Source organism: Paenibacillus pabuli (assembly GCF_039831995.1).
Taxonomy (GTDB): Bacteria; Bacillota; Bacilli; order Paenibacillales; family Paenibacillaceae; genus Paenibacillus; species Paenibacillus pabuli_C.
The window spans coordinates 3,460,296-3,517,966 of the sequence record NZ_JBDOIO010000003.1 but is presented as its reverse complement, the minus strand read 5'-3'; the positions used below and the strand labels follow the sequence as shown (position 1 = coordinate 3,517,966).

Genomic DNA, 57,671 nt, shown 5'->3' with positions numbered 1-57,671 from the left:
GCGATTCATTTCGGTCCATCACTTGATGTGTGGATGAAATGAAGAGCAAAACTTACTCACTCGTTGCTCAGTTTTGAGAGCTCAAACTCTCAAAACAGCTTGCTTTTGCATGGAGCTTGTTCTTTGAAAACTAGATATCGAAACGAAAAATGCGAATTAGAACATTCCTTTTAGCTGAACTTGTGTTAAACAAGTTTCAAATATTAGTGATAACTGCATTGCTCACTTGAGCAATTGGTTAAGCTACTAAGAGCACACGGAGGATGCCTAGGCGCTAGGAGCCGATGAAGGACGTGGCGAACAACGAAACTGCCTCGGGGAGCTGTAAGCAAGCTTTGATCCGGGGGTGTCCGAATGGGGAAACCCAGCTGGGGTAATATCCAGTTACTCATAACTGAATACATAGGTTATGTAGAGGCATACCAGGGGAACTGAAACATCTAAGTACCTTGAGGAAGAGAAAACAATAGTGATTCCGTCAGTAGCGGCGAGCGAACGCGGAACAGCCCAAACCAGAGAGCTTGCTCTCTGGGGTTGTGGGACGTCTCACATGGAGTTACAAAGGAACCGGTTAAACGAAGAGGTCTGGAAAGGCCCGCCAAAGAAGGTAAAAGCCCTGTAATTAAAAGCCCGTTCCCTCCGAGACGGATCCCGAGTAGTGCGGGGCACGTGAAACCCCGTATGAATCCGGCAGGACCATCTGCCAAGGCTAAATACTTCCTAGCGACCGATAGTGAAGCAGTACCGTGAGGGAAAGGTGAAAAGCACCCCGGAAGGGGAGTGAAATAGAACCTGAAACCGTGTGCTTACAAGAAGTCAGAGCCCGTTTTAGGGGTGATGGCGTGCCTTTTGTAGAATGAACCGGCGAGTTACGTTCCCGTGCAAGGTTAAGGTGAAGAGCCGGAGCCGCAGCGAAAGCGAGTCTGAATAGGGCGAGTTAGTACGTGGACGTAGACCCGAAACCGGGTGATCTACCCCTGTCCAGGGTGAAGGTGCGGTAACACGCACTGGAGGCCCGAACCCACGCACGTTGAAAAGTGCGGGGATGAGGTGGGGGTAGCGGAGAAATTCCAATCGAACTCGGAGATAGCTGGTTCTCCCCGAAATAGCTTTAGGGCTAGCCTCGGAAAACAGAGTCGTGGAGGTAGAGCACTGATTGGGTGCGGGGCCCGCAAGGGTTACCAAGCTCAGTCAAACTCCGAATGCCATAGACTTACTTCCGGGAGTCAGACAGTGAGTGCTAAGATCCATTGTCAAAAGGGAAACAGCCCAGACCATCAGCTAAGGTCCCCAAGTGTGTGTTAAGTGGGAAAGGATGTGGAGTTGCACAGACAACCAGGATGTTGGCTTAGAAGCAGCCACCATTGAAAGAGTGCGTAATAGCTCACTGGTCGAGTGACTCTGCGCCGAAAATGTAACGGGGCTAAACACACCACCGAAGCTATGGCTTGATGCTTTGCATCAGGGGTAGGGGAGCGTTGTATAAGGGTTGAAGGTGTACCGTAAGGAGCGCTGGACATTATACAAGTGAGAATGCCGGTATGAGTAACGAAAAGATCAGTGAGAATCTGATCCGCCGAAAGCCTAAGGGTTCCTGAGGAAGGCTCGTCCGCTCAGGGTAAGTCGGGACCTAAGGCGAGGCCGAAAGGCGTAGTCGAAGGACAACAGGTCGAAATTCCTGTACCACCGTAAATCGTTACGAGCGATGGGGGGACGCAGTAGGGTAGTGACGCAGACTGATGGATGTCTGTCCAAGCAGTAAGGCTGGTTAGTAGGCAAATCCGCTAACCATAAGGCTGAGCTGTGATGGGGAGTGAAAATTACAGTAGCGAAGGTCATGATCTCACACTGCCAAGAAAAGCCTCTAGCCAGATGAAGGTGCCCGTACCGCAAACCGACACAGGTAGGCGAGAAGAGAATTCTAAGGCGCGCGGAAGAACTCTCGTTAAGGAACTCGGCAAAATGACCCCGTAACTTCGGGAGAAGGGGTGCCCCGGTAGTGTGAATAGCACGAGGGGGCCGCAGTGAAAAGGCCCAAGCGACTGTTTAGCAAAAACACAGGTCTGTGCGAAGCCGTAAGGCGAAGTATACGGGCTGACGCCTGCCCGGTGCTGGAAGGTTAAGGGGAGCGGTTAGGAGCAATCCGAAGCTGTGAACCGAAGCCCCAGTAAACGGCGGCCGTAACTATAACGGTCCTAAGGTAGCGAAATTCCTTGTCAGGTAAATTCTGACCCGCACGAATGGCGTAACGACTTGGGCGCTGTCTCAACGAGAGATCCGGTGAAATTTTAATACCTGTGAAGATGCAGGTTACCCGCGACAAGACGGAAAGACCCCATGGAGCTTTACTGCAGCTTGATATTGAATTTGGGTACGATCTGTACAGGATAGGTGGGAGCCTTTGAAGCATGAGCGCCAGCTTGTGTGGAGGCACCGTTGGGATACCACCCTGATCGTATCTAGGTTCTAACCTGGTACCGTAAACCGGTGCGGGGACAGTGTCAGGTGGGCAGTTTGACTGGGGCGGTCGCCTCCTAAAGAGTAACGGAGGCGCCCAAAGGTTCCCTCAGAATGGTTGGAAATCATTCGAAGAGTGCAAAGGCATAAGGGAGCTTGACTGCGAGACCTACAAGTCGAGCAGGGACGAAAGTCGGGCTTAGTGATCCGGTGGTACCGCATGGAAGGGCCATCGCTCAACGGATAAAAGCTACCCTGGGGATAACAGGCTTATCTCCCCCAAGAGTCCACATCGACGGGGAGGTTTGGCACCTCGATGTCGGCTCATCGCATCCTGGGGCTGAAGTAGGTCCCAAGGGTTGGGCTGTTCGCCCATTAAAGCGGTACGCGAGCTGGGTTCAGAACGTCGTGAGACAGTTCGGTCCCTATCTGTCGTGGGCGTAGGAAATTTGAGAGGAGCTGTCCTTAGTACGAGAGGACCGGGATGGACGTACCGCTGGTGTACCAGTTGTTCCGCCAGGAGCACCGCTGGGTAGCTATGTACGGACGGGATAAGCGCTGAAAGCATCTAAGCGTGAAGCCCCCCTCAAGATGAGATTTCCCAGTATGTAAGACCCCTTGAAGACGACGAGGTAGATAGGCTGGGGGTGGAAGTGCAGTAATGCATGGAGCTGACCAGTACTAATCGGTCGAGGGCTTATCCAAATTGCAGGTTCTAGTCGCATATTTCGTTTCGGATCTAGTTTTCAGAGAATGATCTCTGAGCGTAGCAGCATCGTTTGGTGGCGATAGCGGAGGGGTTCCACACGTACCCATCCCGAACACGACCGTTAAGCCCTCTAGCGCCGATGGTACTTGGACCGAAGGGTCCTGGGAGAGTAGGACGTTGCCAAGCAAAGAACCACTGCCGATGAAATTCGGTGGTGGTTTTTATTTGTTTAAATTCTTTAGATAAATGTATGCAAAATAAAATCCAACAGCCCAATAGGTCATTATCGGGCTGTTTTTTTGTTTTTACAAATAATGTAAGTTAATTTTCTTCAGGTGGAACACACTCCAGCTAAGCGTAAAAGCGAATTCTGTAATGCCTTTTTGGTATCTGGATCAGTAATCGCACCTTGTTTGTTGATTTTCATCGTAATATAAGGAATTGTAAATGAGGCATCATCCAAGATATGAGCATTGATCATGTTTAAAGTAAGCAATATGGATGTATGGGCTTGATTGCCGCCTAAAGGGCTGGGGGATGCTGCTATAACCACTGTAGGCTTATTCACCCATTCTCCGGAGGATACAATCCAATCTAAAGCATTCTTTAAGACACCCGGGATACCATTTCCATACTCAGGTGTACAGATCAGGACACCGTCTGCTTGCTTCAATTGAGTTCTGAAGTGTTGAACGGAAACTGGACCATCATCTACATCGAAATCAGGATTGAAGTGTGGAAGATCATTCAGCTGATCATAAACCTGAAAGTTTAAAGTAGCAGGAGCAAGTTCAATCATGGCTTGCATTAGCATAGTATTCGCGGATTGTTTCCGTAGGCTTCCTGAAATCGCAAGGATGTTCATATTTCTTTCCATTCTGTTATCTCCCATCTCTATAAATCCTCCATCAGTAATATGGATCGATTTGTCTATTTTCCTTCTTTCCTTACGGAGTGTCTACAGATAACGGCTATTATTAAGGCATTCTTCATACTAACCAGAGTATGATTATCCTTCTTCACATAATCTACATGCCAAGTTTAAGGTAAATGGATTAGGAGGGCAGTGCTTAGGTGTATCAATCGAGAGAATAACAAAAGAAAAAAATTTATTATTAATTAGTACCAAGTACTAATACTTAGTGCTATAATATAAAAAAACAAAACGAGGTGACTAACGCTATGATGCAATCTAAAGCCAGTATTACTGCATTCGGAACCTATGTGCCGGAACGGATTCTAAATAATGCGGATTTGGAGAAAATGGTCGAGACGAGCGATGAATGGATCGTGCAACGAACAGGCATGAGGGAGCGGAGGATTGCGGCAGAGGATCAGTACGTTTCTGACCTGGCGGTTAAGGCCGTGGAAGACATGATTCACCGGTACGGAGTTGACGTTCATGATGTGGATATGATCCTCGTAGCAACAAGTACGCCGGAGTATGCATTTCCCAGCACAGCCTCCAGAGTACAGGCGCGTCTGAATATTGTTCAGACTGGAGCGCTGGATTTGAGCGCAGCATGCGCAGGCTTTGTCTATGGGTTGCAGCTGGCCGATAGCATGATTACAAGTGGCATGTATCGCAAAGTGCTCGTAATCGGGGCAGAGACATTATCCAAAATTACAGATTACACTGATCGTACGACATGTATTTTGTTTGGGGATGGAGCCGGAGCGTTTCTGTTGGAACGGACCGAAGGCCAGGGCAGTACTCTGGCAGCACTTTCCGGAACTCAGGGTGATGGTGGGTTACATGTTTATAGCAGTGGGCTTTCTTCCGAGATGAATGGGGTACCTCTTCAAGGTGACGGACGTCTTGTGCAAAACGGCAGAGAAGTATACAAATGGGCTGTACGGCTGATACCGGAGCAATTGCCGAAACTTATCGCTAGCTCAGGCTTGCAGACGGAGCAAGTCGACTGGTTCGTACCGCACAGCGCAAATATGAGAATGATTGAAGCTGTCTGCGAGCGCGGTCCTGTACCGTTGGAACGCACGCTAACCAGCATGGAGTACCGTGGAAACACATCAGCTGCATCCATACCTCTGGCCATTCAGCTGGCTGTCGATGAAGGGAAAGTGAAGCAGGGTCAGCGCCTCGCCTTATTCGGTTTCGGTGGTGGCTTAACTTATGCGGGCCTTGTGTTGGAATGGAGTGTACCAGACGCTGGTTCAACGAATTAACGTAGAAAGTTGAGATTAAGCGGGAAAGACGGTGTGTCTTACTAGGATAATAAAAAAAGTACACTTTCCTCCGATGTGGAGGCGAAGTGTACTTTTTGTTTATTAAGCTCTTTTTAATTCAATAAAGGAGTTATGGCGTAAGTTTAGGAGCTTGGCGGTGGTGGGTTCCCTGCTCATAACTATATGCGAGTTTAATCAATGTTCCTTCATCAAAGGCGCGGCCCAGGAATTCAATACCTACGGGTAGACCCTCTGTAGTGAAGCCAGCAGGTACGGTGATAGCCGGGAACCCGGAGAATGGGCTTAGTCGGTTATTCCCGCCGGAGTTTTGGCCTTCGCCGATCACGGCAGCAGCCTGGGTGGATGTAGGATAAACGATGGCATCCAGGTTATTATCAGCCATCACTTTTAGAATAGCTTCGCGCGTGATTTGAGTACGTTTCAATACGATGTCTTTATACTCAGTTGTCTCCAGCGTTTCTCGTGCATCGCGTGCCTTCATGGATTGTTCCTGTGTTTTATCAAATTCACCTGAAGCGATGATGTCCGATAGACTGTGGTATGGTGCATCTTCACCAAGTGACTCCAAATAGTCGTTCAGCTGGAATTTGAATTCATATCCGCTCAGGCTCGGGTATTTGTTGATTTCGTCCAGGTTCGGAATACTGATGGGAACAGCAGTTGCACCCAGAGATTTCAATTCTTCCACGGCATTGTTGATCACATCGGCAACGGCTTTTTCTTCTGCTTTGGTGCTTGGGATGAGCTCTGTGGCCACACCAATTCGTGCACCTTTCAAACCGTTCACATCAAGGAAATCGGTATAGCTGGATGGGATTTTGCCTACAGCATAGGCTGTAGCCACATCGTCCTTGTCATAACCGGCTGTAGCGTCCAGCATGATCGCAGCGTCGCTAACTGTACGTGCCATAGGGCCGCCTACATCTTGAGTTAGAGCAAGTGGGATGATCCCTTCACGGCTGGATAGTCCAATCGTTGGACGAATTCCGACAAGACTGTTGAAGCTGGATGGAATACGGATCGATCCACCAGTATCGGTACCCATGCCTGCTGCAGCAAAGTTGGAGGCAATCGCTGCCCCTGTCCCGCCGCTGGAACCGCCAGGATAGTGATCCAGTGCGTAAGGGTTCAGGGTTTGTCCACCCAATGAACTGGACGTAGTAATGCCAAACGCAAATTCATGCAGGTTTGTTTTACCCAGAATGATGGCACCGGCTTCCTTGAGCTTCTTCACTTGCTCAGCGTCTTGCGCAGGCACGGAATCCTTCAGACAGATACAGCCAGCAGTGGTAGGCATATCATTCGTATCGAAGTTGTCCTTCACAAGAACCGGAATACCGTGCAGTGGTCCACGTGCTCCTTGAGCTACACGTTCTTCGTCCAAAGCCTGGGCAATTTCCAGTGCATCCGCGTTCAAGGTCAGTACCGCGTTAATACTAACGCCTTGATCATCGTATTGCTCGATCCGGTCCAGATACATTTGAACCAATTCTTTGGATGTAAGCTTTCCTTGCGTCATTGCAGCTTGCAGTTCTGTAATCGTTGCTTCTTCCAGAACAAATGGTTTTATGTAGTTATAAATGCGGTCTTTCAATATGGCGACATCATTTTCCGTAAGGACAGCGTTAGGCAGAAAGAGGGAATCGGTATATCCTTTCATCAACCCTGCGGCATTCAAGGCACCGATGGCCCCTGCATAGCTGGATTGGTCCGGTACATCCTTGAACGGCTCTGTGGTGGACTCGAGCTTCAACCAGGTCTGTAGAGCTAGAGCAGCATCCTTACGCTGAACGGTTTTACCCGAGAGATCGTCCATAGAAAAAGGTACACCTGCAAGTGTCACTGCTTCTTCCATGGCTTCAATAAACGTGGCAGACGTGGCAGGTGCTTTCCCGGCAGCTGCTGCTGTGATTGTTGTTTTGCTCGATGTGGTGGCTGCTCCGGCTGACGCCAGTGGTACGGAAGCTCCTCCCCAAGTTGTAACAATGACTGCTCCTGTCAGTAACAGAGCTCCACTTTTTTTCAATATAGATCCATGATAAGTCATGCATCCACGCTCCCTTCTGTCTCAATGATGTGTGTTAGTGAAACGGCTACATATGCTTTTGTCACATTCTAATAACATGTTAGGTATTCTTACAACACTCATATTTATCCAAAAAAACGTATACAAGTTGTATATAAGTGATTATTCCTTTCAAATACTCTTATTCTCATTTCTAAAAGAAATTTAGGTACTCATAATCGTGTTATATTTTATGACATTGAATTCGGACGGTAGTTAATCAAGTTAATAGTTCTTTGGGATATGCCAAGAAACGATAGGTATGAAATGATATAATGAAAGGATAGGAATGTAGGTCACAAGGTGTATGAAGAAAGGAAGAGATACGAATTGAAAACATTGGTACTCGCTGAGAAACCATCTGTGGCACGTGAAATTGCCAGAGTTATGGGGGCGCGTGATAAACATAAGAGCTATTTGGAAGGTCCTAAATATATTGTAACGTGGGCACTTGGGCATCTGGTAGGGCTGGCGGAACCTGAAGATTATGACAAGAAGTATGCAACGTGGAATCTTGAAGACCTGCCGATCCTGCCAGAGCGGGCGAAACTGAAGGTGCTAAGGGAAACGAATCATCAATATAAGGCAGTGCAGCAGCTTATGAAACGCCAAGATGTTGGTGAACTGGTCATCGCGACGGATGCCGCCCGGGAGGGAGAACTGCTTGCCCGTTGGATCATGCAAATGGCGCAGTGGAAGAAGCCCTTCAAACGATTGTGGATTTCTTCTCAGACGGATAAGGCAATCAAAGAAGGATTTGCTTCGCTGAAGCCAGGGAGTCAGTTTGACCGTCTCTATGAATCGGCACGCTGCCGGGCAGAAGCGGACTGGATGATTGGGCTGAATGTGACACGAGCGCTGACCGTTCGCTTTAATGCACAGTTATCAGCAGGACGGGTACAGACGCCAACCCTGGGCATGATCATGGACAGGGAAAATGAAATCAATGGTTTTCGGTCACAGGAGTATGAGACATTAACTGCAGATTTTGGAGGTTTTCAAGCCGTGTGGCGGGCCTCAGGCGGAGATTCACGCATCTTTGATACTCAAGATACCCAGGCATTGAAGAAACGAGTGGATGGACGTAAGGGAACCATTGCTCAGGTCAAAAAGAGTGAAAAAGTCGAGCCGCATCCTCTGGCCTATGACTTGACGGAGCTGCAGCGTGATGCCAACCGCAAGTATGGCTTTTCAGCCAAGCAGACTTCCAACGTCCTGCAGCGTCTATATGAGCAGCATAAGCTGGTTACATATCCGCGTACGGACAGCCGTTACCTGACATCGGACATGACAGGTACGCTGAAAGAAAGACTGGATAGTGTAGCAGTTGGACCGTATGCATCATTAGCGCGTCCCTTGCTGCGGAAAAATCTGAATATCACCAAACGAATTGTGGATGACAGTAAGGTAACGGATCACCATGCCATCATCCCAACAGAACAGACCGTGCTGCTGAATCAGCTGAGTCCAGAGGAACGAAAACTGTATGATTTGATCGTACGCCGATTTATCAGTCTGTTCTATCCAGCAGCCAAATACGATTCGGTAGCGATTACCGTTCAAGTGGGTGAGGATTCATTCCATGTTAAAGGTACAACGGTAAAAGACAGCGGCTGGCGTGAAGTATACGGCGGAGACTACAGTGACGAAGAGGATGAGCGAACAGACGAGCAGGCGGACAACGGCCACACTCTTTTGCCTGACGTGCAGCAAGGTCAGTCGGTTACCGTTCAGCGTTGCCATATTAAAAGTGGAAGAACCATGCCGCCTAAACGGTATACGGAAGCTGCATTGCTTGCGCAAATGGAGAAGCACGGACTAGGTACACCAGCTACGCGTGCAGATATTATCGAGAAATTGGTCAGCTCGGATACCATCGACCGCCAGGGCAACAGCATGCATCCTACAGGTAAAGGGAAGCAATTGATTGAACTGGCTGCTCCGCAGCTTCGTACACCTGAACTGACGGCACGCTGGGAGGCTGAACTGGAACGGATTGCCCGTGGACAGGGGAAACCGGGACCGTTTCTGGAAGGCATACGTTCAATGGCTAAAGAACTGGTATCCACTGTAAAAGGAAGCAAGGCGGAGTATAAACCGCATAACGTGTCCAACAGCCACTGCCCGGATTGCAATGCACGCCTGCTGGAGAAGAAAGGGAAACGCGGTAAGTTTCTCGTATGTCCGACTGAGGATTGCGGTTATCGCCGCTCGGCAGAGAAGCGTTTATCCAACCGTCGTTGTCCGCAATGTCACAAGAAGATGGAAATGAAAGAAGGAAAAGCGGGCCTCTATGTGCAGTGCCTGCCTTGTGGCATCACGGAAGCACTGGATAAAGATAAACAGCACGTCAACAAACGCGAACAGCAAAAGCTGGTCAAGCAGTATGCTAAGCAGGAATCTATCGGGTCTAATCTCGGAGATTTATTGAAAGCAGCTATGGAGAAAAAAGGGGAGTAATGCCCCTAAGAGTGTCTGTTACAAGTTGAATGGTTACTGGCGAGGTCGTGCTTATTAGACCGCTTCGCTCGGTGTCGTATAAGATCCCTCCTTTTCAGGCAACGTAAGCCAAGGAGGTGACATAGATGCCGCATAATAAATCAGAGAAAATTCATAACCAGCAGAATAAGGACAGTATCCGGGAGGAAAGCATCGGAGCACGTCCAACCAAGGCAGGCAAAAGAGTTCCCAGCTTGAACGGTATTCCCAAACAGGAGTCCTAGGTTCTAACCGGAACGGATGATTCCATACAACAAACTATGCGGCTCCCTTCTCGCGTTGATCATGTCCCTGCAGAGGACTATAATGGAGGAACAGGGAGATGTCCCGGGATAGGGGGACCGCTAGAATTATATGCAAACCGGACTCATATTGTGGTTTATATTTATTAACGTGGTAGGTTATCTGGTGATGTCAGATGACAAAAAACGCGCGCAGCGACGCCGTGACCGGACACCCGAACGGACGTTATTCCTGCTGGCGTTTATTGGAGGAGCACTTGGAATTTGGATTGCAATGTACCGGAAACGGCACAAAACCAAACATCCGAGCTTTATCATCGGGATTCCACTTTTGCTATTTCTGAATGCCGTAATCTATGGTTATTTTCTGAAATAGAACCTAGAGGTGGCGACACTGCAAAACCAGGCAAATGGTTCATACTGCATGAAGAACGTTTATAGGGTTACATGGTGGTGGATTTAGTTTTATGTTAGACCGAAGCTTCCAGCTTCGGAGTTTCTACATATAAGGAAGGGACGGGATTTACATGTTATTCTCCAAAATTTTAGTCGCTTACGATGGATCAAAAGCTTCAAACAAGGCACTTGATCGTGCCATTGAACTGGCTAAAGTGTCTCCGGATTCAGTCATTGATGTCATTCATGCCTTTGATTTCCCGCGCGTATTTATTGGAGAAGGACTCGCACCGCTGCCGCCATCTCTGAATAACGATTACTACAACCTGGCTGTGCAAACAACCGATGAAGCAAAAGAACGGATCAAAGCTGCAGGCGTTACAGCCAACGTAGACCTGATTCAAGGGGCCGCAGCTGAAGTGCTGCTTGATTATGCTAAGGAAAATGGATCGGATGTTATCGTCATTGGAAGTCGTGGACTAGGCGGCATTCGTGAATTTGTCTTGGGCAGTGTAAGCCACAATGTGGTGCAGCATGCTCAAGTTCCTGTATTGATCGTTAAATAATTGCAATAGATTATGAATTACAAATATGCGGTGAGCCGGCTGTCTTCATTCCATTGAAGAGAAGTCGGCTTTCTTTTTTGGGATGAAATGGAGATGAAGTTCAAAAGAAATACCTAAATCACGAACATTATATTTGTCAATATGTTAAATGTTCGTCTTTAAGTTGACATTAGCTGTAGGGGATTGTTAGAATGTTAGATGTGTCGATCAGGTGAGAATAAGGTCGAGTAGGAACGAAAGATGTACCAAGGTTGACCGAAATGAGTCGCTTGGATTGAATAGATATTTGCTCGTATAACGCCGGGGATAAGGCCCGGAAGTCTCTACCCGGAGACCGTAAATTTCCGGACTACGAGGAGATACGGCTGAGAGTCGCATGAATATGGATGCGGACAGCAAGCCCCCTTTTGGCATGCCCAAATGCGGGATACGTATTTCTTGGAGTCCGGTGTCCGGAGAAAATGTGATGTTTTCGCGGGTAGCGGATTTTTTTGTTTCAAAAGGGAGCACGTATGGCAAGAGTGGTTGTTATTAAAATAAGCTCAGACGGGAGTTGGATGTATTCATGTCAGTGCAGGTCGCTGTAATTATGGGCAGCAAGTCGGATTGGGAAACGATGAAGCATGCGTGTGAGGTGCTGGATGAACTGGAGATCGGGTATGAGAAAAAGGTCGTATCCGCGCATCGCACACCGGATCTGATGTTTGAATATGCCGAGCAGGCTGCCGGGCGCGGATTCAAGGTTATCATTGCAGGTGCAGGCGGGGCAGCACACCTCCCGGGCATGGTCGCTTCCAAAACGATGCTTCCGGTAATCGGTGTCCCTGTGCAGTCCAAGGCACTGAATGGTCTCGATTCCCTGTTATCCATTGTTCAGATGCCAGGTGGAATTCCTGTCGCAACGGTAGCGATTGGCAAGGCGGGGGCTACCAATGCAGGACTGCTTGCGGCCCAGATGATCGGTGCATTTGATGAGGATGTCCGTAATCGCTGCGAAGCTCGCAGAGAGCGCATCAAACGTGAAGTACTCGAAAGCAGTGATGAGCTATGAGTAATACAGAATTGAATTCTCCCGGCACGGCTGAACGCGTGCTGCTCCCAGGCAAAACAACCATTGGCGTTCTCGGAGGCGGACAGCTTGGACGAATGCTGACGCTCGCTGGGACTGCGATGGGGTACCGCTTTGTCACGCTTGATCCGGCGACAGACTCGCCTTGCGGACAGATTTCCCGTCAGATTGAGGCAGGATATGACGATGAAGCCGCAGCACTTGAACTGGCCCGTCAGTGTGATGTGATTACGTATGAGTTTGAAAACGTGGATGCAGGTGTTGCGGGCTTGCTGGAACGTGAATCCTATGTGCCTCAAGGTAGTGCGTTATTGTATACAACTCAGCATCGGTTACGTGAGAAACGAGCTATTGAAGCTGCGGGAGTAAGAGTAGCGCCTTATCGGGAAATTACAAGTAAGGATACAATGCAAGCAGCAATAAGCGAGCTTGGTGTACCATGCGTTTTGAAGACGGTAACCGGAGGATATGATGGCAAAGGCCAGCGAGTCATCCGGGAAGCGAGCCAAGCTGTAGCGGCTTACGAAGAGCTTGCAGCGACCGGAGCGGAACTGGTGCTGGAGCAATTTATCAAGTTTGACTGCGAAATCTCCGTTGTCGTTGCACGAAGCACGAGTGGAGAGATCAAGACCTTCCCGCCAGCGGAGAACATTCATGTGAACAACATTCTGCATGCCTCGATCGTACCGGCCAGAGTGGCTACGGACATACAGATTGAAGCGCAGAAGCTTGCAGCGGCCGTGGCAAAATCATTGCAGGCTGTTGGATTACTGGCGGTGGAACTGTTTGTCGCGGCGGACGGAAGGTTGTATGTGAACGAGCTGGCTCCAAGACCCCATAATTCCGGTCATTACACGATGGAAGCCTGTGCGACGTCACAGTTCGAGCAGCATATTCGTGCCATCTGCGGGCTGCCATTAGGAGACACTACACTGTTAAGTCCGGTCGTTATGGTCAATGTGCTTGGAGAACATCTGGAAGGAATCATCGCCAGAACGGGTCAACCTGATGCAGAAGCAATGGAACTCGGTGTTATTCCCAAGCTTCACCTATATGGCAAAGCCGAAGCGAAAACGGGACGGAAGATGGGGCATGTCAATCTGCTTTGTCAGGACGCTGAAGAAGGATTGCAATGGATTGAACAAACTAATATCTGGAGGAATACAAATTCATGATCGAACGTTATAGCAGACCTGAAATGAGAGCCATCTGGACGGAGGAAAACAAATTCAAGTCTTGGCTGGAAGTTGAAATTTGTGCATGTGAAGCTTGGGCGGAACTCGGAGTCATTCCTAAGGAAGAAGCAGCATTGCTTCGCCAAAACGCTTCTTTTGATATTGATCGCATCTATGAAATTGAACAGGAAACGCGCCATGACGTTATTGCATTTACACGTACGGTATCCGAGAGTCTGGGTGCAGAACGAAAATGGGTGCACTACGGACTGACATCCACGGATGTGGTAGATACGGCTCTGGGGTACGTACTGCGCCAGGCCAATGAAATTCTGGAACGTGACATCGTGAACTTTATCGAAATCTTGCGTGAGAAGGCCCTCGCTTATCAGCATACGCCGATGATGGGTCGTACACACGGGGTGCATGCAGAGCCGACAACCTTTGGTTTGAAAATGGCCCTGTGGCATGAAGAGATGAAACGGAACCTGGAGCGCTTCCGCCATGCGGCAGACAACGTGCAGTACGGTAAAATCTCCGGAGCGGTAGGAACTTACGCGAACATCGATCCGTTTGTTGAAGAGTTTGTCTGCGAGAAGCTGGGCACGAAGCCTGCGCCGATCTCGACACAAACCCTGCAGCGTGACCGTCATGCGGAATACATGGCTACCCTGGCATTGATCGCAACATCACTGGACAAGTTCGCTACAGAAGTTCGTGCATTGCAAAAGAGTGAATTCCGTGAAGTGGAAGAAGCGTTTGCCAAAGGTCAAAAAGGATCTTCCGCCATGCCGCACAAACGTAATCCGATTGGTAGTGAAAATATCTCCGGTCTGTCCCGCGTCATCCGCGGACATATGGTATCGGCATACGAAAACGTAACGCTGTGGCATGAGCGCGATATCTCGCACTCTTCCGTAGAGCGTGTTATCCTGCCGGATGCAACGATGCTGCTGAACTACATGCTGAATCGTTTCGGCAACATCGTGAAAAACCTGACAGTGTTCCCTGAGAACATGAAACGCAACATGGAACGTACCTTCGGTGTTCCATTCTCAGGACGGGTACTGACGAAGCTGATCGATAAAGGCTTCAGCCGTGAACAGGCATATGATACCGTTCAACCACGTGCTATGCAGGCATGGGAAGAACAACGCCAGTTCAAGGATATCGTGAAAGCCACACCGGAAATTACCGAAGTGCTCAGCGATGAGGAAATCGAAGACGCATTCAACCCGTCATGGCACCTGAAGCATGTAGACACAATCTTCAAGAAGCTTGGTTTGACCAACTAAAATTAACTCCAATAAGGCTAGAGAACGGAATGATGATGGACCAGCAAGGAACGGAGAGGACAGAGCAAATCTGTAGAAGCGAAGCGCTCGCCTTTATCCCCGGATTTATACTTTGAAAAAGTGAATCAATAAATCCGGGGATAACAGCGATCGAAAGATTGTTCTGTTATCGGAGTGGAGTGGTGCTCCATCGCGGTTCTGTCTATAGCCTTACATCTCCTGAAAGAAGGTGAGCCTCCATGGCACTGTCCACAGCGGCAGATCTCGTTAAAGTACCTCTGTTATATAAAGGAAAAGTACGTGAATTGTACGACCTGGGGGAACATTTTCTGATTGTGGTCACGGACCGGATTTCAGCCTTTGACTACGTTTTGGACCCGGCGGTGCCCGAGAAGGGCAATGTGCTGAATAAACTCAGCAGCTTCTGGTTTGAACTGACGAGCAAAATGATGGACAACCACGTGGTTCATACGGACGTGAACCTTCTCGGTGATCTGATCGTTGACCCGGAACTTCTGAAAGATCGCATCATGGTAACACGCAAAGCCGAACGCATTGATATCGAATGTGTCGTGCGCGGATACATTACCGGAGGCGGATGGAGACAATATGAGAAAAGCGGAGAAGTGAACGGTATCAAACTGCCGGAAGGACTTCGCAAAAACGCCAAGCTCGAAAGCCCCATTTTCACCCCGGCAGCCAAAAATGATGTAGGTCATGACGAAGATATCCCGATGGATCGCATGAAAGAACTGGTGGGAGATGAGCTTGCAATCGAGCTTCAGGAAAAAAGCCTGCGTCTGTACGAATTCGCCAGGGATTACTGCGATCAGCGTGGCATTATCCTCGCAGACTGCAAATTCGAGTTCGGCATTGTGGATGGCAAGGTCATCCTGATCGACGAAATCTTCACCCCGGATGCATCACGCTTCTGGGCCAAAGAAAATTACGCACTCGACATCGAGATCGACAGCATGGACAAGGAGCCGGTGCGTACCTATCTGGCAGGAACCGATTGGGACAAAAACAGTAAGCCTGATCCACTGCCACAAGCGGTGGTAGAGGCAACAACGGCAAGATACGTCGATATTTATAACCGTTTAACGGAAAAGTAAGTTTGAGCGAGCTGCGGGAAAGTTTGGCTTTCGATCGCTGTTGCCCCCGGAATGTTTTGATTTGAATCCTTTTTTCAAAAGGAAACATTCCGGTTGCAAAGGCGACCGCTTCGCTTCTCCAGCTCAAATCTTTCCCTCCGCCAGTGTCAAACTGGGGAGGAGGCAATTTAGAGGATTGGCTTCCTTCAGGTAGGGAAGACAGAAAAAGTTGCGAGATAAAAAACACTGGTTACGCATGTAACTTGAAGACCATTACATCGATTCACGTAATGGTCAGGCCTGACCATTACCCACCGTGCAACGTAAAAGATTTTAGCCTTTCAAAAAACGCCGCATGAACTAGCGGAGGGGCGGAATTGTTCTTAAAGGAGCGATAGCGTTCGCCTTTGTCCCCGGGTTTTGACCGCAGAGCGGTTCAAAAAAACCAAAAAAACCTGGGGACAACAGCGACCGGAAGAACAATCCGCCCCGGAGCAAGCTCCCAAAGCCCTTTTTTAACAGCATAAAGCATTTATCCCGTTCATTACTGAGGAGGAACATAGGATCATGATCAAAGCAACCGTCTATGTCACTATTAAGCAAAGCGTACTCGACCCGCAAGGAGTAGCCGTTCAAGGCGCCCTGCACTCGATGGGATTCAATGAAGTGGAAAGTGTACGGATCGGTAAAGTCATGGAACTGAACCTGGATACAACTGATCGCGCAGAAGCGGAAAAACGTTTGACTGTCATGTGCGAGAAGCTGCTGGCCAACACCGTTGTTGAAGATTACCGCTACGAATTGGAGGGTTAATCCCATGAAATTTGCAGTTCTTGTGTTTCCTGGCTCCAACTGCGACATTGACTGTTACAAGGCAGTGGAAGATGCCATTGGGCAAGAGGTTGATTATGTATGGCACACGGCAACGGATCTTTCGGCATATGACTGTATCCTGGTTCCGGGTGGCTTCTCCTATGGAGACTACTTGCGTTGTGGGGCGATTTCCCGCTTCGCACCTGTAATGAATGAGGTAGCCAAAGCTGCTGAACAAGGCAAATATATCCTTGGAATCTGCAACGGATTCCAGATCCTGACCGAAGCTGGATTGCTTCCGGGGGCGTTGATCCGCAATATGTCACTGAAATTCCGTTGTCATGATACGGTATTGAAAGTAACGAATGCAGATACGCCATTTACACGTGACTATGCACCTGGGGAAGAAATTATCATCCCGATTGCTCATGGTGAAGGCAATTATTACTGCGATGAGGAGACGCTCGCGAGTTTGCAGGCGAACAACCAGATCGTATTTACGTATGGCAGCAACCCGAATGGTTCCCTAGGCGATATCGCAGGAATCTGTAATGAGGGCGGAAACGTGGTCGGCATGATGCCGCATCCGGAGCGTGCGGTGGATTCACTGCTGGGCTCGGAAGACGGCAAACGTATGTTTACATCTATTTTGAAAGCATGGAGGGATCGGCATGACGCAGCAGCTATCCGGTAAGGAACCGACGGCAGAACAGGTCGCAGAACATAAACTTTACGCACAAATGGGCGTGTCGGACAGCGAGTATGAGCTGATCTGTGAATTCATGGGACGCAAGCCGAACTACACGGAAATTGGTGTATTTAGCGTTATGTGGTCCGAGCACTGTGCATACAAAAACTCCAAGCCGTTGTTGCGCCGTTTTCCAACCAGTGGACCGCGTGTCCTGATGGGACCGGGTGAAGGTGCCGGGATTGTAGATATCGGCGATAACCAGGCTGTTGTTTTCAAAATTGAAAGCCATAACCACCCTTCCGCTGTAGAGCCTTATCAAGGTGCAGCAACAGGTGTAGGCGGCATCATCCGTGATATTTTCTCCATGGGTGCAAGACCGGTAGCCCTGTTGAACTCACTTCGTTTCGGCAAGCTGGAGAGCGACCGCGTGAAATACCTGTTTGAACATGTCGTATCCGGTATTGCCGGTTATGGTAACTGTATCGGGATTCCAACGGTAGCCGGGGAAGTGATGTTCGACGAAAGTTATGAAGGCAATCCACTCGTAAATGCGATGTGCGTAGGCTTGATTGATCATGACAAGATCCAGCGCGGTGTAGCCAAGGGTGTAGGAAACCCGGTGTACTACGTTGGTCCTCCAACTGGCCGCGATGGAATACATGGCGCAACATTTGCATCGGTAGAACTGACGGAAGAATCCGAATCCAAGAAGACAGCGGTTCAAGTCGGCGACCCGTTCATGGAGAAACTCGTGATGGAGTCCTGCCTTGAACTGATCGACACAGGCATTGTGCTTGGTATTCAGGATATGGGTGCTGCTGGCCTGACATGCTCCAGTGCGGAGATGGCAAGTAAAGCGGGTAACGGTCTGGAGCTGTATCTGGATCAGGTACCACAGCGTGAAGAAGGCATGACGCCTTATGAGATGATGCTATCCGAGTCTCAGGAACGGATGCTGTTCGTGGTTGAGCCGAAGGATGAAGCCCAAGCGATGGAGATTTTTGAACGTTGGGGCGTGATCTGTGCGAAAGTCGGTAAAGTTACCGATGACGGACGTCTGAAGCTGTACCACCACGGCGAAGTGGTTGGGGACATGCCAGTAACGGCATTGGTGGACGAGTGTCCGGTGTACAACAAGCCATCTTCTGTGCCGGCTTACTACGAGCAAAGCGCTTCAATCGACACCCTGCGTTACGATGAAGTGTCGGATCTCGGCGGAGCGTTGAAACAGGTATTGGCTTCGCCAACGGTTGCAAGCAAGAAGTGGGTTTACGATCAATACGACTACATGGTTCGTACAAGTACAGCCGTTCGTCCGGGTTCGGATGCAGCCGTGGTAACGATTCGCGGAACACGCAAAGGTCTGGCAATGACAACGGACTGTAACGGACGTTACGTTTATTTGGATCCTGAAGTGGGTGGCCGGATTGCAGTTAGTGAAGCGGCTCGCAATATTGTATGTTCCGGTGCAGAGCCACTGGCGATTACGGATAACCTGAACTTCGGTAACCCGGAGAAGCCGGATATTTTCTGGCAGATGGAAAAAGCGGTAGACGGTATGGCGGAAGCTTGCCGCGTGCTGGATACACCGGTTATTGGTGGTAACGTGAGTCTGTATAACGAAAACGCCAAAGGCTCGATCTATCCAACGCCAGTGGTCGGTATGGTAGGTCTCGTTCATGATACGGATCATATCACGACCCAAGGATTCAAATCCGAAGGCGATGTGATCATCCTCCTCGGGGAGACCAAAGCGGAGCTGGGCGGCAGCGAGCTGCAATACGCAGTTCACGGCAAAACGGAAGGCCGTCCGCCGCAGCTTGATCTGAACACCGAGAAGGCGCTGCTCAGTACTGTACTTGAAGCGATCCAATCCGGACTTGTTCGCTCGGCGCATGACTTGTCTGAAGGCGGTTTGGCTGTGGCATTGGCAGAATCCTGCATCAGCGGCAACGTTGGTGCACAGGTGAATGTGGAAACTGCACTGCGTGCGGATCATGCACTCTTCAGTGAGAGCCAATCCCGCGTTCTGCTGTCCGCTTCGCCGGAGCAAGCAGGCAAACTTGAAGCTTTTGTACGTGAGCGCGGTGTACCTGTAGCTGTTATTGGACGTGTGGAAGGAAGCAACTTGACGATCGAATTGAACGGAACATCAGCCGTGAACGAACCCGTAGGAGGTTTGGCTCAGGTCTGGGAGGATGCGATTCCATGTCTCATGAACTGACGACAGGACAGTGGTGGACAGGCGATTATTATAACGAAGGGTCCGGTAAGGAAGGACTCGATAAACTGAAGGAAGAATGTGGCGTATTCGGGGTATTCAGACACCCTGATGCTGCTTCGCTCTCCTATTATGGACTGCATGCGCTTCAACATCGGGGCGAAGAAAGTGCAGGCATGTGTGTGAGTGATGGTACTCAGTTTAACTACCATCGTGGTATGGGTCTGGTGAAGGAAGTCTTCACCAAAGACCTGATGCAGACCTTGTCTGGTGATATTTCCATCGGTCACGTTCGGTATTCCACGAGCGGGGACAGTAAACTGACCAATGCACAACCCCTGGTTTTCAAGTATCGTGACGGGGACTTGGCTGTTGCCACGAACGGGAATATCGTGAATGCACCAACGATTCGCCGTGAGCTGGAACAGAGCGGGTCGATCTTCCAAACAACTAGCGATACGGAAGTTATTGCGCATTTGATTGCACGTTCATCGAAGGGTTTAGTGGAAGCAGCAAAAGATGCATTCCAGCGGATTGTGGGTGGTTATGCATTTCTGATCATGACCAACGACAAGCTGCTGGTGGCTTCCGATCCGCACGGGTTGCGTCCGCTGACGATGGGCAAGCTCGGAGATGCATATCTGTTCGCATCCGAGACGTGTGCACTCGAAACGATCGGCGCAGAATTGATTCGCGATATTGAACCTGGTGAACTGCTGGTGCTTGACGCAGATGGTCTGCACGAGGATCGCTTCGATCATCACAAACACCGCAAGGCACTGTGTGCAATGGAATATATTTATTTTGCCCGTCCGGATAGTGACATGAACGGGTCCAACCAGCATGCTGCCCGGAAGCGGATGGGTGGACGCATGGCGATTGAATCATTCGTGGATGCCGATCTGGTAACAGGTGTACCGGACTCCAGTATTTCCGCGGCAATAGGATACGCTGAGCAAACCGGGATTCCGTATGAAATGGGCATGATCAAGAACAAATACACCGGACGTACGTTTATCCAGCCTAGTCAGGAATTGCGTGAACAGGGCGTGAAGATGAAGCTGAGCGCGGTGCGCCGCGTCGTAGAAGGCAAACGCGTTGTCATGATTGATGATTCTATCGTACGGGGGACGACTTCCCGCCGGATCGTGAACATGCTGCGTGATGCCGGAGCAACGGAAGTTCATGTGCGCATTACATCGCCACCTTTCAAAAACCCGTGTTTCTATGGCATCGATACGCCTGACAGCCGTGAATTGATCGCCTCACAGCTGTCGGTGGAAGAAATTTGCCGTGAAATCAATGCGGACTCTCTGGCGTTCCTCAGTCCTGATGGACTGATTGCATCGATTCAGGGAGATAATCAGGATGATTACAAAGGCGGGCTCTGCCTCGCTTGTTTCGATAATGATTACCCAACCAACCTTGACTTCGGCGGCGAAGAGAAATTCGGCTGTAGCTGTTAGGAGATAGGCTTATGGGAAGGAAAAGCTATAATGAGGGCGATATTTTTCTGATCCCGATGCATGATGGACGGTTTGCCGTGTGTCAGATTGTATGTGCGCTGCGAGGCCGCTTCAAAAAGGCGTTTTCGTTCGGCGTGATGAGCATTCAGCGTGACGAAACCTTAAGTTTGGAAGATCGCGATTTTCTTGTCTATTCTTACATGCAGCGCAAGAGCAGCGTGATCTTCACCTCACCAGCACTTCTGAGAGATGGAACATGGAGAATTATCGGTAACCTCCCGATGACACCTGCGAAGAAGGAACTGCAAGTATTCCAGTGCGCCGGGAGTTTGTATGACGGAGACGAATTCATTCGGATGATTCCACCAGTAGAGTACAGCCTGTACATTACACTGGGTGTAGCTGGATTTGAATTGGTACAGAATCATCTTTTAGAGATGAGCAAAAATTAATAAATTGGACTATCCATTTACACAAAAACGGAGAGGACAGAAAAAACCTGAAGAAGCGAAGCTAAAAGCTTTCTGAAAGAAAGCTACATCGGAAGCATAGGCTTCGCCTTTATCACCGGATTTTCCCTTTGAAAAAAGGGAATCAAAAAATCTGGGGATAACAGCGATTGGAAGGTTATTCTGTCATCGGAGTGTTACGGTGTAAATATCTTTAGTTCAATTTATACAAGATACGAAGGGTGCGATGGTAGTGTCAGAAGCATATAAAAAGGCCGGCGTCGATATCGCGGCAGGTAATGAAGCGGTTGAACGGATGAAAAAACACGTGAAGCGTACCTTCCGTCCGGAAGTGATGACAGATCTGGGCGGATTCGGGGCCCTCTTCGGTTTGAACAAAGACAAATATGATGAGCCGGTGCTCGTTTCCGGCACTGACGGCGTAGGAACCAAGCTGAAAATCGCGTTTGCCATGGACCGTCACGATACCATTGGAATCGACGCTGTGGCCATGTGTGTGAACGACATTGTGGTGCAGGGCGCGGAGCCGCTCTTTTTCCTTGACTACCTGGCATGTGACAAAGTCATCCCCGAGAAGATCGAAGCCATCGTTGCCGGAATCGCTGAAGGATGTCACCAGTCCGGATGTGCGCTGATTGGCGGAGAAACGGCTGAAATGCCGGGCATGTACAGCGAAGGGGAATACGATATTGCCGGATTTACAGTGGGGATCGTGGACAAAGCCAAAATCATCAACGGTACGACCATCTCTCCAGGTGACACGGTGATTGGACTGGCTTCCAGCGGTGTACACAGCAACGGATTCTCGTTGGTGCGCAGACTTTTGCTGGAAGAGGCCGGGTTGGATCTGCATGAGGAAGTAGCTGAGCTGGGCGGCAAGCTGGGTGATGCACTTCTGGAGCCAACGAAAATTTATGTAAAACCACTCCTGTCCTTGCTGGAAAAGGTCAACGTCAAAGGCATGGCTCATATTACGGGTGGCGGCTTTATCGAGAACATCCCACGGATGCTGCCGAGCAGCGTCAATGTAAATATCGATTACGGCTCCTGGCCGATCCTGCCGATCTTCAACCTGCTGCAGGAAAAAGGATCGGTCTCGAACCGGGATATGTTCACCACGTTTAACATGGGGATCGGACTTGTGCTGGTCGTGAACGAAGCAGACGCGAGTGAAGCTCTGGAACAGCTGAAAGCCTCTGGTGAAGAAGCGTACATCATTGGACGTGTGACTGAAGGAGATGCGCGAGTAACCTTCACAGGAGCGGATGTTTAATGGCGAACTACCGAATTGCCGTATTTGCCTCTGGTGAAGGGTCGAACTTTCAGGCATTGGTGGATGCAGCAAAAAACGGAGGGTTGGATGCATCCGTAGACTTGCTGGTCTGTGATAAACCGGCTGCACGTGTTGTGCAGCGGGCCAAGGATGCAGGCGTGGATTGCCATCTGTTTACTCCGAAGAATTATGATTCCCGCGAGGCCTACGAGGCCGAGATCGTGGAAGTGCTTGAATCCAAAAACATTGACTTGGTTGTTCTTGCCGGATACATGAGATTGCTGACTTCAGTCGTAGTGGATCGGTACGCAGGACGGTTGATTAACATCCATCCATCCTTGCTTCCCGCATTTGCTGGCAAGGATGCAATCGGACAGGCATTGGAGTATGGCGTGAAAATTACCGGGGTAACCGTGCACTTTGTGGATGGCGGTATGGACACCGGGCCGATCATTGCCCAGCATCCTGTGCCGATTCTGCCTGGGGATACGGCGGAATCGATCAGCCGTTCCATTCATGCGGCGGAACAGCAGTTGTACCCGGAGGTTGTTTCCTGGTTTGCTCAGGGACTGGTCAAGTTGGAAGGCCGTCAGGTTACAGTGCGGAAATTGGATTGATATAAGGTGGACTACATTTACACATGAACGGAGAGGGCAGAAATAAACTGGAGAAGCGGAGCGTTCGCCTAAAAGCTTTCTGAAAGAACGCTGCACCGAAAGTATATGCTTTATTCCTGGATTTTCACTTTCAAAAAAAGTGTTCAAAAAATTGGGGAATAACCGCAATCGGAAGTTTGTTCTGACATCGTCAGTGGTTCATTGTAATAACATGCGTTCAGCTTATATAGTAGAGTCGAAAATTGGTACGCATTTTGTGATATTTCTCGGGAAATAAATCGGCTGTGTTTCGTCATGAAACGCGGGGCCATGGGACATTAAAGGAGGAGCATATTGTGAGTATCAAAAGAGCTTTGGTCAGTGTGTGGGATAAAACAGGCATCGTGGACTTTTGCCGCGAGCTGTCGCAAATGGGAGTGGAGATTATTTCGACAGGAGGTACAAGCAGCCTGTTGTCGAAGGAAGGCGTACCTGTGATCGGGATTTCGGATGTGACCGGATTCCCGGAAATTATGGACGGACGTGTCAAAACTCTGCATCCAGCCGTTCATGGCGGTTTGCTGGCTGTACGTGACAGTGAAGATCATAAACGCCAGATGGAAGAGAATGGACTGGATTATATCGATTTGGTAGTCGTAAACCTATACCCATTCCAGGACACCATTGCGAAGCCGGATGTAACCTATGAAGATGCAATTGAGAACATCGATATCGGTGGTCCTACCATGCTTCGTTCTGCAGCCAAGAACCATGCTTTTGTTAGTGTTGTTGTCGACACAGCAGACTATGGCAAAGTGCTGGAGGAAGTTCGCAGCAGTGGGGATACCACGCTGGAAACACGCAAACGGCTTGCGGCAAAAGTTTTCCGTCATACGGCGGCTTACGATGCGGTTATCTCTGACTATCTCTCCAACCTGAATGGTGATCCACTGCCAGAGCGTCTGACGGTGACTTACGAAAAAATCCAGGATTTGCGCTACGGCGAAAATCCGCATCAACAAGCGGCATTCTATCGTAAACCGCTTGCTGCTCAAGATACATTGACAACAGCCGAGCAATTGCACGGCAAAGAGTTGTCTTACAATAACATCAACGATGCCAACGCAGCATTGCAGATCGTCAAGGAATTTGTAGAGCCTGCTGTTGTTGCCGTTAAGCACATGAACCCTTGCGGGGTTGGCATTGGCGAAAGCATCTATGAAGCTTACAGCAAAGCGTATGCTGCTGATCCAACGTCCATCTTTGGCGGTATTGTAGCAGCCAACCGGATTATTGACAGCGACACAGCTGCCAAACTGAGCGAGATTTTCCTGGAGATCGTGCTGGCTCCTGATTTTACGCAAGAGGCACTGGACATCCTGACGAAGAAGAAAAACATTCGTTTGCTCAAAACGGGTGAGTTGAACGCAGCTCGTAACCGGGCGAGCCAATTCGCAGTGACTTCCATTGACGGCGGCATGATCGTACAACAGAGCGATGTGCATTCCATTGAAGCGAGTGAACTGAAGGTCGTTACAGATCGTGCACCTTCCGAAGAAGAGTTGAAACAGCTCCTCTTTGGCTGGAAAGTAGTTAAGCACGTGAAATCCAATGCGATCGTGCTTGCGGCGAATGACATGACCGTTGGTGTGGGCGCTGGACAAATGAACCGCGTTGGTGCAGCCAAAATTGCCATTGAACAAGCTGGCGAGCAAGCAAAGGGTGCTATTCTGGCATCTGATGCATTCTTCCCGATGGGCGATACGCTGGAACTGGCAGCGAAGGCAGGAATTACAGCTGTTATCCAACCAGGCGGTTCCATTAAGGACGAAGAGTCCATCAAAGTAGCGAATGAGTATGGTATTGCCATGGTCTTCACAGGCGTTCGTCATTTCAAACACTAAGAATCGAAACCAAAGCTTCACACGTTGATGAACAAGCGAATAGGCTTGTTCATCCTCATTTTCAGCACATTAGATCAATAATGAGCGAAATCTGGAATTCATGAGGGGGAACGGAACGAATGGATATTCTGGTAGTGGGCGGCGGCGGCCGGGAGCATGCGATTATCTGGGCACTGGCGAAAAGTCCGAAGGCGGGTAAGATTCACTGTGCGCCAGGAAATGCAGGCATTGCACAGCTTGCCGAATGTCACCTGGTGGCAGTGAATGAATTCGATAAATTAAAGGCCCTTGCCGTGGAACTGAAGGTGGATCTTGTGGTCATTGGTCCGGATGATCCGCTGGCTGACGGGATTGTGGATGCATTTGATTCCACAGGCATTCCGGTCTTTGGGCCTCGTCGCAATGCAGCGGAGATTGAAGGAAGCAAAACATTCATGAAGGATCTGCTGCAGAAGTACAACATCCCAACGGCAGCCTATGAGAAATTCGACAATTACGAGCAGGCTCAGGCTTATCTGAATGCACAGTCAATTCCCGTGGTCATCAAGGCTGATGGTCTGGCAGCCGGTAAAGGCGTAACGGTCGCTTATTCCCGCGAGGAAGCGGATCAGGCACTACGCAGTATTATGGTGGAGAAAGTATTCGGGGAAGCAGGAGCCAAAGTCATTATTGAAGAGTTTCTGGCAGGGCAGGAAATGTCCATTCTGGCATTTGTCGACGGCGAGACGGTTCGTCCAATGGCCGCTGCACAGGATCATAAGCCTGTTTACGACGATGACAAGGGGCCTAACACGGGTGGTATGGGTACATACTCACCACTGCCACATATCCCGAATTCAATTATCGAAGAGGCTGTTGAAACGATTATCAAGCCAACGGCCAAAGCCATGGTATCCGAAGGACGTCCATTCCGCGGCGTACTGTTTGCAGGACTCATGATCTCACCGGACGGCAAACCCAAAACGATTGAATTCAACGCTCGTTTTGGTGATCCCGAGACGCAGGTTGTACTTCCGCGCCTCAAAACGGATCTGCTCGACATTTTCTGGGCCACCGTGCATGGCAAACTGGCAGACCTGGAGATCGAGTGGAGCGAAGAGGCTGCCGTATGCGTGGTCCTTGCATCGGGAGGGTATCCGGGGCCGTATGCAAAAGGCGTAGCCATTGAAGGTCTGGATCAGGTCAGCGATGCTGTCGTCTTCCACGCAGGAACGGCACGCAGCGAATCCGGAGAATGGGTCACGAATGGTGGACGTATTCTTGGGGTTGTGGGTCTTGGAGCCGATATTGCCGAAGCTAGAAACAAGGCTTATGCCGAGGCGGAACGTATCCGTTTCGAAGGTAAGCATCAGCGATCTGACATTGCTGCCAAAGCTTTGGTGTAAATAGTTATTATGGAATATGGGGTCCGCCCGACGAATGCCTTCAGATTTGAAGCATGGCATTCGTCGAGCGGGCCTTTTTTGTGTTGAGTCATTCGATTAGAAATATGTTTCAGCTGGATAACTCCAAGGGTAGTAGTGTTATAAAATCGGTCTATTCTATACATAACTTTGTTAGGCATATAAGTAACTTATTACATGAATTAAGCCATTTGTGAACAAAATATTCATGAATATACGTGCAAGATAATCCAAACCATGACGTACAACTGGATGGTTTGATTCGGAACATGTTATACTTTTCTGAAACAGGAATGAACAAGAGGGGAGGTGGATATCTATTGGGAAGGCGATATTGTAAACTGTCCAAATGGAGAATTAAGGTGGAGTAAATCGGAGAAACAATCTAACAGCATGAGGGGCAGCCCTATTTTAAGTGAAGTGGTTTCTTAATGTGATTGACTTCATCCTGAATTCCTGTTTTGCAACTTACAAGGTCTGTGTGCAGCATATAGCAATCTTGTCATTATTGATTTTGATTTTATATATGCATACGCCCAATTTAACTACAATCAGCTGTGCGGCCGTTAACGGGGTTAACGAGCGCTGCTGTAACTATTTCTGGAGGTGAATCCCTGAGAATCGGGGAAATCATTGGACATAATTACCATCGTGAATTTAGCATTACTTGTTCTCTTGATTGCATTGACTGCTTTTTTTGTGGCATCCGAATTTGCGGTTGTTAAGATTCGTACATCAAGAGTGGATCAACTGGTTGCCGAAGGTAACAAAAAGGCTGTGCTCGCCAAGAAAGTTGTTTCCGATCTGGATTACTATCTATCTGCCTGTCAGCTCGGTATTACGGTAACCGCTCTTGGACTTGGAGCATTAGGTAAGCCGACCGTCGAGAGATTGTTATATCCGGTATTTGAGTACCTCAATATTTCACCGGCTATTTCGTCAGTGGCCTCCTATGCGATTGCCTTTATCCTCGTGACGTTCCTTCACGTGGTTGTCGGTGAGATGGCACCCAAAACCATGGCGATTCAATTTTCGGAGAAATTGACGCTGATGCTCTCGCCATCGCTATACTGGTTCGGAAAGATCATGTATCCTTTCATCTGGGCGCTCAATGGTGCATCCCGCGTCCTTCTGCGGATGTTCGGTGTGAAGCCTGCAGGACATGACCAGGCCTATTCCGAGGATGAGATCAAAATCATCATGAACCAGAGTTACGAAGGCGACGAGACGAATCAAACCAAGCTGTCTTATTTGGAAAATGTGTTTGTGTTTGATGAACGGGTCGCGAAAGATATTATGGTTCCGCGGACAGAACTTGTCACATTGGACCAGGAGATGACTTACGACGATATCATTCCAGTGCTCGATGAGCATAACTATTCCCGTTATCCAGTCATTGAGGAAGGGGATAAGGACCGCATTGTCGGCATGGTCAATGTCAAGAAGATACTGCCGGATATGGTTGCCCAGAAGCAATACCAACTTGCCGATTTTGTCCGTGAGATTCCATTCGTATCCGAGATTACACGAATCCAGGATGCCATGATCAAAATGCAGCAGGAACGTGTGCATATGGCCGTGGTGGTGGATGAGTACGGCGGAACCTCGGGTATTCTCACGATGGAGGATATTCTGGAGGAGCTTGTCGGTGAGATCCGTGATGAATTCGATGCCGATGAAGTGGCTGACATTCAGGAAACGGGAGAGAATCAATATCTGATTAACGGCCGGGTGCTTCTGGATGAAGTGGAGCGGCAGTTCGGATTGATTTTCGAAGGCAATGAGGAGATGGACACCGTCGCCGGCTGGATTCAGTTCCAGAAGGGTGTGGGTGTAGAAAATGGCGATACGGTTGTGCACGGTGATTATGTGTGGACCGTAGTGGACACCGACAACTATCACATTAAGCAGGTTCTACTTGAACGAGTAAATGGAGCCCAGGTCGAAGAAGCAACGAGCGATTTGGCTAACTAAATCCGTTTGAGTAATTAATATGGCTACGTAGTAGTGCAGGGAACGGAATCAATTCTGGAGAAGCACAGCGTTCGCGTTTGTATACAAATTTTGACCTCTTTAGATGTCTGTTTCATAAATTTATTAATCACATGATAACGAAGAGGACAGAAAAAACCTGAAGAAGCGGAGTGTTCGCCTTTATCACCGGATTTTCAACCCTATTAATTAGGAAAAGAAAAAATCTGGGGATAACAGCGATCGGAAGGTTGTTCTGTCATCGGAGTGGACCAATGTAAGATTCATCAGAAATTTATAACCATTAAAATGTTCAACTTGGAGGTGAATCCCTCACTCGAGGGAAATCATTGGACGGAATAATAGCATTGAATTTATTTTTAGTAGCCGTATTTATAGGGCTCACTGCCTTCTTCGTCGGTGCTGAATTCGCCATTCTGAAAGTGCGGATGTCACGAATTGATCAGCTGATCTCCGAAGGCAACAAAAAAGCGGTCATGGCCAAGAAAGTCGCACACAATCTGGACTATTACCTATCCGCATGTCAGCTGGGGATTACGATCACGGCTCTCGTTCTGGGAGCCTTGGGTGAACCTACGGTTGAAAAAATGCTTCATCCGCTGTTCGAGCGACTTGAAGTGCCAGCAGCAGTGTCGACGGTACTATCCTACGGGATTGCCTTGGCGATCATTACGTTTCTGCATGTGGTTATTGGTGAGCTCGCCCCCAAAACGCTGGCGATCCAATTTGCAGAGAGAATGACGCTTTTACTTGCACCACCGCTGTACTGGTTTGGTAAGATCATGAATCCGTTCATCTATGCCCTCAATGGAGCTGCACGGGTGCTGCTCGGGATCTTTGGCATCAAGCCTGCCGGACACGATACGGTTCACTCCGAAGAGGAATTGAAGCTGATTGTAGCCCAGAGTTACGAGAGCGGGGAGATCAATCAGACCGAGCTGGACTATCTGAAAAACATTTTTGCGTTTGATGAGCGTCTGCTGCAGGAGATTATGATTCGCAAAGAAAAAATTGTTACGCTGAACAAGGAAATGCCGCTTAATCAGGTCATTGAAGTGCTGAATCGGCACGAGTATACGAGATACCCAGTCATTGCGAACGGGGATGCGGCTCGCTTTATCGGCTTCATTAATACAAAAGAAATGCTGACCAGTGTGGCTGCAGGCAGATCATTCAGCATGGATGCCTACATTCATGACATGCCTGCTTTTTCAGAGAAATCTCCGATTAAGGACGTTCTGATCCAAATGCAGCAGAGTCGGGTGCATATGGCGAGCGTTCAGAATGATGAGGGTGCCACAATAGGTTTGGTTACGATGGAAGACATTTTGGAAGAAATCGTAGGGGACATCAAGGATGAATACGAACACAAAGATCTGGTGAATCCACCCAAACGATTGAAATTGACTTAAAAAGGACTCAAGAGAACAGGTTTCCGATTCTTTCGGGGACCTGTTTTTTGTGCGAAATTCTGCTAAGCAGGGGTTAACAACAGCAACGGTGCAACAATCTTAATTTTAAAACAAAAAGCTTGCAATTCGATCACCAATGGATTAATATAAATTTAAAGAATCTTAAATTAAAGATAAATAAACAAACAACAATGAATAACGAACCGCTACATTCAACCATGATAAAAGTAAAACTAAGGGAGTGGAGATTATGTTCAGAACTTCAGGTATCCATCACGTTACGGCTTTTGTAGATGATGCACAAAAAAATGTAGACTTTTATGCAGGGGTATTGGCCCTGAGACTGGTGAAAAAAACAATTAACTTCGATGCACCGGATGTCTACCATCTGTATTACGGAAATGAGGATGGGGCGCCAGGTACAATCATTACCTTCTTCCCGCACCAAAATGCCATGAGAGGTGTCATTGGTTCCGGACAGACCGGAGTGACGGTATATGCGATTCCGGTGGGAAGTCTGCCATTCTGGAAAGAACGTCTCGCTTCCTTCGATATTCCGTTTGAAAACAAAACAAGATTCGGTGAGCAATATATTCGCTTCTTCGACAAAGGCGGCCTGCTGCTTGAACTGGTTGAACGCGAAGAGGGCCAGCCAAGTAAATGGACATTCAACGGTGTAACTCCTGAGCATGCCATCAAAGGTTTTGGCGGCGCAGTCCTGTTCAGCCATGTTCCTGAGAAAACCACTGACGTGCTGGTTTCCATGCTCGGCCTGGAGCAGGTAGGGGAAGAGAATGGATTGATTCGCCTCCATGCGACCGGTGACATCGGGCAAATCATCGACGTTCAATCTACCGGATTCCAGCGGGGAATTGGTGGAGCAGGTACGGTGCACCACATTGCGTGGCGTGCAAAAGATTATACAGAGCAAGAGCAAATGCAGCGGGATCTGGAGAAAGCAGGCTATCATCCAACCCCTGTAATCGACCGTCAGTACTTCAATGCCGTGTATTTCCGGGAACCGGGAGGCATATTGTTCGAACTGGCTACCGATCCTCCGGGATTTGCACGGGATGAACCTCAGGAGAGCATGGGCGAGAAACTGATGCTGCCTGAATGGTATGAACCACAGCGTGAACAGATCGAGAAATTGCTGCCACCCATTCAAGTACGTGAGTGGAAAGGAGAGTCCAAATCATGACTACAACCAATACGATGAAACATATTTATAAAGCAGGTGCACAGCCGGATTCCCCAACGCTGCTGCTGCTTCACGGGACAGGTGGAACCGAGGACGATCTGGTAGGTCTTGGCGAATTGATTGCCCCAGGAGCAGGCATTCTGGGCGTACGCGGTAACGTGTCGGAGAACGGGATGCCCCGTTTCTTCCGCCGCTTGGCCGAAGGGGTCTTTGACGAAGAGGATCTGATTGCACGGACAGCGGAGCTGGGTGCCTTTGTGGATGCAGCGGCTGCGGAGTACGGGTTCGATCGCAGCAATGTCTACGCACTTGGTTACTCTAATGGTGCCAACATTGCGGCTAGTTTGATGTTCCATCAGGCTGACGCATTCAAAGGCGCAATTTTGCATCATCCTATGGTACCGCTGCGCGGACTCGAACTGCCTGATCTGAACGGATTGCCTGTTTTCATCGGTGCAGGAGAGAACGATCCGATTGTGCCGAAACGGGAAACGGAAGAACTGGCTTCACTTCTTAGCGGTGCAGGCGCAGACGTGAAAACACACTGGGAGCGTCAGGGCCATCAGTTGACCCGTACCGAGGCATTGGCTGCGGCAGCATGGTTTAAAGCCCAGGTGTAAACCTGATTATTCGATCCGGATAATGAATTTCGGCGCCAGTCTATATCGGCAAGACAACGGGACAGCTTGATCTGAAAGGATCGGGCTGTCTTTCTTTGTTTATCAAAACGAATGAATTACTGGTGTTATGTAAACGTTACTAACCGGGTAATCATTTGAATGCTTACTACATAAGCTTGTATGCTTAGTTAATATAGCAATGTAGCACCATCATGAACTGGAGGGGTTATTATGGAACGAAACATCAAGGAACTGGTACAGCAGATGACACTGGAAGAAAAAGCAGGCATGTGCTCAGGACTGGACTTTTGGCATTTGAAAGGAGTGGAGCGTCTCGGTATCCCATCCATCATGGTGACAGATGGGCCGCATGGCTTGCGGAAACAGGACGGAAGTGCGGATCACCTGGGCTTGACGTCGAGTGTGCCGGCGACCTGCTTTCCATCCGCAGTAGGCTTGGCCAGCTCTTGGGACACCGAACTGGCGCGTCAGGTTGGAGTGGCGCTGGGTGAAGAGTGTCAAGCTGAAGAAGTTAGCGTATTGCTGGGACCCGGCGTTAATATTAAGCGTTCGCCGCTGGGCGGAAGGAACTTTGAATACTTTTCCGAGGATCCACTTCTGTCTACACGCATGGCGACGGGCCATATCCAGGGTGTACAGAGTCAGGGCGTGGGTACATCGCTGAAGCACTTTGCGGTGAATAATCAGGAGGAGCGGCGTATGTCCATTGACGCAGTGGTGGATGAGCGTACGCTCCGTGAGATTTACCTTGCCAGTTTCGAAGGTGCGGTGAAGGATGGTCAGCCCTGGACGGTGATGTGCTCCTACAACAAGGTGAACGGTACATATGCAGGTGAAAATGAGTGGTTGCTCACCGATATTCTGAAGGAAGAATGGGGACATGAAGGTCTTGTTGTATCTGACTGGGGTGCTGTAAATGAGCGTGCAGATGCACTTTCCGCAGGGCTGGAGCTTGAAATGCCCGCAAGCGGCGGAATCGGAGAGCGGAAGGTAATCGATGCGATTGAGAACGGCAAGCTGTCCCTGGAGAAGCTGGACCGGGCGGTGGAACGTCTGCTTATACTCATCTTCAAGGCAGCGGATCAGAAGCGTAAGGGCGCTACCTACAATAAGGAGGAGCACCACCAGCTTGCCCGTAAGGTGGCATCGGAGAGTATGGTTTTGCTGAAAAATGAAGATCAGCTGCTTCCGTTGAAACGTGAAGGCAAGCTGGCGCTAATTGGAGCCTTTGCCCGTAAACCGCGCTTTCAGGGCGGAGGAAGCTCCCACATCAATCCGACCCAAGTCGATGATATTGTTGAAGAGATGACCCGACTTGCAGGAACGGAGACAGAGATCACGTATGCCCCGGGTTACCGCATTGAAGCGGATGATGTGGATGACCAGCTCATGACAGAAGCGGTTCAGGCTGCGCAGGCTGCGGATACAGCCGTCGTTTTCGTCGGTTTGCCCGACCGCTATGAATCCGAAGGATATGACCGCGCCCATCTGCGCCTGCCAGATAACCATATCCGCCTGATTGAAGAGGTGGCCAAAGTGCAGTCACGTATCGTTGTCGTGCTCAGCAATGGTTCACCAGTGGAAATGCCTTGGCTGCCGCAAGCGAAGGCTGTACTCGAAGCCTATCTGGGCGGGCAGGCTGTTGGCGGAGCGATTGCTGACCTGTTGTACGGCGAGGTAAATCCTTCTGGCAAACTGGCAGAGACGTTCCCTGCACAGCTGAGCCATAATCCGTCTTTCCTTAACTTCCCGGGTGAAGGAGATCGGGTTGACTACAAGGAAGGTATCTTCGTAGGTTACCGATACTATGACAAGAAGCAGATCGAGCCGTTATTTCCATTCGGCTATGGACTGAGCTATACGACGTTTGAATATACCGATCTATCGGTGGACCGGAATGAACTGACAGACCAAGATGAAGTTGAAGTGCGCGTGAAAGTCACCAATACCGGAGACAGAACGGGCAAAGAAGTCGTTCAGCTGTACATCAGTGATGTGGAAAGTACGGTGATTCGTCCGGTGAAGGAACTGAAGGCATTTGCCAAAGTGGAGCTGGAGCCGGGGGCTTCCGAGGTGGTTCGCTTTACCTTAAACAAACGGTCGTTTGCTTATTACAATGTGGATATGAAAGACTGGCATGTAGAGACTGGCGAGTTTGATATTCAAGTGGGCAGTTCTTCCAAGGACATTCATCTGATTAAACGTATTAAAGTGGAGTCCACGGCAACGTTCATTCCCACATACACACGGAATAGCACACTCGGCGACATCCAGCGCGATCCGGCAAACAAAAGGCTGTTGGAAAAAGCCATGCAGCAATTCCAGGAAGCCAGCGGCATGGGTGGCGATGATGCAGGTGAGCATGCGGATATGATGGCTGCCATGATGAAATATATGCCGCTGCGTGCCCTGGTCGCTTTCAGTGGGGGAGCGATGAGCGAAGAAGCCATGAATCAATTGCTGGATCAGTTGAATAGCAAGGATCATGGAATTAGGGCGTAGCCCATGATTGATAGGGTAAGTAAATGAAATGCAATAGGTAGAGAATACAATCGTCTTAAACGCCAGTTTATTGTGGACCCGATCCTTGTATGGATCGGGTTTTTGGTTTGCTTTTACAGGAGGAATTATCCTATACTTAAGTAATTGATAATCATTTTCAATTAGAGCGATAGGACTACAAATGACGATGTTTGTAATCAGGTCAGGAGGGGAGCATGAACGCTATTCATTCCAATCATTCGTATGGTTCAAGTGCATTTATCCACACACGAGATGGCCGCAAGCTTCATTATATGTCCAAAGGAAGCGGCAATCCGATTGTCGTTTTTGAATCAGGTATGGGCTTTTCCAGATCGGCGTGGGGACTCGTGGTGCCTCAAGTGGCTGAACATACGCAGTCTGTGGTCTATGACCGTTCTGGCCTGGGACGGAGTGAGGCCGACACGGAGCAGCGGAGTCTCCGCAGGCTTGCAGAGGATCTGGGGGATCTGCTGACTGCACTTGGGCCAGGTCCTTTCATTCTGGTGGGGCACAGCTGGGGAGGGCCAATCGTCAGAGCTGCGGCAGCTGGAGATCTGTCTCGCATTAGAGGACTGATCCTGGTCGATCCATCGGACGAGAACTGTGAACTGTATTTCTCCACTATGGCCAAAACCAGTTTTGCCGTGAACCGTTTCCTGCTTCCTTTGATGGCTCGTACAGGACTGTATCGGAAGATGGGCAGTAAGCCGGGCCAGGTTCAACCGGATGATGTTGCGCAGGATCACCAGGAGGAAGACTTCACTGTACAGGCATCACGTACCATGGCTGCTGAATCGGTGACGTTTCTGGATGATTTGGCCTCCTTACGGCATACTCCTCCTGAGCTGGGGAATCTGGAAGTGAGTATCATTTCAGGTACGAAAGCAGGAAAGGGAGAACAAAAAATAAGACCCGCCATCGTGTCGGCCCACCGCAAGACAGTCCAAGGGCTAGCGAACGGACAATGGATCGAAGCAGGCCAATCCGGTCATATGGTCACGTTTACCGACCCGCAGATTATAATTGATGAAATTTTGCGGATGGCAAATGATTCAGGCCTTGGCGCAAGCTTAGGTCAAAAGTGATACAATAACAGAAAAAGCAATGCTTGCATTGCCAACCAAGACAAGCGGAGTGTGGAGAAGAGATGAAACCAGTGGAACAAGAATCAACGGAAAACAAAAGTTCTGGCCATGCCGGTGTTGGCATGGAAGATATCGTACGGGCACATCATGTGCTGCGTGAAGTTATTGTAAGAACGCCTCTGCAGCGGGATGCTGTATTGTCGGCCAAATATAATTGCAATGTGTACCTCAAGCGGGAAGATCTGCAAGTGGTGCGCTCTTTCAAAATTCGGGGTGCCTACAACATGATCCGCAGTCTGACTCCGGCTGAGCTGGAGAAAGGCATTGTCTGCGCAAGCGCAGGCAACCATGCACAGGGTGTTGCCTTTTCCTGTAATGCGCTCGGAATCAACGGCAAAATCTTCATGCCGAGTACGACACCGAATCAGAAGGTCAAGCAGGTACGACGCTTCGGTGGGAGCAACGTGGAAGTTGTGCTGATCGGTGATACGTATGATGATGCTTATGCCGAAGCCATGCGTGCATGTGACGAACAGGGCATGACGTTCATTCACCCGTTCGACCAGCCAAAGATTATTGCAGGTAATGGTACAGTGGCGATGGAGATCATGGAAAGCCTGGATGAGAATGCAGATTACGTATTTGTTACGATTGGCGGTGGTGGACTCGCTGCTGGCGTTGGAACCTACATGAAGACGGTTAGCCCGGAAACACGCATCATTGGTGTGGAGCCTCTGGGTGCTGCTTCGATGAGTGAGGCCATGTTCCGTAAACAGGTTGTCACGCTGGATGATATTGATAAATTCGTGGATGGTGCTGCAGTGAAGCGGGTCGGAGATCTGACCTACAACATCTGCAGCAGCACGCTTGATGACATCGTGAAGGTACCGGAAGGCAAAGCCTGTACCACTATCTTGGAGTTGTACAATGAAAATGCAATCGTGGTCGAACCAGCAGGTTCGCTGGCTGTTGCTGCACTGGAGCAATACCGAGAGCAAATTATGGGCAAAACCGTGGTATGCGTAATTAGCGGCGGTAACAACGACATCGACCGGATGCAGGAGATCAAGGAACGTTCCCTGATTTATGAAGGTCTGAAATATTACTTCATGGTGAATTTCCCGCAGCGCGCAGGGGCTTTGCGTGAATTCCTGGAGGAAGTGCTCGGACCGAATGACGATATCACCCGGTTTGAATATACGAAGAAGCATGATAAGGAGAACGGTCCTGCCTTGGTAGGCATTGAGCTGATGTACAAGGAAGATTATCAGCCTCTGATTGAACGTATGAATCGCAAAGGCATTGCCTATACCGAGCTGAACAAAAATCTGAATCTCTTCAACATGTTAATCTGATGAAGGATTCCATGATGAAGCCGGATCGGAACGAGCCCCATCTCCAGCTGCGACCAGCACGCAGGGAGGATGCAGAACAGGTCATCCTGCTGCTCTATCAGGCGATAGGAGACATTGCATATGCGCTGGCGGGTGAGTCCAATCACGAGCAGGCGATGCAGATTTTGAAGCAGTTTTATATGCAGGAGGACAACCGGATCAGCTATCGCCATGTCACAGTAATGGAACACGGTGAGCACATTGCCGGTATTCTCGTAGCCTATGACGGTAGTGAAGCGGAACGTCTGGACCAGCCGATTCTGGATCGGCCTGGACGCAGTCAGGATGAGAAATTTGCCTTAATCAAAGAAACTCGTCCCGGCGAATATTATCTGGATACACTGTCGGTAAGCGAAACGTATCAAGGACAGGGTATCGGGCGGGCTCTGATGGCTGTTTTTGAGCAGCAGGGAAGGGAGCTCGGGCATGATCGTGTGGCTCTTATTGTCGAGCGTGATAATGGTCGTGCCTTGATGCTGTATGAACGGCAGGGATATACGAAGGATGATGTCATTGTCATTGCAGGACATGAATATAACCATATGATCAAGCCGATTCAGCAGGGTTGATCACACTGAAAAACCGTCACGGGAGCAACCTGTGGCGGTTTTGTTTTTGTAACGGATATATTCCTTAATGCGATGAATGGTGTTAGAAGCCGGTGTAGCCGCCAGTTGGCACTTTCTGCTCCAGCCACTTTTCCACGGCAGACGTCTTCTGGTATTTTGCTTCGGTTACCACGTCCATGAAGGCACCAAGCTTAGTCAGCAAGTCACTGTCCGCAGGTGCGTTCCGTTGTAAAACAGCCCTGTACCCTTTCTGGGCGTTGGCCACCATGGTGTTGGTTTCGTAATCAAACAGCGGTGTATTGTTCAGGCCATAAAATGTATACAGGGTATAATTGTTCAGCAAATTTCGTACCTGCTTGACCCGATTGGACTTCGGATAATCCTGCAGGAAACGTTCCTGATTCAATGCCCGGTTCAGGATTTCCTGATACCCAATGATAAGTGCGCCATCCTCAGCAGCCAGATTGCTGGTCTCGACCGCCATGATGTTGATGTACTGCTTGATATCCGGTTTGACATGCGAATTATACTTTTGAAAAGCCATATAATTCATGATCGGATAAAGGGAGCCTTCCAACATCACGAGACGATAGCCGCTATCCCGGGCTTCCTTCAGCAATGCGCGGAGTTCCGAGTCTTTGGTACGCTCCATCAGTTGGGTGAAACTGTCGTTCCACTTATATGCTTTGATCATCTTGTCCTGAACATTGGGAACCAACATGCGGTCCGTCATGGCTGTTAATCCCTTGATGCGGGCATTCTCCAACTGCAGCACCATTAGGGTCGCATGATGGGGTGTTACTTTATCGATATTGGATTCCAGATAGGTGTCAGCGGCGGATAAGCCGTTCTTTTTTTGGAGTGTGGATTGAAACGTGTTATAAATGGCGGTCGAACTGCTGGTGGTTACTTTGGCATCGGAATCGGAGGGCGCTGCTGCAGCCATTCCCGTTATACCCGCGGCACCGGACTGCATCAATACAGCAGCGGCTGTGGCTGTCATGAGCATGCGGAGCCCTTGGCGTCTGGCAGATGAGTACAATGATGTCATTAATGTAAACCTCCCATGGATTTTAAAAATACAAACTGAATGATTTTTTATACATTAACTCAATTTGCTACCGATGTTGTTTCGGAATAATGACAAAATGTTCTGTTATTTTTAACCTTTCGCAGGTAGATGGTGGAAGAACTTTTCTGCGAAAATATTTTTGGAGCGATTGGAAACTTTTGATCAGGTCCAGACGTCTTAGATGTGCACAGGAAATTACAGGAATATAATCAAGTGAAAGACGCTCTAATACAATTCAATTCATCTAAAAAGAGAATGGGGATATTTAATATGAAAAAAGCCGGAGGACGTCAAGTCAAAAAGGTCATGTCCGCACTGGCCGTATCAGCCATGCTGATGTCAGCCTTGCCAGGGGCGGTAATCGATGCAGCAGCGAGAATCAGTATCTACATCAATGATGCCGAGCTGTCATCTGCGCAGGCACCTGTCATGAAGGCCGGACGGGTATTGGTTCCGCTGCGGTCCATTTTTGAAGGACTGGATGCCACCGTGGGCTATACGAACAAAACGAAAACCATTACAGCCAGTCGTGGAGATCAAGAAATTTCACTGAAGCTTGGTTCCAAGACAGCGTACATTAATGGGGAAGCGGTCACGCTGGACGTGCCTGCGAGTACGATTAAGGGCAACACGATGGTTCCCATTCGCTTTGTGAGTGAAGCGTTCGGGGAGAAGGTATTCTGGAACTCCCGTAATCAGCGGGTGGATATCAAAACAACGTCCACGCCTCCTGTTGATGACACAAAAGTTGCGGCATGGAACATCTATGGATCCGTTTCAGGAAGTAATGGAGATGGACGGGATCTGACGGTCAGCTTTACGCGTCCTACATCCGAAAAGGCTGTATCCGAATATCGCATTATGCTGGTGAAAACCCGTGATGTCAACAGCTTCAACGAGTCTGCAGCATCGGCTGTACCATCCGGCAATTATACTTCGGTTTCTCCAAATGGCGGTAACCCAAAATTGACCTTGAATGCTCAGACGCGTGACGTTAACGGGGATTTGCTGAATACGAGTGAAACCTATCGTTTGTATGTCCTGACCATGGGCAACAGCAGTAATAATTACAAAAATGTACTTGCGTGGTCTTCCCAATCCCTGAAATTAAACAATGTAAAGACAACAGTTCAGCCTGTCACCAGTCTTCGGATTGCCGATATCAGTGACTACGGGGATGGCCGTGATCTGGAGATTAACTTCAATCAGCCAAGCAGCACCTCGAATATTACGTATTATCGTGCATTTGTCGTCAAAGCGAAGGATGCTTCATCATTCAATCTGACTGCAGCGAATAAAGTGTCCAGCTCGAACTCAACGATTATCTATAAAGGCAACAACACAGCGGTTAAAAGTCAGCTGACTTCTTCCACGCGTGATACGTCCGGGGAATTAATTCGCAGTGGCACCGCCTATGTCGTATACATTATGTCGGTCAGCTCCAATGCAGCAGCTGCAGATCACAAGCTGTCATCGGTATCCTCTTCCTTAACACTGGGTGTGAATACGGCAAAAGCGCCAGTTATTACGCAAGTGAAAGATAACTCGGATTATGGAGATGGTCGTGACATTCAGGTGAGTTTCAACCGTTCATCCGATGAATCCAAGGTAGCGAGCTACCGTATCTTCGTAGTTCGGAACTCGGTGGCCGGCAGCTTCAATCTGACGACGGCAAGCAATCTGTCTTCCAGCCTGTACTATACCGTGAACAAAACAGGCAGCAATATTACCACAACGTTACCTTCATCAATGAAGGATACAAGCGGGTATAACGTAACGAATCTGCAGGATTACCGGATCTACGTCATGGCTGTGGGCAATCAGCAGAACGGATACATCAATGCCCTGTCCTCTTCCTCCAACTTGCTGAGACTGACGACGAACGGAAATGCAGGAGCTGTCAATAATCTGGCTGTCACGGATGTGAGCGACTACGGCGATGGGCGCGATCTGCGGGTTTCTTTCAACAGAGCGTCGGATGAGTCGAAGGTTGCGGTCTACCGGGTGTACGTGGTTCGTTCCGGTAACGCAGGAAGCTTCACACTGAGTGCGGCTAACGCTTCGAACAACTACTATCAAGTGAATAAAACAGGTGGTAACCTGTCGGTTACGCTGCCAAGCAGTATGGTGGATACGAATGGGTACAGAGTTTCCAATAACGTGACTTATCGTGTGTTCGTCCTGTCGGTAAGCACAAGCGGCAACTCCAGTCAGAACGCGTTGTCTTCGTACTCGTCACAGATTACATTGACTCCAAATGCAGCGATAACAGCTCCAAGCAACGTAGCGGCAAGCGATATCGGTGATAATGGGGATGGACGCGATCTGCGCGTAACCTTTACCAAATCGGCGGATGAGGCCAATGTGAATCACTACCGGGTATTTGTCGTGAAATCCACGAATACCAGCTTCAATCTGTCGGCTGCAAATGCAGTGAACAGTGCGAATTATACGTATGTCAGCAAGAATGGAAGCAATCAGACTGTGAACTTCACCAGTAATACGAAAACAGTGGATGGCAGTTCAATTGTAAATGGTGTGGGTTATCGCGTGTATGTCATGGCGGTGAACGGTAACGCTTCTCTTGCGAATGCATTGTCATCAGGCTCCAATGTAATTACACTCGCATCCAATACGGCTGTTGGCGCAGTGAATAATGTGAATGTAACGGTGAAAAGTCAAGGGCAAGCAGGAAACGCGTCGGATGTCACCGTGAACTTCAGTAAACCAACAACAGACAGTGGTATTGCAAATTATAGAGTATTAATCGTTCCATCTGGTCAAGTCACTGGATTTGATCTGAATTCTGCTCTCGGCATCAGATCGTATGTTCAAATTTCCAAGAATGATGCTGGCAATCCAATTCAGTTGAATAATGGTCACGCTGATATCAATGGTAATGCTCTTGTCGTAGGTCAAAAATACAGAGCATTTGTTTTGTCCGTATCCGATAGTGGTACGCGTGCTTCCAATCTGTCCGGTGCTTCCAACGAATTCAGTATTCTGGCCAAACCGGCAGAGCCTGTTGCTGTTCAGGTAGCAAATATAACGAAAGTTGAGAATGCCAGTACAGCTACGGATGCAGGCCTGAAGGTTACGTTCACTAAACCATCCGATGATAAAGGGATTGGCGAATATCGTTTATTTGTAGTAAAAGCCCAAGACAGTCTGGATTTGCCCTCTGCGAACTCAAACAGTTATTCTACAAAGGTTTCACCAGGAGAAATTTCTTTAACTAAGGATACGCTGGATTCAAGTGGAAAGGTGATCGAACTAGGAGTAGAGTACAAAGTGTATATCCTTTCTGTAACAAGTGATCCGTCGTTATACACAAGTGTTCTCTCTGCTCCGTCTGGTACAGCTAAACTTGATGCAGCTCAGGCTACCCCAGTGATACCAACTCCAGATCCGGCAGTTCCAACGACTGACCCAAATGCCGGTTCGACTGATTCTGCTCAAAGTACCAGCACTAATCCGACAAACTAACCTAGTTTATAAATTGAGCCATTGTATTGAGAGCTCCCTTACCAATCTAATTGGAAGGGAGCTTCCTTGTTAGTAGCTCAACTCTTGTCGTCAAAAGGGTTCTCTAGGCCGTTGCTTGCCCCACCTCAGCAGGGGGATAATAGAAGGAAGAAGCGCTTGATCCGAAAGGAATGATGGAATGCTTGCATTTCGCTTGACCGGGCTGCCGGATTCCCGGCTGCCTCTGTATCTGTATAGCATTGGAACACACGAGCAGAAAGTGCAGCTCCGGCCGGAAGGATATCCGGTGCACCAGCTATTCCTGTCGCGCAGTGCCGGAGGCGAACTCAAGATTCCGGGTAAGGGGTCTTGGCCCGTAGGAGCAGGTCAATTGTGGGTAGCTGAACCTGGGGTTGCCCATGAATTTTACCCGCTTTCCAGAACAGATGGGGAGCTCGGATATATCGGCATTGGCGGCAATTCAGCCGGGTCGGTGCTTCAATCGGCCGGGTTACTGCATGAGGGACCAAGAGCCTTATCCGATTTTGAACAGTTCTGGTCGAGAATGACGGATCTCTGGCATGGGCTGGACGATGGGAAGTCTGGCGTCTGGAACACCTCACTTATCGTTTACCAGCTTATTTTGGACATCGCGAGGTCCGTATCCACGATTCGGGAGAAGGCAGACCTGTCTGGAGTGGTTGGTGTTCCCATGTCACCTGGTCAACGCGAGTCCGATCAGGGGAGTGGGGCATTTACCCGTGCGGTCTCGTTGATGCATGCCCATTATCAGGATGATCTGTTGTTAAAGCATGTGGCAGAAGCAGTGGGTTACTCCGTGCAGCATCTCAATCGTTTGTTTCACCAGCGCGAGGGCGTGACCGGGCATCAATATATGCAGCGATTGAGATTGCAGAAGGCATCCGAATGGCTGGACAAGCATCCACGCGCAAGTGTGAGAGAAGCGGCAGAGACGGTTGGCATGGAGGTTAACTATTTTATCCGCATGTTTAAACGGGAATTCGGTGAAACGCCTGGCAAGGGGATCAAACAGCGGAACCAGTCCAGTGCTGAAAAAAATGACCCGGATGTGGCGCCAATGCTCTGAGAAAGGGAACTTTCGAGGATAGGTGTGAAGAAAAGATGAGTAATGAAGAAAGGGGCCATCATGGCCCCTTTTTAGGTTATTTCTTTTTCTGCCCGAAGAGCGGTCTCAGTAGAGCAAGCCCCACGATACCAATCACAAGACTAACCCACGGGGCTAAGTAAAATACCGGAAGACTGTCCCGCAGCGGATAACCGACGAACAGGACCAGAACAACAATGACAATATAGATCGCAATGCCTTTCAGGTTAACCTGGGGCTTGGACGTCATATCCTTACCCTGATCATCCGGACGTTCCGCCAGGCGGCGAAGCATCTCAACCAGTGCAATCCCGCCAACGGCTGAAATGATAATCGAAAACAGACTGATATGGCTGAAGGGTTCCGTATCTCCACCGCTCCAACCGATAAATAGCCCGGCTGCGCCCTGAATGAGCATGACAAAGGAAATGGCTGCCCAGGCAATCATCACATACCACTTGGGTGTACGATTGACTGGACCGGAAGCTTCTCCGTTCACATTCTCATCGTCCTTAGAAGTTACAGCTGGCTTACCCGGTTTATCGGCTTTCGATTTGTTGGATGGGTTCTTACCAACGAATGCTGTAGAGGAACTTGAGTTTCCTGTTCCTGCATTTGCACTAAGGCGTGCGTGTATATCCTGTTCCAGGTCCGCTCCGTATAATTCCCGCGCGGATTGTCCATCCCGCTGAGCCTGTACAATAGCCTTTCCTTCGGACAGAATCCACTCTTCCTGGGTTCTTTCATCTGCGTTGGTACGGCGGGCAATGCCGCTAATCTGGTCGAACAATTTTACATTTTCGGGCGTCATCCGGCTCATCTCGGTCATTTGCCGGTTTTGTATTTCTTTAAGCTTCTTATAGGAAATCCCCAATGATTGCTCCCCCTGTCTGAACACGTTACAGATCACCAGTTTCCTGAAGACCCTGACGGTATTTTAGTATACGGGAAGGGCTCTCGTTTCGCAAAGTCATTCCTTATAAAAGAGCTGTTTGTGATGTATCCACAAGTACACGCAAGCCAGAATGACACAGGTACATAACAACACCAGCTTGCCGTGGGCATGTATCCAATCGATTAGAAATTCCATGAATTCAATCCCTTTCGCCGGAAGGAATCCGAGGTTCATTTTGCATGTACATATTATCGGTTAATTTCCCCATTTTTCCTGTGAAATATGCATAGGCTGAGTCCATATCCAACGATTGTGTGAAGAATGAATAAAGGCTGGCCGATTCCAACACAATAGTAGCATTTCAAACGAAAAAAACCACGAATGGGAGTGTGCAGACATGAATCAAGCCAACAATAAAAACAATGAATTAACACGGAAGCTGCTGCTGAACAGCAACTCCCGCGGTGTAAAGGATGAAGTGGTTCCCATGGGACAGGGAGCTGTCGACGATACCGAATTCGCAGTTGAACTTGGCGAGGGGCCCGACAAGACGGGCAGCTTCTGGGAAAGTTCCGATTTTGCCCGTGAGCATCGCTGGGAAGGTCAGGTCGAGACCCATGAGATGTTCCGCCGGAGCTATGAATAGCACCTTGAATCCGTAATTACCCTGCAGTATGGAGCGTAAAAGAGATGCAAGCCCCCCCTTCAGGCAGGTTACTGGCGCATATGGTTCCGCCGTGCTTCTCCACGATGCGTTTGGCTGTGAACAGGCCCAGCCCGGTCTGTCCCTGGTGGCCGTGATAGAACTGGTCAAACAAATGCGGCAGATCCGCATCGGTAAAGCCTGGACCCGTATCGCAGACGGTAACCTGCATGATCTGAACATCCTGTATATCCACATGTATTCTGATTTCCCCTTGAGGGGGTACATAACGCAAGCTGTTAGCCACCAGGTTATCCAGCACCTGACCAACCCGCTGTACATCCAGTTGCAGAGGTGGAGAGCTATCCGCTCGTCGATCCACAAGTTTGAATGCCAAGTGCACACGTTGACTGGAGCACAGGAAACCCATCTCCCGCTGCTTCATTTCCCAGAAGGAAGAAGGATCAACCGGTTCACAGCGAAGCGGAAAATAATCAAAATCGGTACCTGCGGCTACGGTCATATCCTGAATGAGCCGATTTATTCGCTTCACATTATGGTCAATGACGTCCAGATGACTGCTCATGCTTTCGGTAGTATGTACAACATGTGCGGGTGAATCCTTAAGCAGTTCCACATGACCCTGAATCACCGTCATCGGCGTGCGGAAATCATGGCTGATCGCGCCCATCAGCTCACTCCGTTCCTGCTGAAGCTTCCATTCCCGGGTTAAGGCGCTCTTCAGTTCCTTGCGCATATCCTCGAAGGAGGCGGAGAGAAGCCCGAGTTCATTGGGGGCGTGGTTATCCAGAGTAAAGTCCAGGTCCTGCCCCTTGATGCGTTTGGAAGCCAAAATGAGGTCCTCAATCGGGCGATTTACATTGCGGCCCACTCTTCCTGCCACAAACCAGGTCGCTGCCGCAATATAAACAAAGGGAGAAGCCAGCATAAGTAAGAGAAACGTATTCGTCCAGACGGGCGATATAGAAGGGGAGGGGCTGGTTTCCAGCCTGTACTGGAGGATGAGAGCCCCGGAATACATGCCTTGATCTCCGCTTAGAGGCGAGATGAGCGTAACCAGTCCGCCGAATCCGAGTGTGCGATCTGTGATCGTCTTGCTGTTCAGCCTGCTTAGCAGGTCCGTTTCATTCTCCACGATCTGTTCCTGAATCGTTCCGTATCTTCTGCTTCCGTGGGTATCCACAATCTGATAGGTGATGCCTTCCGGTGGCAGCAGCTGTTCCAGCTTGGCCTGATTGGCCGTGTCGGTCCACTGGATCTGATGCTTCGCCTGCTCCTGCACAGTGTGCTGAATGTCGGGAATTTGAGACTCATAAAAATTGGCTGGCTGCAGCCATTGGTTGGAGAAGAGGAACGATATGCCCGCAGCCCAGGTCAGAAGTGTCAATACGATGCTGATCCCCATAACGAGTACAAATGCCCAGACTAATTGTTTTTTGATCGGCCAGCGTTCCTTAATCATCGCACGGGCTCCCATTTGTACCCGACACCCCATACCGTCGAGATATACGCATGATCCGGGTCGGCTGCTGCCAGCTTGGCCCTTATTTTTTTGACATGTTCTGTGATCGTGGTCGTATCTCCTGTTGCTTCGAGGCCCCATATGCGGTCATACAGCTGTTCCTTGGAGAAAACCTGCCCAGGGTGCGTGGCCAGCAGTTCCACCAGATCATACTCCTTGAGCGTGAGCGGAATGGCATGCTGCATGATCGTTACCGTGCGTCCCTTCAGGTCCATTTGCAAGGATCCGTATCTGTAAAACGCAGGCTCATTCACGCGCGGCTGAACGCCATCGCGACGGGAACGGCGCAAGTGGGCAGCCACTCTTGCTTTCAATTCCCCAAGACTGAACGGCTTCGTCATATAATCATCTCCGCCGATGGATAACCCTTGAATCCGGTCCATTTCGGCCTGTCTCGCACTGAGAAAGAGGATGGGACAGCTCACCTCATCCCGAATCAGCCGGCAGAGCTCGAATCCGCTCATGCCGGGCATCATAATATCCAGCAGGATCAGATCCGGCGGATCACCGAGAAGCTGTAATGCCTCGGTGCCACTTGATGCAGTGGACACGTTATATCCTTCCTGCGTGAGCGTCTGATGAATCAGAGCCACAATATCCTTTTCATCATCTACAATTAAAATAGTCTCGTTCATGGTGATTTCCTGGCAGTCGTGTTCAAGGCTGTTACTCCTTACTGCCGTCTCCGTTTCCTTTTGATATATGAGTTTCTATTGTACCTAAAATTTCCATGTTCGTAAAAACAGAATGCATAGAAGAATTCGATTTCTTTTCATTCAATCAGGGCATATTTTTGCCGATACATTGAAGATACGTTCGAATTCTAAAGATTTTATAACGTTCGTTTGATAAATGGAAAATAGCCTCTTGAACAGGTTGTTTCCTCACGTTGACTTGAGGTTCCCAGGATGATATTATACTACTAACATCTTAATACACATTAAACATATCGGATTTATATACAATTAACCAATGAACGAGCAAAGGCAAGAATGGAAAGGGGAAATTAGCATGGAGCGTCAGATCAGTATCCGTCATGGGCAGGAAGAACTAACAGCTACAATTCATTATCCCGTGGTTAGGGATATCAAGGAGGGTAATCACCAGCAGCGAGTGCCTTTGGCAGTCATTTGCCACGGTTTCGTTGGCAGCCGGATTGGCGTGGATCGCCTGTTCGTGAAGACCGCACGTGAACTGGCTGAGGATGGATACCTGGTACTGCGCTTTGATTACATCGGCTGCGGGGAGAGCAGCGGTGAGTATGGAGCTGAAGGGCTGGATTCCATGATTGCGCAGACCCGTTCCGTGCTGGATTACGCGGTGAACTGCAGCGATGTGGACCCAACCCGTGTGACATTGATTGGTCACAGTCTGGGCGGAGCAGTTGCTCTGCTCACGGCCATCCGTGATAAACGTGTCAAGAATCTGGTCATGTGGTCTGCCGTGGGATATCCGTTCAATGACATCGTGAAGATTACGGGGCGTGAGGTGTACGATCTGGGCGTGAAGCAGGGCTCGGCTGATTACCTCGCTTACAAGTTCACTCCGGCTTTCTTCGAATCACTGGCTGAGCATCAGCCCTTCCAGGAAGCTGTCAAGTTTAACGGCGATGTTCTGGTCGTGCACGGAACGTCGGATGACATCATTCCCGTAGACTATGCTTTCCTGTATCAGAAGGTATTCTGGATGCGTCAGGAAGGGCGCTGCGACAAGGAGATTATTTTCCAGGGTGATCACACCTTCTCTTCCGGCAAAGAGCGGGAACAGCTGATCTCGCGTACCCGGGAATGGCTCGGTGAACGTCAGAAGATCGAACAGGATTGGCAGCACTGGATGATTTGATGGCTTGGAGGACGCCTGAAGCAATCAAACACACAGTGAAGTGGAGAACCAGAACTGTGTGATTGGGCAGTTTCGGGATGTCAGCTTGGAAAAGCGTCTTCTACGCGGTAGAATAGAGGAGTAGTATAGAAGCGTGACCATTCTATCGTGTCTGGAGGTTGGCAGCAATGACATTACCCGCATTTTTCATTGCGCATGGTTCTCCCGCTCTGGCGGTAGAGAGCAATGACTACACTCGATTCCTGAACCAGCTTGGCGACAGGCTGCCGGCTCCAAAAGCCATTGTTGTATTTACGGCGCATTGGGATTGTCCCGAGCCTTCCGTGACAATGGACGATACACATCAGACGTTGCATGATTTCTACGGATTTCCCTCTAATATGTATACAATTGATTACCCGGCGCCAGGACAATCTGAACTCGCGAGTGAGATCTGCGCCCTCTTTACCCGCAGCAATCTGGCGCATCAGCCTGTTCGGGGCAGAGGCCTGGACCACGGAGTGTGGGTGCCGCTGCTGCATATGTATCCGGAGGCAGATATCCCTGTCGTTGTCGTCTCTGTAGATTCGCTGCGCTCACCCCAGGAACAGTATGATATTGGCCGGATGCTTGAGCAGCTGCGTCATGACGATGTGCTGATCATAGGCAGTGGCGGTACCGTTCATAATCTGCGATTACTTGGTGACAACGAAGATGAACCGCAGGATTGGGCCGTGGAGTTCGATAATTGGATGGAAGAACGGCTGCAGAAATGGAATACAAGAGAGCTGTTTCAATATGACAAAAAAGCTCCGAATGCCCGGACTGCAGTTCCTTCATATGGAACAGAGCATTTGGCACCCCTGTTCTACGCCATGGGCACAGCAGACATGTCCCGAAAGGCGAAGCGTTTATTCCAGTCTTACCCATATGGAACGCTCAGTTTGAACTGCTGGCAATTCGGTGACGGCGTGTAACTTGGAGCAGACAAGAGGGATAGCTGTACAATACAGCCCTCTCTATATGATGACATTCAGACATGAACCACTTATGCATAATAAAAAAAACAAAAAGGTTCCTTCGCCCAGTAATATTGGCGGAGGGAACCTTTTTTTTGGTGTAAGTCTATATATCTATTTCCGGATTTCGAAGAACTCGCAATCTGTACGGGAATGATAGGCAAGTTCACTGACACTGGACTGGACAACAATCGTTTTGCTGTCAAAACGGATAATGATACCACCGGAATCAATCTGGTGGTTATCCTGAAAAACCCGGACTTTGTACTTCATATCCATGGCTTCCTGGAAATCGGCTTCAGTCTCAAGACGGCGTTGAGTGGGCATGTGGGGGACTCCTTTGGTTATAATCTATATGTTCATCATAATACGTGATTCCGTGCAGGGGCAAGTCAGGCATGAAAAAGCCCCGTTCCCCGGGGGATGGGGAGCAGGGCTGTTATGGTATACTGAACGTTACGCTGTTTTTTGAGCTGCATTTATCGTTGTTGTATCTTTGGGGTGATTCCCTTTGCCACGGCTGAACAACCCGCGAAGGTAAGGCAGTACCCAGTGATCTAGACCGATTTTACCAGCATTGGCACCAGCGACGACGAGGAAGATTTGCATCAGAACCAGTTGTGCATTCGTGCTCACTGTACCCGAGAAGAGGAACGCGAAGTTCATCACGAGGGCCATCAGTGCAGCCAGTGTTGTGAAGCAGCCAAGGATGAGACCAAGACCTACCAAGAATTCGCCGAGAGGGATAAGGAAGTCGAACAATCCGGCATTCGGTACTGCGAATTTCTCAAGGAATGTTCCCCACCAAGCCTGAACGGTTGGGCTTTCGCCTGTTGCTTTTTCTACTGCCCCAGCGAGGAAACCGCCAGCCTGGAAGCCGCCTGTCAATTTGCCCCATCCGTGAGTCATCCAGTCATAACCGATGTATACCCGAAGTACTGTCAAAATCCACATTGCCACTTTGTTTTCTCTAAGCCATTGGTTGAAGCTGAACATATAAACCACTCCTTCATGGAATCTAGTGTGTGTTGTTTGTTTTGGTTTTCTAAGTGATCACCTTTGATGTCTTTATTGTATAGTTCAAAAGTCATTTTGTTTGTGATAAAAATCACAATCTAGTTAAAATTTTAAGTAAGCTTTGATGAGTTCACATTTAAGACATAAATGAATTCCGATTCATCGTTTCAATTCCTTGACTCCGGGGTAGAAAATCGCCTTTATATCGAAGACAAATGGTGGCGCGTGTGATTAAATGGAAAGAAAAACGTGAAATGGTTATCCACATCCAGAAATCATCACACCTTAGACCTAGGCCATTGTACAGGAGGTACAACGATTGAAGTCATTAAAATGGAATAAGGCAGCCTCTGCTGCATCATTGCTGATTCTCGCCATAAGCCTGGTAGCTTGTCAGAATAAGGAGGCAGCGCAGCCGCCGGAGCCGGAATCTGTACCTGCGCCTGTAGAAGAGCAGCAAGAGATACAAGAACCGGCAGCGCCGCTGTTCACCGCACCGCTGACTGGATTGCCGGTGGAGGAGGCCGTTACCCAGAGACCACTCGCGGTCATGATTAACAATGCACCTGCCGCCAGGCCCCAGTCTGGTCTGAGTTCGGCAGATATTATTATTGAGGTTCTTGCAGAGGGCGGAATTACCCGGTTCATTGCCATCTTCCAGAGTCAGGGCGGTGCAGAGACCGTGGGACCTGTACGCAGCATTCGTCCGTATCTGATTGAACTGGGCGAGAGTTACGATGGCGTGCTAGTACATGCGGGCGGCAGTCCTGACGCGTATTCCATTTTGCAAAAGCAGCAGAAGCAGCACATGGATGAAATCTCGAACAGCGGACCGTACTTCTGGCGTTCTTCGGATCGGAAGGCACCGCACAATCTGTATACTTCAGCGGACAAGCTTAGAGAGGGAGCGGACATCAAGGGGTACAGCCACGATACCGAATCCCCCGTCTACATCTATAATGAGGAAGGCTCCACTTCCGCAGGAGAACCTGCAGCTCAATTCGATATTCATTATTTATTGGATAGTTACCGGGTGACGTATGATTATGATGAAGTTAGCGGACGATATATGAGACTGGTGAATGGGAAGCCCGATCAGGATCAGGATAATGGAGAGCAGATTGGAGCAGCGAACATTATTGTAGCGGGTGCGGATCACAAGGTACTCGACAGCGTTGGCCGATTGTCCGTCAATGTGGAACAGGGCGGGGAAGCGATGCTGTTTCAAAAAGGCAAGATGGTTCGTGGTCAGTGGGTGAAGAAACCGGGTGATATTATTCGTTTTGTGCAAAATGGGACAGAAGCGGCCCTGGTTCCAGGCCAAACCTTTATCAGTATCGTTCCGAACCAACCTGACTTCGCAAGTCATATTGAAGTCCAAAATCAAGTTCAAAATTAAGATTTAATTTAAGATCAAATTCCTTCGCTTGCTTCATTAATATGCTGATCAAAAACGAAAGTCGAATCCTGTCAGTTTATGTTTTGTAAACGCAGTGTAAAATCCTAGCATCATTTTTCCATCGATTCCAAATAATTAAGATTCATTTCAGATTAATGTGATAAGAATATAAAAAAGGATCGCAGCTTTTGTACAAACCATGAAACAAATATGATAAGATATCAAAGGTTGTCATTTCATGTTTCACGGTTATCAGCAATTTCTCGTAAAGGGGATAGGACGATGAGAATAAAGAAGAAGGATATATTTTTCGAAACATTAGAGAATATGGCGGATACTGTCGTACAGGCAGCTGACTATTTCTCAGAGCATGTTTCCAACCTTCAGGATGTAACTCTGTTTACCAATGAAATGAAAAAATACGAGTCCAAGTGCGATGACTATGTGCATACGATCATTATGGAGCTCAACAAAACATTTATTACGCCAATCGAGCGTGATGACATCATGGAATTGACAACAACACTTGATGACGTATTGGACGGGCTCGAAGCAACAGCTTCCCGTTTCTATATGTACCAACTGACTGATCCGGATGAATTCATCGTGCAGTTCGCTGAGATTTTGCGCCAATCGGCTTACGAAATTCAAAAAGCGATCCATTTGCTGTCCCAGAAAAAATTGCTGGCGATCCGCGAATATACGATTCGTCTGAACGATCTGGAGAACCAGGGCGACGAAGTATTGCGCATGTGCATCAAGCATCTCTTCGCTACCGTGTCTGATCCGATTGAATTGATCAAGCGCAAGGAAATTTATGAGCGTCTTGAGACAACGACAGATGCTTGTGAAGACGTAGCTAACATGCTGGAATCCATCATTATGCGTAATTCTTAAGGAGCCAGAGAATAATGGAAACAACGATTTGGGTATTAGGTATAGTCGTCTTCCTTGCACTGGCGTTTGACTTCATCAACGGTTTTCACGACACTGCGAATGCCATTGCAACTTCGGTATCCACTCGGGCACTGACCCCGCGCCGGGCGATCATTCTCGCAGCGGTCATGAACTTTGTCGGTGCGATGATGTTTACGGGAGTAGCGAAGACGATCGGAGGAAGCGTTACAGACCCCACGAAGCTGGATAACGGGATAGAGGTCGTCATAGTCACCTTGATTGCCGCAATTATCTGGAACCTCGTGACCTGGTGGTTTGGGATTCCTTCATCTTCCTCACATGCATTGATCGGAGCACTTGCCGGGGCCGTATTCGTGGGAGCAGGTTCCGATAAAGTCAAATGGGGCGGATTCATTGAGATCGTCGAGGGGCTGTTGTTATCCCCGCTGATTGCATTTGCCATAGGGTATGTGGTCATGACCATTCTCAAATATATTTTTGCCAAACGCAGTCCGCACACCGTGAACAAGGGTTTTCGTACGGTACAGATTTTCACCGCTGCACTGCAGGCGTTCACACATGGTACGAATGATGCTCAAAAGGCCATGGGGATTATCACATTTGCGCTCGTAGCAGCAGGTGTGCAGGATCATCTTGAAGTTCCGCTGTGGGTTAAAATCTCTGCGGCAACGGCAATGGCACTGGGGACTTCCATCGGTGGTTGGAAAATCATCAAAACGATGGGAACCAAAATCTTCAAAATTGAACCGATCAACGGCTTTGCTGCCGATTTATCCGCGGCTTCCGTTATATTCACGGCAACATTGCTGCATCTTCCAGTGAGTACAACGCACGCCATTACATCCGCTATTTTGGGTGTAGGTTCCGCGAAGCGTTTCTCTGCTGTAAAATGGGGCTTGGCCGGACGTATCATTATTACGTGGTTCATCACCATTCCAATTACGGCTGTACTGGCAGGCTTGCTGTACTGGATTATTTTCTAAGAAAGTGATCCGAAAGGCTGATTGGGACCGACCGGCACAGTTGTTCATAACTGTGTGAATATCGGGATATGTGGACAATTTTTTAATCATATTATAGAGAAGCCTGTGCATGAACGTGTGGACAGGCTGGATATGTGGATAGCCATCCGTGGAATGATAAACCAAACGTTAGATTATCCTGTGGATACAGGGAACTGTGGATAGGGAATGAGAGAAGCCAACAGGGTTGGCTTTTTTTGTTGTCCCTGCAGCAAGTGATTTTGTGGATAATAGGGCTGTTATGCGATGGCAGGAGACGGTTCGATGATTAAGTTATACAATAGCGTAAAGGATATAGGACAAGGACGTGGTCTAATTTATGATTCGTACACTCGCCATCACACGAGATCATCAGGTCTCCATTAACATTCCCCTGACACAGCTGGACCTGAAGGATTATGCCTGGGTCTGGGCAGATTTCAACCAGCCTTCGGAGGAAGAAAGCCGATTGCTGGATACATATTTTCATTTTCACCCCTTGGCGATCGAGGATTGTCTGCATGTGCTGCAGCGCCCGAAGCTGGATTACTACGACAATTTACAGTTTCTTGTGCTGCATGCGCTTAATCCAACTACACTGGAAGCGGAGGAAGTGGATTTGTTTTTGGGATCGAACTTTCTGGTTTCCTTTCATCATGGTGTACTGGAAGAGGTAGATGAAGCATGGGAGCGCATCCTGCATCATGCACATGAACGCACCATCTGGGCGCGTGGACCGGTGGCTGCAGCTTATACCGTGATGGACAAGCTCGTCGATCATTATTTCCCGTCGCTGTTTGCGATTGAGGATGAACTCGCAGAACTGGAGAACCGGGGCAGTCAGGAATCGGTAGAGGACTTGATGAATCAGGTGTTTGACCTGCGCAGCCGGCTGTTGAAGCTAAGACGAACCGTGGTACCCATGCGGGATCTGCTCTATCGGGTAATCAACTCGCAGCACGTGCAGCGGACGGGTGAGCATACCGCGTATTTTACGGATATCTATGACCATCTGCTGAAGCTGACGGACATGATCGAGGCGGACCGGGAGATGACCGCAGACCTGCGGGACAGTTATATTTCGCTGAATTCCAACCGGATGAACGCCATTATGAAGACACTTACGGTTATAACGACAGTGTTCATGCCGCTGACACTTATCGCGGGAATTTATGGGATGAACTTCGCCTATATGCCGGAGCTTGGGTGGAAGTTTGGGTACGGTGGAGTGCTGCTTCTGATGTTTGTACTGGGTGGCAGCATGGTGGCATGGTTTGTGAAGCGCGGATGGTTTAAATAAAAGATCTATATAGAAAATGTATTATGGATAGTAAATAAGATGTGATCAAGCGAGGATCTTCTTTTGTCTGTTGTAGCAGCGCAAAAGAGATCATCGCTTGTGTCTTCCCAAATGGATTGATTGTTGGAGATAGTTAGGTACTGGTGTTGCAGTTCGAATCTTCAAGATCAGGATGTTCCGAAAGTTCTCGGTAATGTTGGAGCTTATAGGCTATGATCTCTGATGTTTCATGTAAATTAGCTATATCTTGCTGAATCTTACGCTGATGTTCCTCAAGGATCGCGTATCTGACGGATAGGGTATCGGCACCTTGCTCAGACAGCTCACGGTAATGTTTCATCTGTTCGATGGTCATCCCGGTGGATTTAAGCCTGGTCAAAAAAATAATGCCGAGAATCTGGTCTTTGCTGTATTGCCGATGTCCGTTTGTTTTGCGTTCTGCATAGGGGAGCAGTCCAACCTTTTCATAATAGCGGATCGTATCTTCGGTCAGCCCTGTAAGCAGAGCAGCTTCGCGAATCGATGTAACGATGTCGGGTATGTCATGCATGTAATGCAACTCCTCAGTATTGAATTTACCAAGGTATTTCTCCATTACTCCCATAGAATCCTCCTGTTGGGCCATCGTCCCCGAGAACAGCCAGTTTCACAATCGTAGCGGCAGCTTGCTGCACAGTATTGGTTCCTGTAAAACCATTTAGATCAGTTGCTGTAAAGCCTGGATCGACAGCGTTTATTTTAAGTGGTGTATCTCTGAATTCCTTGGCAAGAGTAACGGTAAACATGTTAACGGCTGCTTTGCTGCTGTTATAAGCGAGCAGATTGAATTGTGCATGTTCATGCTCGGGATCACTATTGTATGCGAGTGAGCCCAGACCGCTTGTCAGGTTAACGATTCGTCCTGCAGGGGACTGCTGCACTAAGGGTAACATCGCCTGCGTTACGGATATCATGCCGAAGAAGTTCGTATTATAGGTTTCTCGTATATCATCCAAAGCGATTAAGCTAGGTGGGGTAGCTCCGCCCACAGAGATTCCTGCGTTGTTGATCAGAATGTCGAGCGAGCCAAACGTTTGTTCAATGTGACTGACGGCTGTCTCAATGGTTCTTTGACTCGTAACATCAAGCTCGATTCCATAGGCTTCGATTCCCTCGTTTAGTAGTCTCTGTGCGGCTTCCTCGCCTTTACGCATGTCTCTCGCTCCGAGGAGAACAACATAACCCATATTTCCCAACTGCCGTGCCGTTTCGAATCCAATTCCTTTGTTTGCTCCCGTAATGAGGGCGGTCTTTTTCATTTGCATCGTTTATTCCTCTTTTCACTAATAATGGTGAAGCATGTGGGTGATGATCTCCGAATGGTACAACTTGGAGTATGCTCCAAGTCAACAGATGATTTTGGAGGAGACGTACATAGGGGAAATGAGGGGGAAAAATAAATAACCGAAGCGCGTCTGTGACAGACACGGCATTCGGTTAAAGGGAAATATCAATCCTATCCACATGTGAATATCTTTTTATCCGTAGTTGTGAGCTGTGAATAACTTATGGATGGCAATTCTGTTTTTTATTCAAGAATGAAAGCTGCCGAAGCAGTGGGTTGTCCGTTGACCACAATCGTTAATGTGTGAAGTCCGGCATAGTACCGTCTGGTGGTAATTACTTTGAACGATTGCTTCGTAGCGACCTTGCTTCTCCCCGCAGGATACGTTTTATCCGAGCATTTGAAACGTTTGGGGGCCTGCTTGCCGTTGGCCTTCATATATCCGATCTCATATTCAATCCGCAGCATCTGAGGCTGACCACTCGCATTGACCACATCGAACGTGAACTCCAGCTCTTCACCAACGGCAATCGTATCCCGTACAAGCTGAAGATGCTCAACGTGTACCGCATCCTGTTCAATATAGCCAAAGAGGGCGAGAGCTTTGGGTTGCCCCTTTTTCAACAGCGAACGGCTTGCGTGGCGTACAATCCAGTCGGTATGTGGATGCTGACCGTACCAGGTGGAGGCGAGATCCAGAACCAGATCAGGATGGTCTTTTGAAATATCGTTGAGATGGTTTGCGACACTTTTCCGTACATAGAGGGACTCGTCCTGTTTCAAAGCATGGAGAATGGGAAGGGCTGGCGTTGGATCCGCAATCAAACTGCGCAGCTTGGAACCCCATGGCAAACGAGGGCGACTGCCTTCGCTGGCAAGCCTGCGAATATGCTCGTTCTCACTGCTTGTCCATTCCATCATCCGTTTCATCGACTCGATCGGATACCGTTCAATAAACGGGCGCACGGCGAACTCCGAGCTGGAATAAGGTGTGAAGACCGTTAGATACTTCATGGACAATTCGTAGTGTTCAGGTGCGAGTCCGTTCACCTCAATAAAATCAGGGACAAACAAATACTCGACCCCCCGCAGCTGTGGTGCCGCCTGTTCAAGTACATGCAGTGCCTCTTCATAGGCAGAGGGCAGTACTTCGGTCAGGGCAAGTGTAATCCGGCGAATGCGTGCCTTGAATTCGGCTTGTTCCCAGTCTTCGGCAAACACAAGGTCGCGGAAGCGCGTTTTGTCTAGGGTAGGGTAATACTGATGCAGCAGTTCGCCGATTCGGTCAATTAATCCGGGCGTATATTTATCCTTAAACAGTTCCATGGTCCGCCTCCTTTATCTACTACCCAGTATACCTCAATGAACATAAATAAGAACATAAGTTCTTGAAAAATTTTGCCCGAGATACTCCAATGGGTGAGGTATTGAAGGGCTAAGGGGATAAATGGTCCTGCTCGTAAAGAAGGTGAAGGCACCTTCCTTATCTAAGGGATAGGTGCCTGAGGAGAGGTTTAGCGTTTGCTGCCTGAGGAACGGCGCTTGGTGGAACTTGTTTTGCGCCGAGTCGTATTGCTGCTGCGGCGGCGTGGGGCGGAAGTCGTCTTCTTGCGCCGCTTGCGCGGACGGCGAGGCGGTGTATATTCCTCATAGTCGGCCTCCGCTGGGCTGCTGCTCTTGTTTTTCCCTTTTCCAAAAG

The 57,671-nt window shown here is 49.0% G+C and carries 47 protein-coding genes, 2 rRNA genes and 1 riboswitch (1 of these 50 only partly in view); of the genes, 37 read left to right on the top strand and 12 right to left on the bottom strand.

Annotation, left to right across the window (positions count from 1 at the left end; all coding sequences use genetic code 11):
* The first annotated feature begins 236 nt into the window (after positions 1-236).
* Positions 237-3,162, top strand: a 23S ribosomal RNA gene (locus ABGV42_RS17780).
* A 73-nt stretch (positions 3,163-3,235) separates the two neighbouring features.
* Positions 3,236-3,352 (top strand): 5S ribosomal RNA (rrf, locus tag ABGV42_RS17775).
* Positions 3,353-3,497: 145 nt separating this feature from the next.
* Here rrf and ABGV42_RS17770 read toward each other — a convergent pair.
* The gene (locus ABGV42_RS17770; protein ID WP_347382823.1) at positions 3,498-4,043 is read right to left on the bottom strand and encodes an NADPH-dependent FMN reductase; all 546 of its coding nucleotides are present in this window, start codon (positions 4,041-4,043) and stop codon (positions 3,498-3,500) included.
* Between the two features lie 305 nt (positions 4,044-4,348).
* Here ABGV42_RS17770 and ABGV42_RS17765 point away from each other — a divergent pair, with 305 nt between their 5' ends.
* Positions 4,349-5,353, top strand: coding sequence for a ketoacyl-ACP synthase III (locus ABGV42_RS17765; protein ID WP_347382822.1), 1,005 nt, complete (start codon positions 4,349-4,351; stop codon positions 5,351-5,353).
* A gap of 130 nt (positions 5,354-5,483) precedes the next feature.
* Here the strand turns inward: ABGV42_RS17765 and ABGV42_RS17760 are convergent, their stop codons facing one another.
* Positions 5,484-7,421, bottom strand: coding sequence for an amidase family protein (locus ABGV42_RS17760; protein ID WP_347382821.1), 1,938 nt, complete (start codon positions 7,419-7,421; stop codon positions 5,484-5,486).
* Between the two features lie 348 nt (positions 7,422-7,769).
* On the opposite strand from ABGV42_RS17760, the gene ABGV42_RS17755 reads away from it, so the two are divergent.
* The 25 genes from ABGV42_RS17755 to ABGV42_RS17635 all read left to right on the top strand — a co-directional run bounded on the left by ABGV42_RS17755 (position 7,770) and on the right by ABGV42_RS17635 (position 37,429).
* The gene (locus ABGV42_RS17755) at positions 7,770-9,899 is read left to right on the top strand and encodes a DNA topoisomerase III (RefSeq protein WP_347382820.1); all 2,130 of its coding nucleotides are present in this window, start codon (positions 7,770-7,772) and stop codon (positions 9,897-9,899) included.
* 125 nt (positions 9,900-10,024) lie between these two features.
* A complete protein-coding gene (locus ABGV42_RS17750; RefSeq protein ID WP_193723392.1) occupies positions 10,025-10,162 on the top strand; it encodes a hypothetical protein in 138 nt (45 codons plus the stop codon).
* Positions 10,163-10,292: 130 nt separating this feature from the next.
* Positions 10,293-10,556, top strand: a complete 264-nt coding sequence (locus ABGV42_RS17745; RefSeq protein ID WP_347382819.1) for a DUF1294 domain-containing protein — start codon at positions 10,293-10,295, stop codon at positions 10,554-10,556.
* Between the two features lie 151 nt (positions 10,557-10,707).
* The gene (locus tag ABGV42_RS17740; protein ID WP_095360914.1) at positions 10,708-11,142 is read left to right on the top strand and encodes a universal stress protein; all 435 of its coding nucleotides are present in this window, start codon (positions 10,708-10,710) and stop codon (positions 11,140-11,142) included.
* A gap of 270 nt (positions 11,143-11,412) precedes the next feature.
* Positions 11,413-11,514, top strand: a riboswitch (purine riboswitch).
* Positions 11,515-11,707: 193 nt separating this feature from the next.
* On the top strand, positions 11,708-12,193 hold the full coding sequence (gene purE, locus ABGV42_RS17735) for a 5-(carboxyamino)imidazole ribonucleotide mutase (RefSeq protein WP_347382818.1): 486 nt from the start codon (positions 11,708-11,710) through the stop codon (positions 12,191-12,193).
* The gene (gene purK, locus ABGV42_RS17730; protein WP_347382817.1) at positions 12,190-13,386 is read left to right on the top strand and encodes a 5-(carboxyamino)imidazole ribonucleotide synthase; all 1,197 of its coding nucleotides are present in this window, start codon (positions 12,190-12,192) and stop codon (positions 13,384-13,386) included. Before purE ends, purK begins: the two co-directional genes overlap by 4 nt.
* Positions 13,383-14,681: an adenylosuccinate lyase gene (gene purB, locus ABGV42_RS17725; protein WP_095288455.1), complete on the top strand. Its 1,299-nt coding sequence runs from the start codon at positions 13,383-13,385 to the stop codon at positions 14,679-14,681. The genes purK and purB overlap by 4 nt, the downstream gene beginning before the upstream one ends.
* Positions 14,682-14,920: 239 nt before the next feature.
* Positions 14,921-15,796 (top strand): phosphoribosylaminoimidazolesuccinocarboxamide synthase, encoded by an 876-nt coding sequence (locus ABGV42_RS17720; protein ID WP_347382816.1) that lies wholly within the window; start codon positions 14,921-14,923, stop codon positions 15,794-15,796.
* Between the two features lie 546 nt (positions 15,797-16,342).
* Entirely contained in the window at positions 16,343-16,588 is a 246-nt protein-coding gene (gene purS, locus ABGV42_RS17715; protein ID WP_090904903.1) for a phosphoribosylformylglycinamidine synthase subunit PurS, read from the top strand.
* 4 nt (positions 16,589-16,592) lie between these two features.
* Complete coding sequence (gene purQ / locus ABGV42_RS17710) at positions 16,593-17,282, top strand: phosphoribosylformylglycinamidine synthase subunit PurQ (protein ID WP_095288457.1); 690 nt, start codon at positions 16,593-16,595, stop codon at positions 17,280-17,282.
* Positions 17,260-19,503: a phosphoribosylformylglycinamidine synthase subunit PurL gene (gene purL / locus ABGV42_RS17705; protein ID WP_347382815.1), complete on the top strand. Its 2,244-nt coding sequence runs from the start codon at positions 17,260-17,262 to the stop codon at positions 19,501-19,503. The genes purQ and purL overlap by 23 nt, the downstream gene beginning before the upstream one ends.
* Positions 19,488-20,966 (top strand): amidophosphoribosyltransferase, encoded by a 1,479-nt coding sequence (gene purF, locus ABGV42_RS17700; RefSeq protein ID WP_347382814.1) that lies wholly within the window; start codon positions 19,488-19,490, stop codon positions 20,964-20,966. Before purL ends, purF begins: the two co-directional genes overlap by 16 nt.
* 11 nt (positions 20,967-20,977) lie before the next feature.
* Complete coding sequence (locus tag ABGV42_RS17695) at positions 20,978-21,418, top strand: immunity 26/phosphotriesterase HocA family protein (protein ID WP_347382813.1); 441 nt, start codon at positions 20,978-20,980, stop codon at positions 21,416-21,418.
* Positions 21,419-21,668: 250 nt separating this feature from the next.
* Entirely contained in the window at positions 21,669-22,709 is a 1,041-nt protein-coding gene (gene purM / locus ABGV42_RS17690; protein WP_347382812.1) for a phosphoribosylformylglycinamidine cyclo-ligase, read from the top strand.
* Entirely contained in the window at positions 22,709-23,326 is a 618-nt protein-coding gene (purN, locus tag ABGV42_RS17685) for a phosphoribosylglycinamide formyltransferase (RefSeq protein ID WP_347382811.1), read from the top strand. Before purM ends, purN begins: the two co-directional genes overlap by 1 nt.
* A 335-nt stretch (positions 23,327-23,661) precedes the next feature.
* Positions 23,662-25,209, top strand: coding sequence for a bifunctional phosphoribosylaminoimidazolecarboxamide formyltransferase/IMP cyclohydrolase (purH, locus tag ABGV42_RS17680; RefSeq protein WP_347382810.1), 1,548 nt, complete (start codon positions 23,662-23,664; stop codon positions 25,207-25,209).
* Positions 25,210-25,328: 119 nt separating this feature from the next.
* Complete coding sequence (gene purD / locus ABGV42_RS17675; protein WP_347382809.1) at positions 25,329-26,594, top strand: phosphoribosylamine--glycine ligase; 1,266 nt, start codon at positions 25,329-25,331, stop codon at positions 26,592-26,594.
* Between the two features lie 651 nt (positions 26,595-27,245).
* Positions 27,246-28,586, top strand: a complete 1,341-nt coding sequence (locus tag ABGV42_RS17670) for a hemolysin family protein (protein WP_347382808.1) — start codon at positions 27,246-27,248, stop codon at positions 28,584-28,586.
* A gap of 347 nt (positions 28,587-28,933) precedes the next feature.
* The gene (locus tag ABGV42_RS17665; RefSeq protein WP_347382807.1) at positions 28,934-30,016 is read left to right on the top strand and encodes a hemolysin family protein; all 1,083 of its coding nucleotides are present in this window, start codon (positions 28,934-28,936) and stop codon (positions 30,014-30,016) included.
* Between the two features lie 250 nt (positions 30,017-30,266).
* On the top strand, positions 30,267-31,217 hold the full coding sequence (locus tag ABGV42_RS17660) for a ring-cleaving dioxygenase (protein WP_431523625.1): 951 nt from the start codon (positions 30,267-30,269) through the stop codon (positions 31,215-31,217).
* Positions 31,218-31,231: 14 nt separating this feature from the next.
* The gene (locus tag ABGV42_RS17655) at positions 31,232-31,837 is read left to right on the top strand and encodes an alpha/beta hydrolase (protein WP_347383280.1); all 606 of its coding nucleotides are present in this window, start codon (positions 31,232-31,234) and stop codon (positions 31,835-31,837) included.
* A gap of 231 nt (positions 31,838-32,068) precedes the next feature.
* Entirely contained in the window at positions 32,069-34,360 is a 2,292-nt protein-coding gene (locus tag ABGV42_RS17650) for a beta-glucosidase family protein (RefSeq protein WP_347382806.1), read from the top strand.
* Between the two features lie 215 nt (positions 34,361-34,575).
* Positions 34,576-35,466, top strand: coding sequence for an alpha/beta hydrolase (locus ABGV42_RS17645; protein ID WP_347382805.1), 891 nt, complete (start codon positions 34,576-34,578; stop codon positions 35,464-35,466).
* Positions 35,467-35,528: 62 nt separating this feature from the next.
* On the top strand, positions 35,529-36,821 hold the full coding sequence (gene ilvA, locus ABGV42_RS17640) for a threonine ammonia-lyase IlvA (protein ID WP_347382804.1): 1,293 nt from the start codon (positions 35,529-35,531) through the stop codon (positions 36,819-36,821).
* Positions 36,822-36,832: 11 nt separating this feature from the next.
* On the top strand, positions 36,833-37,429 hold the full coding sequence (locus tag ABGV42_RS17635) for a GNAT family N-acetyltransferase (protein WP_347382803.1): 597 nt from the start codon (positions 36,833-36,835) through the stop codon (positions 37,427-37,429).
* Positions 37,430-37,511: 82 nt separating this feature from the next.
* On the opposite strand, the gene ABGV42_RS17630 is transcribed toward ABGV42_RS17635, so the two are convergent.
* Positions 37,512-38,480 (bottom strand): hypothetical protein, encoded by a 969-nt coding sequence (locus ABGV42_RS17630; RefSeq protein ID WP_347382802.1) that lies wholly within the window; start codon positions 38,478-38,480, stop codon positions 37,512-37,514.
* 291 nt (positions 38,481-38,771) lie between these two features.
* Between ABGV42_RS17630 and ABGV42_RS17625 the strand changes: the two genes are divergently transcribed.
* Together ABGV42_RS17625 and ABGV42_RS17620 are read left to right on the top strand one after the other, a co-directional pair.
* Positions 38,772-41,987 carry a copper amine oxidase N-terminal domain-containing protein gene (locus ABGV42_RS17625; protein ID WP_347382801.1) on the top strand — a complete coding sequence of 1,072 codons (3,216 nt, stop codon included), beginning with the start codon at positions 38,772-38,774 and terminating at the stop codon, positions 41,985-41,987.
* Between the two features lie 178 nt (positions 41,988-42,165).
* Positions 42,166-43,074: a helix-turn-helix domain-containing protein gene (locus tag ABGV42_RS17620; RefSeq protein WP_347382800.1), complete on the top strand. Its 909-nt coding sequence runs from the start codon at positions 42,166-42,168 to the stop codon at positions 43,072-43,074.
* A gap of 76 nt (positions 43,075-43,150) precedes the next feature.
* On the opposite strand, the gene ABGV42_RS17615 is transcribed toward ABGV42_RS17620, so the two are convergent.
* Positions 43,151-43,966 (bottom strand): DUF1129 family protein, encoded by an 816-nt coding sequence (locus tag ABGV42_RS17615; protein WP_347382799.1) that lies wholly within the window; start codon positions 43,964-43,966, stop codon positions 43,151-43,153.
* A 418-nt stretch (positions 43,967-44,384) separates the two neighbouring features.
* Here ABGV42_RS17615 and ABGV42_RS17610 point away from each other — a divergent pair, with 418 nt between their 5' ends.
* Positions 44,385-44,633 carry a hypothetical protein gene (locus ABGV42_RS17610; RefSeq protein ID WP_347382798.1) on the top strand — a complete coding sequence of 83 codons (249 nt, stop codon included), beginning with the start codon at positions 44,385-44,387 and terminating at the stop codon, positions 44,631-44,633.
* Positions 44,634-44,649: 16 nt separating this feature from the next.
* Here the strand turns inward: ABGV42_RS17610 and ABGV42_RS17605 are convergent, their stop codons facing one another.
* Positions 44,650-46,113, bottom strand: a complete 1,464-nt coding sequence (locus ABGV42_RS17605; RefSeq protein ID WP_347382797.1) for a HAMP domain-containing sensor histidine kinase — start codon at positions 46,111-46,113, stop codon at positions 44,650-44,652.
* A complete protein-coding gene (locus ABGV42_RS17600) occupies positions 46,110-46,808 on the bottom strand; it encodes a response regulator transcription factor (protein WP_347382796.1) in 699 nt (232 codons plus the stop codon). The genes ABGV42_RS17605 and ABGV42_RS17600 overlap by 4 nt, the downstream gene beginning before the upstream one ends.
* Positions 46,809-47,184: 376 nt before the next feature.
* On the opposite strand from ABGV42_RS17600, the gene ABGV42_RS17595 reads away from it, so the two are divergent.
* Entirely contained in the window at positions 47,185-48,015 is an 831-nt protein-coding gene (locus ABGV42_RS17595; RefSeq protein WP_347382795.1) for an alpha/beta hydrolase, read from the top strand.
* A 167-nt stretch (positions 48,016-48,182) separates the two neighbouring features.
* Positions 48,183-48,971 (top strand): DODA-type extradiol aromatic ring-opening family dioxygenase, encoded by a 789-nt coding sequence (locus ABGV42_RS17590; protein WP_347382794.1) that lies wholly within the window; start codon positions 48,183-48,185, stop codon positions 48,969-48,971.
* A gap of 156 nt (positions 48,972-49,127) precedes the next feature.
* Here the strand turns inward: ABGV42_RS17590 and ABGV42_RS17585 are convergent, their stop codons facing one another.
* A complete protein-coding gene (locus ABGV42_RS17585; protein ID WP_110755533.1) occupies positions 49,128-49,340 on the bottom strand; it encodes a hypothetical protein in 213 nt (70 codons plus the stop codon).
* A 129-nt stretch (positions 49,341-49,469) separates the two neighbouring features.
* Positions 49,470-50,009, bottom strand: a complete 540-nt coding sequence (locus tag ABGV42_RS17580) for a DoxX family protein (RefSeq protein WP_347382793.1) — start codon at positions 50,007-50,009, stop codon at positions 49,470-49,472.
* Between the two features lie 340 nt (positions 50,010-50,349).
* Between ABGV42_RS17580 and ABGV42_RS17575 the strand changes: the two genes are divergently transcribed.
* The 4 genes from ABGV42_RS17575 (at position 50,350) to corA (ending at position 54,648) form a co-directional block, all read left to right on the top strand.
* Positions 50,350-51,429 carry a DUF3048 domain-containing protein gene (locus ABGV42_RS17575; RefSeq protein WP_347382792.1) on the top strand — a complete coding sequence of 360 codons (1,080 nt, stop codon included), beginning with the start codon at positions 50,350-50,352 and terminating at the stop codon, positions 51,427-51,429.
* Positions 51,430-51,711: 282 nt separating this feature from the next.
* The gene (locus tag ABGV42_RS17570; protein WP_347382791.1) at positions 51,712-52,326 is read left to right on the top strand and encodes a DUF47 domain-containing protein; all 615 of its coding nucleotides are present in this window, start codon (positions 51,712-51,714) and stop codon (positions 52,324-52,326) included.
* Between the two features lie 14 nt (positions 52,327-52,340).
* On the top strand, positions 52,341-53,330 hold the full coding sequence (locus ABGV42_RS17565) for an inorganic phosphate transporter (protein ID WP_095288483.1): 990 nt from the start codon (positions 52,341-52,343) through the stop codon (positions 53,328-53,330).
* A gap of 358 nt (positions 53,331-53,688) precedes the next feature.
* The gene (corA, locus tag ABGV42_RS17560; protein WP_347382790.1) at positions 53,689-54,648 is read left to right on the top strand and encodes a magnesium/cobalt transporter CorA; all 960 of its coding nucleotides are present in this window, start codon (positions 53,689-53,691) and stop codon (positions 54,646-54,648) included.
* 133 nt (positions 54,649-54,781) lie between these two features.
* Here corA and ABGV42_RS17555 read toward each other — a convergent pair whose 3' ends face one another.
* The 4 genes from ABGV42_RS17555 to ABGV42_RS17540 all read right to left on the bottom strand — a co-directional run.
* Positions 54,782-55,198: a MerR family transcriptional regulator gene (locus ABGV42_RS17555; protein WP_347382789.1), complete on the bottom strand. Its 417-nt coding sequence runs from the start codon at positions 55,196-55,198 to the stop codon at positions 54,782-54,784.
* Between the two features lie 25 nt (positions 55,199-55,223).
* The gene (locus ABGV42_RS17550) at positions 55,224-55,952 is read right to left on the bottom strand and encodes an SDR family oxidoreductase (RefSeq protein WP_347382788.1); all 729 of its coding nucleotides are present in this window, start codon (positions 55,950-55,952) and stop codon (positions 55,224-55,226) included.
* 263 nt (positions 55,953-56,215) lie between these two features.
* Positions 56,216-57,298 (bottom strand): DNA alkylation repair protein, encoded by a 1,083-nt coding sequence (locus ABGV42_RS17545; RefSeq protein ID WP_347382787.1) that lies wholly within the window; start codon positions 57,296-57,298, stop codon positions 56,216-56,218.
* Positions 57,299-57,486: 188 nt separating this feature from the next.
* Positions 57,487-57,671, bottom strand: partial view of a tyrosine protein kinase gene (locus ABGV42_RS17540; RefSeq protein ID WP_347382786.1) — the 3' portion only. Its footprint extends 454 nt past the window's final position; the window shows 185 of its 639 coding nt (coding positions 455-639); the start codon falls outside the window, past its right edge; it ends in the stop codon at positions 57,487-57,489.

What these genes read in the sequence shown, in the direction of transcription:
- ABGV42_RS17590 (WP_347382794.1), top strand. Translation starts at nt 48,183, where the DNA reads ATGACATTACCCGCATTTTTCATTGCGCATGGTTCTCCCGCTCTGGCG.
- ABGV42_RS17620 (WP_347382800.1), top strand. Translation starts at nt 42,166, where the DNA reads ATGCTTGCATTTCGCTTGACCGGGCTGCCGGATTCCCGGCTGCCTCTG.
- ABGV42_RS17585 (WP_110755533.1), bottom strand. Translation starts at nt 49,340, where the DNA reads ATGCCCACTCAACGCCGTCTTGAGACTGAAGCCGATTTCCAGGAAGCC.
- ABGV42_RS17660 (WP_431523625.1), top strand. Translation starts at nt 30,267, where the DNA reads ATGTTCAGAACTTCAGGTATCCATCACGTTACGGCTTTTGTAGATGAT.
- ABGV42_RS17625 (WP_347382801.1), top strand. Translation starts at nt 38,772, where the DNA reads ATGAAAAAAGCCGGAGGACGTCAAGTCAAAAAGGTCATGTCCGCACTG.
- ABGV42_RS17655 (WP_347383280.1), top strand. Translation starts at nt 31,232, where the DNA reads ATGAAACATATTTATAAAGCAGGTGCACAGCCGGATTCCCCAACGCTG.
- purD (WP_347382809.1), top strand. Translation starts at nt 25,329, where the DNA reads ATGGATATTCTGGTAGTGGGCGGCGGCGGCCGGGAGCATGCGATTATC.
- purB (WP_095288455.1), top strand. Translation starts at nt 13,383, where the DNA reads ATGATCGAACGTTATAGCAGACCTGAAATGAGAGCCATCTGGACGGAG.
- purL (WP_347382815.1), top strand. Translation starts at nt 17,260, where the DNA reads ATGACGCAGCAGCTATCCGGTAAGGAACCGACGGCAGAACAGGTCGCA.
- purE (WP_347382818.1), top strand. Translation starts at nt 11,708, where the DNA reads ATGTCAGTGCAGGTCGCTGTAATTATGGGCAGCAAGTCGGATTGGGAA.
- purK (WP_347382817.1), top strand. Translation starts at nt 12,190, where the DNA reads ATGAGTAATACAGAATTGAATTCTCCCGGCACGGCTGAACGCGTGCTG.
- ABGV42_RS17570 (WP_347382791.1), top strand. Translation starts at nt 51,712, where the DNA reads ATGAGAATAAAGAAGAAGGATATATTTTTCGAAACATTAGAGAATATG.
- purS (WP_090904903.1), top strand. Translation starts at nt 16,343, where the DNA reads ATGATCAAAGCAACCGTCTATGTCACTATTAAGCAAAGCGTACTCGAC.
- ABGV42_RS17630 (WP_347382802.1), bottom strand. Translation starts at nt 38,480, where the DNA reads ATGACATCATTGTACTCATCTGCCAGACGCCAAGGGCTCCGCATGCTC.
- ABGV42_RS17760 (WP_347382821.1), bottom strand. Translation starts at nt 7,421, where the DNA reads ATGACTTATCATGGATCTATATTGAAAAAAAGTGGAGCTCTGTTACTG.
- purF (WP_347382814.1), top strand. Translation starts at nt 19,488, where the DNA reads ATGTCTCATGAACTGACGACAGGACAGTGGTGGACAGGCGATTATTAT.
- purN (WP_347382811.1), top strand. Translation starts at nt 22,709, where the DNA reads ATGGCGAACTACCGAATTGCCGTATTTGCCTCTGGTGAAGGGTCGAAC.
- ABGV42_RS17565 (WP_095288483.1), top strand. Translation starts at nt 52,341, where the DNA reads ATGGAAACAACGATTTGGGTATTAGGTATAGTCGTCTTCCTTGCACTG.
- ABGV42_RS17765 (WP_347382822.1), top strand. Translation starts at nt 4,349, where the DNA reads ATGATGCAATCTAAAGCCAGTATTACTGCATTCGGAACCTATGTGCCG.
- ABGV42_RS17635 (WP_347382803.1), top strand. Translation starts at nt 36,833, where the DNA reads ATGATGAAGCCGGATCGGAACGAGCCCCATCTCCAGCTGCGACCAGCA.
- ABGV42_RS17595 (WP_347382795.1), top strand. Translation starts at nt 47,185, where the DNA reads ATGGAGCGTCAGATCAGTATCCGTCATGGGCAGGAAGAACTAACAGCT.
- ABGV42_RS17605 (WP_347382797.1), bottom strand. Translation starts at nt 46,113, where the DNA reads ATGATTAAGGAACGCTGGCCGATCAAAAAACAATTAGTCTGGGCATTT.
- ABGV42_RS17645 (WP_347382805.1), top strand. Translation starts at nt 34,576, where the DNA reads ATGAACGCTATTCATTCCAATCATTCGTATGGTTCAAGTGCATTTATC.
- ABGV42_RS17720 (WP_347382816.1), top strand. Translation starts at nt 14,921, where the DNA reads ATGGCACTGTCCACAGCGGCAGATCTCGTTAAAGTACCTCTGTTATAT.
- ABGV42_RS17610 (WP_347382798.1), top strand. Translation starts at nt 44,385, where the DNA reads ATGAATCAAGCCAACAATAAAAACAATGAATTAACACGGAAGCTGCTG.
- ABGV42_RS17740 (WP_095360914.1), top strand. Translation starts at nt 10,708, where the DNA reads ATGTTATTCTCCAAAATTTTAGTCGCTTACGATGGATCAAAAGCTTCA.
- ABGV42_RS17770 (WP_347382823.1), bottom strand. Translation starts at nt 4,043, where the DNA reads ATGGAAAGAAATATGAACATCCTTGCGATTTCAGGAAGCCTACGGAAA.
- ABGV42_RS17600 (WP_347382796.1), bottom strand. Translation starts at nt 46,808, where the DNA reads ATGAACGAGACTATTTTAATTGTAGATGATGAAAAGGATATTGTGGCT.
- corA (WP_347382790.1), top strand. Translation starts at nt 53,689, where the DNA reads ATGATTCGTACACTCGCCATCACACGAGATCATCAGGTCTCCATTAAC.
- ABGV42_RS17555 (WP_347382789.1), bottom strand. Translation starts at nt 55,198, where the DNA reads ATGCATGACATACCCGACATCGTTACATCGATTCGCGAAGCTGCTCTG.
- ABGV42_RS17545 (WP_347382787.1), bottom strand. Translation starts at nt 57,298, where the DNA reads ATGGAACTGTTTAAGGATAAATATACGCCCGGATTAATTGACCGAATC.
- ABGV42_RS17745 (WP_347382819.1), top strand. Translation starts at nt 10,293, where the DNA reads ATGCAAACCGGACTCATATTGTGGTTTATATTTATTAACGTGGTAGGT.
- purQ (WP_095288457.1), top strand. Translation starts at nt 16,593, where the DNA reads ATGAAATTTGCAGTTCTTGTGTTTCCTGGCTCCAACTGCGACATTGAC.
- ilvA (WP_347382804.1), top strand. Translation starts at nt 35,529, where the DNA reads ATGAAACCAGTGGAACAAGAATCAACGGAAAACAAAAGTTCTGGCCAT.
- ABGV42_RS17580 (WP_347382793.1), bottom strand. Translation starts at nt 50,009, where the DNA reads ATGTTCAGCTTCAACCAATGGCTTAGAGAAAACAAAGTGGCAATGTGG.
- ABGV42_RS17750 (WP_193723392.1), top strand. Translation starts at nt 10,025, where the DNA reads ATGCCGCATAATAAATCAGAGAAAATTCATAACCAGCAGAATAAGGAC.
- ABGV42_RS17550 (WP_347382788.1), bottom strand. Translation starts at nt 55,952, where the DNA reads ATGCAAATGAAAAAGACCGCCCTCATTACGGGAGCAAACAAAGGAATT.
- ABGV42_RS17650 (WP_347382806.1), top strand. Translation starts at nt 32,069, where the DNA reads ATGGAACGAAACATCAAGGAACTGGTACAGCAGATGACACTGGAAGAA.
- ABGV42_RS17695 (WP_347382813.1), top strand. Translation starts at nt 20,978, where the DNA reads ATGGGAAGGAAAAGCTATAATGAGGGCGATATTTTTCTGATCCCGATG.